This is a genomic window from Streptomyces sp. NPDC127595 (assembly GCF_042671685.1).
In the GTDB taxonomy this organism is placed as follows: domain Bacteria; phylum Actinomycetota; class Actinomycetes; order Streptomycetales; family Streptomycetaceae; genus Streptomyces.
The window spans coordinates 957,826-1,011,406 of record NZ_JBHXWK010000002.1; the positions used below are offsets into that span (position 1 = coordinate 957,826).

Here is a 53,581-nt window from a genome sequence, read left to right on the forward strand (position 1 = left end):
GCGATCGGCCGATTCCCGTCTGTTCATGGGTGGGTGAACGCCAATACCCTGTGCGACCTTCGTGCCTGGGGGTCACGTGAACGGCCCAACACTCGAACCGATGACCGCGATGCCCCAGACACGGAATTGGAAACGGCCGTTCGTATGGTGGCTACTGCTGCTCCCACTGTTCCTTGGTGATCTCGTACCGCACGCCCCCGTGCTCGGAGCCCTCGACCATCTCCATGTCGGGAGGAGTGGGAATGGTGTCCGAGAGCGTCATTTCGAGCTTCTCCATGACGTTGCGCGAACCATGGTTCACGGCCATCGTCTCAGCCCAGACCATGCGCACACCGAGCCCCGTGAACGCCTTGCCCAGCAATGCCCGCGAAACTTCGGTGGCATAGCCCTTGCCCCAGGCCGCCTGCCGCAGCCGGTAGCCAAGTTCGGCCTCGTCCGGCGGGCCCTGCGGCTCGGGACGCAGGCAGAACCAGCCGATGAACGCGCCGCCGTCCTTCTCGTGCGCGGCGAACAGTCCAAGATCGCCGTGCCACCTCTCGTAGCCGGCGATGATGCTTGGCAGGTGGCGCTCGCGGACAATCTCCGGCGCGGTCGGATTGCCCCCGGTCAGATACCGCATCACCGCGGCGTCGCTGTCCAACTCGATCAGCAAGTCCGCGTCGGCGGAGGTGAAACGCCGCAAGGTCAGGCGCTCGGTCTCCAGGTAGGTGTCCACAGAATTGATCATGCCTAGAGCATGACGGGCAGTTCAAACGGATTTACTCGGACACCGTCGGCGAACCTCAAGGTGCTGCCGCGGAATCCACGCCGAGATCGCAGCGGCTAGCAGCACCGCCCCCGACAGCATGCGGATCCACCTGGGGAAATGAACCGACAGAGACCCCTTGGTATGGTGCGCCGATGCCAGCGATCAAGCAATTCCAAGTCACCTTCGACTGCGCGGAACCTGAGCGTCTCGCTCGCTTCTGGTGTGAGGTGTTGGGGTACGTCGTTCCGTCGCCGCCGACGGGGTTTGCCACTTGGGACGATTTCAACGGCTCCCAGGCTCCCGAGGATCAGGGTTCATGGTTCGCCTGCACCGATCCGTCAGGTGTCGGGCCGCGGCTGTACTTTCAGCGCGTCCCTGAAGGCAAGGTCGCCAAGAATCGGCTGCATCTTTGCGTGAGAGTCGGGACCGGGCTCGTGGGGGAGGAGCGCCTGGCGACGCTCGAGGCTGAATGCGCGCGGCTGATCCCCCTCGGCGCGGTACGCGAGCGACTCCTGTATGACGGCAACGATTCCTGCATCGTGATGCAGGACATCGAGGGCAACGAGTTCTGTCTCGACTGAGTCTCATCCGAGCCGGCCGGGTGCCCGGGTTGTCGTGGCGGAGAGGCGGTTCGGAACGTGGCACCCAGGACAGGGACGCGTGAGCAGTTGGCGGGTGCGGCGCGGGCCGCGCTGGGTGGTGGGCGGCGGCTGGAGGCGGTTGAGCGGGTCGCGGGCGGCAGCAAGAAGGGCGTGTACCGCCTGGTGATGGACGATGCGACGACGGCGATCGCCTACCTGTGGGATGACGCCGAGAACTACTGGCCGGCGGCCGAGGGTGATGACGACCTCACCGACCCGTTCTCGCCCGGCCTCGGGATCGGCCTGTTCGAGGCCGCGCACGCGCGGCTGGACGCGCTGGATGTCCGCGTTCCGGCGATCCGTTTGGTCGACCGCGAAGGTGTTCACTGCCGGTCGGACCTTGTGATCGTCGAGGATCTCCCGGGCGAGAACCTGGAGGAACTGCTCGCGCGCGACCCGGGCGCGGCTGCCCCGGTCATGGCCCGGCTGGGGGAGACGCTGGAGGCGATGGGTCGGCATCGGGCCTCCGCCTACGGCAAAGTGGCCGTGGTGGACGCAGATGGAACGTCGCGCGGGACGTCCTGCCAGGGGGTCGTCCTGGACCGTGCGCTGTGTGACCTCGCCGAGGCGGCGTCGCGTGATCCACGGATCGCGGGAGCCCGCGGCCGACTGGAGGAGCGGCTGCAAGGTCTCGCGGCGGCGGTGCGGCCACGGGCGCATTACGCGGTCGTGCATGGTGAACTGGGGCCCGACCATGTGCTGGTGGACAGGGGTGGGAACCCTGTGGTGATCGATATCGAGGGCCTGATGTACTCGACGTCGAGTGGGAACACGTCTTTCTGCAGATCCGCCTGCACGACGCCTACCGGCCGCTGAGGGTCGACGGACTCGACGAGGACCGGCTCGCGCTCTACATGCTCGCCCAGCGTCTCTCGCTGACGGCGGGTCCGCTGCGGCTGCTCGACGGGGACTTTCCCGACCGGGCGTTCATGGCGGGCATCGCCGAGTACAACCTGAACAAGGCACTTGACCTGGTGCGCGCCTGAACAACCCCCCCGCATATCACCTGGTCCGGTCAGGCCTGTCCCCGAAAGATGGCTGGCCAGACGCACGCAACGCCCGTGCCGGCAGGCGAATGCCAGTACGCGGCGGCCTGCGCGGCGGACAAGCTGCGCTGGAAGCCGGCTGGACGCCGCCGAGCGGGACGCACGGCTGGAAAGCGCGCCTAGGACGGCGCGGCGCTGGGAAGGGGTAGCCGTGTCAGTCGATCACCCCCCATCGCGGCTAACTCCCGTGAATCCAAGGAGAGATGACTCGTGCTCAGATCAAGGAGCAGGACCATGATGGCCGCCCTGGCCGCGCTGTGCGGACTGCTCTTCGCGGCCACAGCCCCCGCTCAGGCCACCACCCCGGCCAGGCACGGCTCCCGATTTGTGGTGAGCGAAGCGCAGTTCGAGCGGATGTTCCCGGACCGGAACTCCTTCTACACCTACGACGGGCTGCTCGAAGCCACCGAGGCGTACCCCGCCTTCGCCCGCACCGGCAGCCGGACCGTCCGCAAACAGGAGGCCGCAGCCTTCCTCGCCAACATAAGCCACGAGACCGGCGGTCTGTTCTACGTCCGGGCGCAGAACGAGGCGTCCTACCCGATCTTCTGCGACGCCACTCAGCCCTACGGCTGTCCGGCCGGGACCTCCGCGTACTACGGGCGCGGTGCGATCATGCTGAGCTGGAACTTCAACTACAAGGCCGCAGGCGACGCGCTGGGCCTGGACCTGCTCAACAACCCCTGGCTGGTGGAGACCGATCCGGCCGTGGCCTGGATGACCGCGTTGTGGTACTGGAACACCCAGACCGGCCCGGGGACGATGACCGGGCACGACGCGATCACCGGTGGTCACGGCTTCGGGCAGACGATCTGGAGCCTCAACGGCTCCACCGAGTGCAACGGCGGCCGCCCCGACCAGATGCAGCACAGGGTGGACCTCTACCTCGGGTTCACCGACATCCTGCACACCTCGCCGGGCGCGAACCTCACCTGTTGAGCAGGAGGTCTGTGGCGGGTCCGCACACCCGCCGCGGACCGCTACCCGAACCCGGCACTGGACGGGAAGGCGTACGCGGATAGTCGCCGCCCCGGCTGATCTCCACCGCACCTGACACAAGACCGGACGGCCCGGTGTTTCGGCAACACCGGGCCGTCGTCGGTCTGTTGGCCCCAGGTCCGGGCCGCCGGCAGTCCCCGGCCTCCGTCAGCCGTGCGAGACGGTCAGCCCGTAGAACGCGACCCGCGCGCCCTTCGTGGTGCTGTCGGAGGATGACTGGTTGTAGGAACCGGCCTTGAAGTACTGCTTGTACGGGAAGAACGACGACGGGATCGTGTAGTGCGTGGTGCTGCCGTTGACCGTCAGGTTGATGGTGTTGCCGCCGGACACGGCGATGGTGTAGCTCCACGTCTTGCCGACCGACACGTTGCCCACGGTGTGCAGTGTCTGGCCGCCCGAGGGGGAGTTCTCGGTACCGACGATGATGTCGCCGTTCGACCGGTAGTACAGCTCCACCAGCGGCTTGGTGGAGGTGCCGCCGGAGCCGAGGTGAATCTGCCCGACACACACGTTGGACGTCACCGACACCACGCGCAGCGTCGCGCTCAACTTGTGGCTGCCGCTCAACGACCAGTCCGCCGCGCTGCCGCTGCGGTTCATCTCGCGCAACTCGGAGCGGGCGTAGTTGGAGTTGGGGGTGGTGACGCCCTTCTCGGGCGCCCAGAACGTCATTGCTCCGTCACGGGTGTCCGTGTAGAAGTACGAGTCCTGGAAGCCGTTCGCGCCCTGCAGCCGGGACGAGGATATGGTGGTGGGACTGCCGGGCGACCCCACGGGCTCCTGCAACTGCCAGACCGACAGGTCGAAGTTGCCGCCGGGAGCGACCTTCGGGTCTGCGGCGCCGGCGTTTGAGGTGCCCAACACGGTGACCACGGCGACAGTGGCCGCGACGGTGGCCGTCGCGAGAACTCTTGTACGGATCATGGTGCCGTCCTTCGTGATGTGGGGGAGGACAAGGCGAGTTCAGGTGGGTGAACAACTAGTTCACTTGTGAACCTGCGTGCCGAGACGCTAAAGGCCTGAACCAATGCCGTCAAGAGGTTGTTCGCCGCCCATTGAGCGGTGACACCGATGGCTGTGCGAGGAGTTGTCCTCCTCGACCGCCACGACATCGTCCGGCGCCCCTTCCAATTGAATAGACAGGCCCTGGAAGACTGCCGATCCAGCAGGCAGCTTCTCTCCGCTGATCTCCCGCTGTCAGCAGAGCGGGCGACTGCCTAATGGGCGCGGATCACCGTGTACGTCTCGCCGTCCCTCGGTGGCCGCGTCCAGGAACGGGCGGCGAACGTGTGCAGCCGACCGTGCACGATGGCATGACGCGGCAGAGACGCGCCGAACTCCCCGGCCACCGCTTCCAGTAGCGGGCGTTCCACATCGGCCCCGTCCCCCAGGTCACCGAAGAAGAGGCCCGGATCCAGCGCCTGCGGTATCTCCCCGCTTGACCGGATCTCTCCGCCCGCATACGTGAACGCGTACTGCTCGGAACCGTCTCGGGCCACCGAAAGGTGGAAGAACGGTTCCCCGTGCTCTGTCCTCAGGCCGCTCCACACCACCACCGCGCGGGTACCCGCGCTGGCGGACACGGCTGGGGAGACCAAGCGCCGCTGGTCGAACGGGGCAGGATCGCCGTCGAAGGCGAAGCTCCAACCGTTACCGGCCCTGCCGACCGCCATGACAGCCCGGTCGTCGTAGGACGAGAACTCCCTTTGGCTGTGCAGCGACTTGCGGCGCGCCTCCCAGAAAGTCATGGGTTCGTTCAGCACGGCCCCGTCCCCGTCCCCGTCGCCATCCCCGAGACGTCCGGGCAGCTCCTCCGGCTCCGCACCTTCCACCAGGACGAACCGGTAGGACCTGCGGTTGTTGCCCGGGTCCGGCTCCGCGAGCCATGCCAGGCTGCTCGAGTCGAGGTCAGCCGTCGGCGCCGGTGCCTCGCCGGTCTGCCCGCCCCTTGGTGTGGACAGCAACTCGCGTCCCCGCTCCGGGGTCAGCAGCGGTCCGAGCAGAGGGTCGGCCACCCACCCCAGCGGCGCCAGGTGGTCCGGTCCCAGCGGCTCCCACAAGGGAAGATTGCCTATCAGAGTCCGCCATGCTTCGTCGGTGTCTCCCCAGCGCGCCAACTCCCGCGCCCGCGCGACCGCTTCCCCGAACGGCCCCGCCGGCGCGTACCCGTACGTGCCGTTCCGCACCTGATCCAGTGTCGTGTAAGCCAGTGACACGACGTCTTCGGCGGCGCCCCGGAGCTGGAACTTCAGCGTCGAATCGTCCCGGTAGGAGTGCGCCGCGTGCTCGGCGACCAGCGGTGGCAGCAGTTCGCGCGCGTACTGCGGGTCTGTCACCAGTCCGTCGAAGTACACCATGTAGGTCTGTCCGAGCAGACGGCGTATCTGGTCACCAAGTCCTGCGGCCCGCGGTCTGCCGTACCCCTTGGCCTCGTCCAGCGCCTTGGCGGCCTGTTCCCAGTCGCCGCGCAGCGCCTGACGCCCGGACTCCTCCACCAGGGCGTCCAGCTTTCGCGTCGTGTCGTTGGCGAAGACCGGCTCCCTGTCGCTCCGGTGCGCCCGCAGGCTGTGGAACTCCCGGTACATGTCGCGCATGAACTCAAGGAAGTTCGCGTGCCGTTCGGGCGGCGCGGCCCGCCAGCTCGACCACGTGTACACGGCCCACTCGCCGTCCTCGTCCACGTCTTCGGGATCCAGGAGGACGTGCGTCATGTCGGACTCGACGTCGAGTTGCAGCCCGCGGCGCCAGATGTCCGCCTCCCTCCGCTCCTGGGGCCCGGCGTCCTCGTCCAGGTACTCCTCGAACATGTCCGCGAGACCTGACTCGTTGTTGTGCCAGTGCGCCTCTTTGGTGCCCGCCAGCAGCGACACGAACCCGCCCGCGTGCCGCCACCCGTCGCTGACCTTGAGGAACTCCCGGTACGACGGGGGCGTCCGTCGGCCGAGGCGCTCCTCCATGGCCGCGATCCGCTCCTCCGACGCGGGCGGGAACCCCAGCCAGCGCGCCTGCCGCGCGGCCTCGCCCTCCTGACCCCCCGTCTCCCCTTCCGGCAGTGAATCTGCCCACTCCCCGCTCCATCTGAGCAGGAAGGACCGCCAGTTGAATGCCGTGGTGTCCGTCATGCGACTGATGCTGCCACCGACCACTGACAGTGACCCGGGCCGCCCTGCCGGGGTGTGGATCCAGGCGACGTGGCAAGCCATCGACGTTGACGGTGGCTTGCCGGGACAGGGCGGCCGGTGACCATGAGCTCGTATTCCTGGCGGACTTCGCCGCCGCAGACGACGAAGGGCGCGGGGTCCGAGCAGATGCCGAGAATCCCAGTGATGGCCACGATGGCGCCGGTCAGCCCAAGCGCATCTGCCGGCTGCCGCTCATCGAGGAGGGCCGGGGCCTTGCCTCGATGAGCGGCAGCCTGGCCGCCGCCTAGCGTCTGCTGCCGGCCTGACGGCCCGGCCTCACTTCAGGTGCCGGCCGAAGAACCGGCCCCCGTCCTCCACCTCGAACCACGGAGTGCCGGTGTGCCCGCCCAGATTGGCGTGCAGCGTCTTCTCCTTGGTGCCGAACGCGTCGAACAGGTCCAGGGCCCGCTGCCGGGGGTTCCCCTCGTCGTCCCACTGCAGGAGGAACAGCAGCGGAATGCCGACCTGCCGGGCCTCCTCGCGCTGGGCGTGAGGCACGTAACCCCCGGCGAAGAAACCGGCGGCCGCGATGCGTGGCTCGACCACTGCCAGCCGAATGCCGACGGCGGTCCACCCCGAGTACCCGACCGGGCCGCCGATCTCGGGCAGCGTCAGCAGGGCGTCCAGGGTGGTTTGCCACTCCGGGACCGCCTTTTCGACGAGCGGGCCGATGAAGGACTCGAAGATCTCATCGACCGGCTCGCCGGCCTGCATCGCCCGGCGGATGTCGGCGCGGGCCTGCTCGTCGGCGGCGGAACGGGGCCGGTCGCCGCACCCGGGGGCGTCGATGGAGGCCACCGCGTAGCCGTACGCCGCGGTGTGCCGGGCACGGGCCACCAGCCGGGATGCCCCCTTGGGCAGGCCGTTGTTGTGGGCCATCAGGATCAGCGGGGCCGGTGTGGGGGATTCAGGCGTCCACAGGGCGCCGGGGATCTCGCCGAGGGTGAATTCGCGTTCGAGGACGCCGTCGTCGACGCGTTGTTCGGAAGTGAACTGCATGTTCGTGCCTTTCGGGAGTGCTCGTGAATGGCGCTCCCGGACGACCTATCGCCCGACCGTGACCCCGGAGGGAAGCACCCATGTCGATAGTGTGTTCACGGGTACCACCTCCTCGTTCTCTCGCACGGCCTCCGGAAAATTAGCAGTGGTCGCCGTGGTCCGCCAACGGGTTTTTCCGGAGGCTCCGGGGTCGGGTGCTGCGTTGCCACTCGTACCCGTACGATCGCCCGGGCCGACGTCGTGGCTGTTCTGTCGCCATGTGCACGCGGGCCCCGACGCTGGAGCGGCGCCCACGTAGAACACATTCGGAGGGTTTCCGGCGGACGTGGTGTCAGTCGGAGGCAACCCTTACGGGATCGTCCGCCGGAGTGCCTACACGGAGCCACCGGTACCCGTAGGCAGGCAGTTCGACGCGGAGCAGGCCGTCGTCGGGCACGGTGAGACCTGCGTGGCCTTCGTCGAGCAGATCCATGAGGCGCCCGCCGGGCCCGGCCTCGGGCAGCCGCAGCCGTACGGTGACCGGCTCGGCCGCGAAGTTGTGCACCGCCAGGACGGTCCCGTCGGTGGTGCAGGCGATGTGTGCGAGGACCGCTCGCTCCCCGGTGTCCACGAGGCGGTAGTCGCCCCAGGCCAGTTCGGGGGCCTCCCGGTATCGCTCGATGAACAGCCGCATGCGGCTCAACAGCGAACCAGGGTCACGACTCTGCTCGTACACGTTGACCTTCTGAGGTCCGAACGCGCCGTCCGCCAGCGGGTTGGGAAAGGCGTCCGGACCGGCGTTGGAGAAGCCGGCGCCCGCCTCCGGGGTCCATTGCATGGGCGTCCGTACAGCCTGGCGTCCCTCGGCGGCGAGGTTCTCCCCCATGCCGATCTCCTCGCCGTAGAAGAGCACGGGAGTACCCGGCAGGGTGAACAGCAGGCTGTAGGCCAGTTCGACGCGGCGCCGGTCGCCCTCGACCATGGGCGGCAGCCTGCGACGCAGCCCCCGGTCGTAAAGCTGCATGTTCTTGTCCGGGCCGAAGGACGCGAACACCTCGGCGCGTTCGGCTTCGCTCAGCTTGTCGAGGGTGAGCTCGTCGTGGTTGCGGACGAACGTGGCCCAGTGGGCGTCGCGCGGGGCGGCGGGGCGGTCCCGTAGTGCGGTGGCCAGCGGCCCGGCGTCCTCGCGTGCCATCGAGAGGTACATCTGCTGCATCGCGATGAAGTCGAAGCACATGGTGAGCTCGTCGCCGCGGCCCGAGGCGGGGTCGCCGAAGAAGCGGGCGGTGTCGGCGTAGGGCAGATTGACCTCGCCGAGCAGCACTGCCTCGCCGTTGCGACGGCCGAGGAAGGCGCGCAGGTCGGCGAGGTACTCGTGCGGGTCCGGCAGCGCCCCGGCGTCGGCCTGCCCGTCCGTCTCCAGCAGGAAGGGCACGGCGTCGACCCGGAAACCGGACAGCCCGAGCTGTGTCCAGAACCCCATGACACGGGCTATCTCGTCGCGGACCTCGGGGTTGGCGACGTTGAGGTCGGGCTGCTGCTTGTAGAAGCGGTGCAGGTAGTACTGGCCGCTGCCCTTGTCGTACTCCCACAGGCTGTTCTCCGCGTCGGGGAAGACGACACCCTTGGGACCGTCCTTGGGGGGCTCGTCCTCCCAGACGTACCAGTCGCGGTGGGCGGAGTCCCGGCCGGAGCGGGCGTCCTTGAACCAAGGGTGGTCCTCGGAGGTGTGATTGACGACGAGGTCGGCGATCACGCGGATGCCGCGGTCCCGGGCGGTGCGCACGAACTCGGTGAACTCACCCAGGGTGCCCAGGCGGGGGTCGACACCGTAGAAGTCCGTGATGTCGTATCCGTCGTCGCGCTCGCGTGTCGGATAGAAGGGCATCAGCCACACGCAGGTCACGCCGAGACGCTCCAGATGGTCGATGCGCTGCGTGAGCCCCGCGAAGTCGCCGATCCCGTCGCCGTTTCCGTCCTGGTACGTCTCGACGTCCAGGCAGTACACCACCGCGTTCTTCCACCAGAGGTCGGATGTACGGGTCAGACGCATCGGTACTCCTTCACCGTGGCGGGAAGCGGGCGGGTGACGTCGAGTTGCGGGAGTACCTCGGCCCCGAAGGCATCGATGAACGGGCCCTGTTCGCGGCCCACGTGATGCAGCATCACCGCGTCGAAGCCGAGGTCGGCGTACTCCTGCAGCCAGGCGGCGTGCCGGCCCAGGTCGGACGAGATGTTGACCGACTGCGCCACCTGATCGAGGGTGACGTGCTCACTGACGATGTCGAACAGTTCCGCGGAGTCCAGGTCCCAACTGGCCGGGGGCGAGTGGACGTTGGTGCGCCATTGGTCGTACGCCAGCGCGCGGGCCTCGTCCTCGCCGGGCGCCCAGCTCAGGTGCACCTGGAGGTGCAGTGGCCCGCGGCCGCCGGCGTCGCGGTACGCGTCCACGATCTCGCGCAGCCGTTCAGCCGGAGCGTTGACCGTGATCAGGCCGTCCGCCCACTCCGCGCACCAGGCCGCGGTCGCCGTGCTGCACGCGGCTCCGATCAGCGGCGGTACGTCGGACGGCAGCGTCCACAGCCGAGCCCGGTCCACGGTCACCAGTCCGTCGTGGCTGACCTCCTCCCCGCGAAGCAGTGCGCGGATGACGTCGACGCACTCACGCAGCCGCGCGGAGCGGATGTCCTTGCGGGGCCAGCCGGCCCCTGTGATGTGCTCGTTCGAGGCCTCGCCGCTGCCGAGCGCCACCCAGAACCTGGCCGGATACATGGCGGCGAGACTGGCGACCGCCTGGGCGACGATCGCGGGGTGGTAGCGCTGGCCGGGCGCGTTCACCACGCCGAACGGCACCTGGTCGGTGGCCTGGAGGGCGGCGCCGAGCCACGACCAGGCGAACCCGGACTCGCCCTGGCGGACGCTCCATGGTGAGAAGTGGTCCGAGCACATGGCGGCGGTGAAGCCCGCGCGTTCCGCGTGCACCACGGCGTCGAGCAGATCCGCGGGCGGGACCTGTTCGTGCGAGGCGTGTAATCCGTAGACAGTCATGACAGGCGACTACCCCCGGGTTGGACCCTCATCCAGGCAGGACCCGGCCGCGGGTGGCCAGAACCCGGCCTTGGGCGCGCCGGTCGTCGAAGTCCGCCGCAGCCATGTCAAGTGGCAGCGGGGAAGGGCTGCCTCTGCTGCCGGTGGCGGCAGCAGAGGCCCCCAGTGACCTGGCTGAGTACTGCGGCACAATGATCGCGCCCCACTGGCAACGCGCATCGCTTGACCACCAGAATCACGGCATGGACGCAGGACTTGCAGGACTCCTCGGCGGCGTCATCGGCGCCGCGGTCGGCGCAGTCGGCGCTACGGCATCCGCCTGGATCACCGGAAGGAAGGCGGAGCAGCAGGCCGAGATCCAGTCCGAGACGCAGTTGAGGCATGCCCACCTTCAGATAGGTGCTGAACGGACTCGTGCTCTTCGCGAATCACGCAAGAGTGCCTACCTGGCGTTCGCCGAAAGCTGTCACCTGGTACAGGGAACGCTGAGCGAAGCGAGCATCAAACTTGGAGGCATTGAAGCAAGTGACCCTCCCGAGGAACGCGAAGAGCGCCGCCAAGCTGCCCGCCGCCTTTGGAACGAAGCACGAACTCTGAACCGCCAGCTCGACCGTCTTCAGCACGTCGTTTTTGTGGAAGGCCCGAGCGAGATGGGCACTGCCGCGCAAGCCGCAACAGGCGCTCTGGTGCCGTATTTCGGCGCGGTCATCGACTGGTTGCACGCGGTTGACCATGAGACTGAAACGCCGCAGCACGGGGCGGACGCAGGTAGAGCGCACAGCGAGGCGTACGGCAAGCTCCTGGAGTTCCTCTATGCCTCCGCGGATACCACCTTGCCGGACATCAATGACCGGTGAGTGCGCGTGCGTGCTGCGCTCGGCGTTCACACAGCGCCTCGTTGAAGGTGTGTCAGGGCATGCCGACCGCGCGCCCCGCCTCGACGGCCTTCGGCGGCCATGTCCCCGGGTACGCAGGACACCCCGGGGCCGACCCGGGTGAGCGACGGGGCGCCGGACACCGTCTGTTTGAGCACTGCGTGCCGGGTACTCGAAAGGCCGACAGTAGACATAGGAGGTGCCTCCCTCATGGAATCCGGCACCAGCACAGACATTCAGCCGACGTATGAGTGCCCTGGGTCCGGCGACGGTCCGGTCGAGCTGGCCGGCATCCGGAACCCACAGCGTGCCGACGGCGGTGAACTGGAGAGCTCCGACCAGGAGAGCAACATCATCCGGGGCGAGGACTGAGGCGACTCAATTTTCCCTGCCGCGGGGAGTCGCCGGCGCCGAGGGCGCTGTCCGGAGCTTGGCGACCGACTCGGCGACCTGCGACTGGAATGGTTGCGGGAGTGAGTCACCCGTGACGGCGCCGACGAGGTTGTCGGCCACGTGGTGAAGTTTGGTGTTGGTGTTCTGTGAGACCGATACCAGGACCTTCCAGGCGTCCTCAGCGCTCAGGCCGAAGGAGGCCATGAGAACTCCACGAGCGAGGTCGATGACGGGCCGCGTCTGCAGAGCCCGCCGGAGCTGAACCAGCTCGATCCGCAGATCCTGGTTCGCTTCGCCCAGCGACGCGTTGTCGTCCCCTGGGTGGGGTGCGGCTCCGGAATGTGCATCCGGCGCCCGACCGGCTTCGTCGGCTTCATCCGACACTGCGAACAGGGACAGCGTGCCGGTGACCGAGAAGAGTCGGCGCACCGCGGTGCTGGTCGCCTGGATGGCGATGGTCTTGCCTTCGTCCAGGGCACGTCGGCGGAGGCGGAGCAGGACGTTGAGTCCGGAGCAGTCGCAGAATTCGACGTCGCTCAGATCGAGGTCGATGCCGCGTGCCGAGCGGGCAAGGGCTCGGCGCAGACCGTCGTGCAGTGCCTGCCCCGTGACGTTGTCGATCGCACCGGACACCACCACGAGCGTCCAGTCGCCCGCGGGGTGTGTTTCGATCCCCAGCAGTGGCCCCTGGTGATCGCTCGACGGTAGGTCCGGCGGAGCCGAGGGGACTCCGTCAGCCACCGTGAGCTGCGTGGGAAGTGCGCGTTCTTGCATGGCGGCCACTCCATTGGCATCCCGTGCTTTTGTGCCTCCCCCAGCCTCAGTCCCGCCCCCTTCACACGTCAATAGATACCGGAAAAAAAGTTCGCCCTTTTGAATGCGTGAATCAAGTGTCCTATCCTGACGTCATGCGTGGAGTACCCGAATCACACAGTGGCTGGACGTTTCTCACGAACCACGCGCGCGTACTGGCCGCGATCGCCGAGGATCCGACCACTCGCATCCGCGACATCGCCGCGCGCTGCAGGCTGACCGAGCGTGCTGTCCAGAAGATCGTTTCCGATCTGGAAGCGGACGGCTATCTCACCCACACCCGTCAGGGACGCTCCAATGCGTATCGCATCGAGGACGGAACCCTGCTGCGGCACCCCGCCGACCGGGGGCTGGCGGTGGCGGAGCTCCTGTCTCTCCTTGCCGCGCACGACGCGGAACACGGCGAGAGCCAGAGGGATCTGCAGTCGTCGGCCCCTCACCCGCGCAGCCCGGAAGCCGACAGGTGACAAAGAGCCGGGTTGTGGTGTCGCCCCGGCCGGGCCGCCAGGTACTGGATCGATAGGGGCACTCCCAGGAGGCCCCTATCCGGGCCCAGGATCCGGCATCAGCGTCGACGTGACCGTGGTCGATGCGGGCAACGCGGGTCCAAGCACAGCGCGGGAGCCGTAGCGTCGCGGGTGGTCGTCACCATCGCCGCTGTCGTCATGGCGCTGCGCCGCGGCTGCCCCCTACCCCTTTTGCCGCGCGATCAGCCATGACCACATCCCGGGACGTGTGCCAGCCCAGGTCAGGCAGCCTCGTACTCGTGCGCCCGGCCCCCTTTCCACTCCACCCACACCGGATCGTCGAGGACGTCCTCACCGAACGCCAGGCCGGCGCGGCGCAGGAACTCCACGACGTCGTGGTCGGAGTGGGCCAGGCCGACGATCTCACTGCGTACGACGACCGGACGACCGCCCGTTAGGAGCGGGCGGTGCACGACTATCGGCGCGCCTGCCATGCCTCCAGCGTGTGGCAGCACGGCTTCATATGCCACATCGGATCTTGCCCAAAGGCGAGCCACGAGCACCGGCGCGCCAACCGGTTCCCAGGTTGTGCCGCCCGGAGCTCGACCCGCTCAGTGGACGACATGCGGATTCGCTGGAACTGGAAGGGGACACGTGGTCAGTGGTGGGTTTCGTCGCCGTGGCTGCGCAGCAGCTCCTTCATCTTGGCGACGGCGAAGCCCCAGCCCTGTTCGACGGTGGGCTTGGCGGGGACGGCGATCTCGTCCGGGTTGGTGAGTACGTCGAGGAGCACGGGGCCGGGGGTGGCGAAGGCACGCTGTACGGCGTCGTCGAGGTCGGCGGGGTCGGTGACGCGGATGCCGGTGATGCCGATGGCGGTGGCGACCGCGGCGAAGTCGGGGTTGTCCAGGACGGTCCCGAACTCGGGGAGACCGGCTTGTTCCTGTTCCAGCTTGACCATGCCGAGGCGCCGGTTGTCGAAGACGACGAGTTTGACCGGCAGCCGGCAGGACTTGAGGGTGATGAGATCGCCGAGGAGCATGCTCAGGCCGCCGTCGCCGCAGAAGGCGACGACCTGGCGGTCCCGGTCCAGGTACTGCGCACCGAGCGCCTGCGGCATGGCGTTGGCCATGGAGCCCAGGTTGTAGGAGCCGAGCAGCCGACGAGTCCCACGCATCTCGACGAACCGTGAGAGCCAGACGGTGGCCATTCCGGTGTCCGAGGTGAAGATCGCGTCGTCGTCCGCGCTGCGGTCCACGGCGGCGGCCAGCGCCTCCGGGCGGATGCTGTGCTCGCGGTTGTCCAGCGCGGAGCGCACCCTGCCGACCAGACCTTTGTCGTGCGCGGGATCGGCGAGGCGTGCCTGATCCTTCCGCCAGCTCAGGAATCGTTCCCGTGCCTGCTCCAGGTGTCGGCGGTCGCGCGCAGCGCCCAACTCGCCCGGCTTGGCGGGCAGATGGTCGAGCAGGTCGCGGACAGTGGCACCCACATCGCCGACAAGACCGATGTCCACCGGGACGCGACGTCCGATGTGCGCCGGTTCGGTGTCGACCTGGATGACCGTGCGGCCCTCGGGATACCAGTCGCGGTAGGGGAAGTCGGTGCCCAGCAGGACCAGGGTGTCCGCGGACTGCATGGCCCCGGCCGCCGCCGGGTTCCCGATCAGACCGGTCTGGCCGACCTGGAAGGGATTTTCGCCCTCGAAGCCCTCCTTGGCCTTCAGCGTCAGCACCATCGGGGCCGCGAGGCGGTCCGCCAGCGCGAGGACGTCGGCGCGGGAGGCGCGAGCGCCCTGCCCGACCAGCAGGGTGGTCCGGTCCGCGTCGCCGAGGAGATCGGCGGCCCGGCGCACGGCGGACGCTTCGGGGCGGGTGGTGGGCGTGGTGAGGGAGAAGCGGGCCGGACGGTCGGCGCTCAGTTCCCGATCACCGATGTCGCCCGGTACGGAGAGGACCGCGACGCCCTTGTGTCCCAGGGCGTTGCGCACCGCGGTCTCAAGGAGCTGCGGCAGTTGGTCGGGGTCGGTGATGGTCGCGCGGAAGACCGCCACGTCACGGAAGAGCAGGTCGTTGTCGACTTCCTGGAAGTAGTCGCTGCCCAGCTCGGACAGGGGGACCTGACCGGCGATGGCCAGTACGGGCGTACGGCTCTTGGCCGCGTCGTAGAGGCCGTTGAGCAGGTGAACCGAACCGGGTCCGACCGTGCCCATGCACACCCCCAGATGGTCTGTGAGCTGGGACTGGGCGCTCGCGGCGAAGGCGGCTGCCTCCTCGTGACGGCAGCCCACCCACTCCACGTCATCGGTGGTGCGGATGGCGTCGGTGAGGGGGTTGAGCGCGTCTCCCACCACGCCGAAAACTTGGCGGACGCCGAGTTCGCTCAGGGCGTCCACGATGACGCGGGCGACGGTTCGTGCCACAGATTCCTCCAGGTCAGACGGTGAAGTGGGCGCAGGTCAGATGGTGAAGTAGGCGCAGGTCAGACGGTGAACTGGTCGGGGTCGGCGGCCTTCCAGTCGGCCGCCCAGTCGGCGGGCGGTTCGACCAGCAGTTGTCCGGGGGACAGCCACTCGTACAGGCCGTCGTACGAGCGCACGGTCTGCGCGTCGATGCGCCGCCGCAGCATGTGCGGCCGCAGCTGTGCGGGGTCGGTGACCCCCATGGAAGCCATGATCTGCAGTGCGCTGCCGACGGTGGCTTCCTGGAGGCGCCGCACCCGCACGGCTTTGTCGCCGACGTCCAGCGCGCGGGCGCGACGCGGGTCCTGGGTGGTGACGCCGACGGGGCAGGTGTTGGTGTGGCAGCGCTGAGCCTGGATGCAGCCGACCGCGAACATCATGGCGCGGGCCGCGTTGCCGTAGTCGGCACCCTGGATCAGGCGCTTGACGAGGTCAGCCCCGGTGGCGATCTTTCCGCTGGCGCCGATCCGAATCCGATCCCGCAGGCCCGCACCGACCAGGGCGTTGTGCACGGTCATCAGACCCTCGGTGAGCGGTGTGCCGACGTGGTCGGCGAATTCGAGCGGTGCGGCACCCGTGCCGCCCTCCGCGCCGTCGACGATGATGAAGTCGGGTGCGGTGCCCTCCTCGATCATCGCCTTGCACACGGCGAGGAACTGACGCCGTGAACCGGGGCACAGCTTGAAACCGGTCGGCTTGCCGCCCGACAGCTCCCGCATCCGTGCGATGAAGCGGACGAGTTCACGGGGCGTGGAGAACGCCCGGTGGTACGGCGGTGACACGACCGTCCGTCCCTCGGGGACATCCCGCACCCTGGCGATCTCCGCGTTCACCTTGGCCCCGGGCAGCACACCCCCGATACCGGGTTTGGCGCCCTGCGACAGCTTGAGCGACACACACCTGACACTCTCGCCCGACGCCTTCTCGGCGAACTCCTCGGCGTCGAAGTCCCCGTCCCGGGTCCGGCAGCCGAAGTAGCCGGTACCGATCTCCCAGACCAGGTCACCGCCGGCGCGCAGGTGGTACTCCGACAACCCGCCCTCACCGGTGTCGTGTGCGAAGCCGCCTGTGGCGGCCCCCTGGTTGAGCGCCAGGACGGCATTGGCCGACAGCGAGCCGAAGCTCATGGCGGAGACGTTCAGCAGTGCCATGTCGTACGGCCGGGTACAGTCCGGTCCCCCGATCCGTACGCGGGGCGGATGCTCGGGCACCGGGCGGGGTGCCATCGAGGGAACCAGGTACTCGTAACCTGCCTGGTACACGTCACGTTCGGTGCCGAACGGCTCCTCCGCGGCGGTGCCCTTGGCCCGCTCGTAGACGATGCTGCGGATGTCCCGGTCGAAGGGCCGCCCGTCGAAGTTCCGCTCGACGAAGTACTGCTGCAGCTCGGGACGGATGCGCTCCAGCAGGAAGCGGGCGTGCCCGATCACCGGATAGTTGCGCAGCACCGAGTGCCGACGCTGGGTCAGGTCCCACACACCGATCACACCGAGCGCGGCCAACGGCACCGCCGCCATCCACCACCAGGGCGACACCACCACAGCCACACCAGCCACTGCGAGGGCGGCGCCCACGACCACCGCGATCATTCCTGTTCTCAGCACGAGCCACGAGTTACCCGCATGACCCGTCTCATGCGCACCAACCGCGCACCACCAGGGGCGACGTGGCCGTCTCCCGGCCGGGCAGAGTCGTTTCCAAGGGGCTGGACCCTCCTCCGAAGGCGGCACGCCTCAGGACTCACCGGGTGGGGGAGGGGAGGCGGCGCGGGTCGACGAGAGGGGGCAGAGCTTGCCGGGACAGCACACCTAGGCACTGCGCGGTCGCGGCCGGCCCGGAGTGGCGCGGGCGGGGCTCTCGTCCCCCTCGCACAGCCGGGCGAGTCGGCTCAGCATCGCGCGGTGACGCACTTGCAGCGCTGCCTCCAAGAGGGCGTTGTGCAGGGCGCCGCCCGCGCCGCGCAAGGGGTGCTCGTCGAGGATGATCAGTGTGTGCTCGCCCCAGGGGCGCAGTTCCATCGCGATCCTCGCGGTCCCCAGCGGGCCGCTGTCCGCCTCAAGTTCAAGGACGGTGGTGGGTTCGCTGCGGCGCACGACGGTCCGGTTGCGCAGGGTGAGCGGCCCGATTTTGATCTCGTAACGGAGGGCCGCCCCGAGCTCGGGCCACCGCCCCTCGTCCGGCTCGGACCGCGAGGTACCGACGACCCAGTCCCCGTACCGTTCGGCGTCGGACAGGACCTCCCAGACGTACTCGGGGTTCTTCTTGATCAACTGATGCCGCACGGCCATGGATCCTCCACAGTTCGAAGTGTCGTATCCCTCGGTGCGCGTTCCCACGCTAGGCCCGGGTAGGCACTCCTGCACGGAGACGGAAGCCATTCCGGTGTCCCCGGTTGCTGCCGGGGCGGCGCGACGCGCGGGTGAGCCGTTGGTGTTGGAGGAGGGGGGCCGGTGAGGACGGCGGCTGCGCTGCCCGGCGGGGCCGCCCATTGGGTGGGTCGCCGACGAGGCAGGTGAGACGCGTACCCGACGTTCGTGTGGATGCCCGACGTCGATGCGGATGAACGGACTGGCAGGACGTGTCGCCATGTGAAGCACTCCTCGCGTCCCCCGGCGGCTCGCGCATCGAGGCGCGGTCCGCCGTCGGCTCGGCCAGGCCCACTCGGCAGCGGTCCGCCTACCGGCAGCTGTCCGGCTCGCTTCTGCTCGCCCAAGGCATTGGCACTCAGGGGCGTGCGGGAGGCGCCGGACGCGCGTGGACGCCTCTCGCGCGGCGGCACCGATGGCCTGGGCCCGCTCCGATCGCGGTGACAGGGGTAACCCGCGGGCCCTCCGTGACCAGCGGGGCGCTCCAGCCTCAGAGATACGCGGACGCGGTTTTGGGATTAACCGGCCCGACCTGGGAACTCTGACACCGGCATCCACGCCACGGACCTTTGGGCCTGTGGCCCATCGACCTCAGGAGCTTGTCTGCCATGCGCGCACTGTCCCTAGTCTGTTCGCTGAGCGCCTCGTCCTCGTCCTCCAGCAGTCAGCTGCTCGCGGAGCAGGTGATGGCGGAATTTCGTGATCTTGATGTGGATGGAGAGGTCGTGCGGGTGGCGGACTTCGATGTCCGGCCCGGTGTGGAGTTGGACATGGGCGAGGGCGATCAGTGGCCCCGGTTGCGCGAGAAGGTGATGCAGGCGGACATCGTCCTCATCGCCACGCCGATCTGGCTGGGGCATCCCTCGAGCATCTGCCAGCGGGTCCTGGAGCGCCTGGACGCGGAGCTCTCCGAGACGGACGACGAGGGCCGCCTTCTCACCTACAACAAGGTCGCGGCCGTCGCTGTCGTGGGCAACGAGGACGGTGCCCACAAGGTGAGCGCCGATGTCTTCCAGGGCCTCAACGACATCGGCTTCTCCCTCGCGCCGGGGGCGGTCACCTACTGGGTCGGCGAAGCCCAGCAGGGCACCGATTACCAGGATCTCAAAGAGACCCCGGACGCCGTGAAGGCGACGACCCACACGCTCGCCGTCAACGCCGTGCATCTGGCGCGCCAACTCGCCGGTCACCCCTATCCGCCCAGCTGAGCAGGCGCGGAGCGGCCCCCGTGTGCGCTGTCCGGTTGCCGGCGAACCAGCCTGGCCCCGGGCGATCGACGGTAGACGATGAGATGTCAGGATCCGCAGGATCCGCAGGATCCGCAGAAGCCGAGGGGACCGCGGACGAAGTTGTCGCAGCCCGACGGAATCGGCGCCATGTCCACCGAGCAGCTCGACCGTGGGCGGCGTACGAACGTCTACGTCATGTCCTGGCCCCGCCCCCCATTCCGGCGGGCAGTTCGGTCATCAATACCACCGACCCCTCCGTGCAGGCCTTCAAGCCGAGTCCGCACCTTCTCGACCACGCGATGACGAAGGGTGCGGTCGTGACCTTCACTCAGAGGCTGGCGCCGATGGTTGCGGTTGCCTCCGACGGATCCGCGTCAACGCGGCCCCGGCCCGGTTTGGGCGCTGCTGCTTACGGCTGCCTCGGTGGACACCACCGAGTTCGGTAAGCAGTTGCCGATGGGGCGGCGGCCCGTGCAACCGGCCGAAATGGCTCCTGCATACGTCTTCCTCGCCTCCCGCAGGCGCGCTTCATCACGGCGGAGATCACGAACGCCACCGGCGGCACACCTCTGCCCCGACCGAACAGAGCGATGAGTCCGAACCGACAGACGAGACAGCGAAGGAGGTTCCCCATCGTCGCGAATGCCCTGACCTGGGAGACCAGGGCGGTCTGGCGGTCGATCCGTCGTGCCGTCACCGAGTCGGGAGCCGAGCGCGACACGGCGGTGCAGTCCCTCAAGGCTGCCGGCGCGGCACTGCTCGCCTGGGCCCTGGCCGGCTGGTGGTGGGACGCCCCAATGGCGCTGATGGCGCCATGGACCGCGTTGTCCCTGGTGCAGAACACCGTCTACCGCTCGCTGCTGTCCGCATTTCAGCAGTTCGCCATGGTCGTCGTGGGCACGCTCCTGGCCGCCGCGGCCGGCGTGCTGACCGACAACACCATGGCGGCGATGGCGCTGGCACTCCCACTGACCGTCCTCCTCGGCAACTACGCCCGCTTCGGCGCCCAGGGGCTCTACGCGCCGACCGCCGCGCTGTTCGCTCTCGCCTACGGCTCCTACACGGGTCCCGAGATCGCCCACCGGTTCCTGGAGACTCTGCTCGGGGCGGTCATCGGCATCGGTGTCAACGCCCTGGTGTTCCCGCCGGTCCACTCACGGCGGGTGCGCCATCTGCGTGCGCAACTCCCATTCCTGTCAGCTGAGTTGCTGCACGACGTCGCCGACGGTCTTGCCGAGGGATACACCGAGGAGCAGGCACGCGGTTGGTACGACCGGGCTCAGCGGCTCACCGACGTAGTGACCGACCTGCGGGAGCAGCGACGCTGGTCGGACGAGAGCTACCGCGCCAACCCAGGCCTCAGGATGCGGCGCCGGGCCGCGCCCGCGCGTCCGAAGGCCCCATGGGACTTTGTGTGGGACCAGGTCACCGAAAACATCGCGACGACCATACGGACATTGGCCGAGCCCGCTCGGCGCCCTGTCCTCTCCTCGGATGCCATAGACGCCCTTACCGCGTTGCTGCGGGCAGCCGGCGACGTGTGCCGATTCGACGAATACGGGCAGCAAGCCGAAGGCCGCCCGTGCGACGACGCCGCACCGGCCCGTAACTTCCGCCTCTCGCTGGCCGAGGCTTCTGCGGCGCACCGCCGCCTGACCGCCCTGTGCGCGGGCCGCAACCGGACAGTCGCGCCGACGACCGGAGGACTCCTGGCCGACGCCAGAAGACTCCTGTCGGCCCTCTTGCGCATCGCGGATCCTGAAGCAGCCCTCATACCTGGCTAAGAGCTCCTAACGAAATGAGTAGCGCGGAACGCTAGGCTCAGGTGGTCATGAGTCAGAGTGGTTCGCAAGCGGCAGCATTCTTCCGGGACGTCCGTCGGAGCGGAGTCGTCTGGCTTGTGCGGGATGACGAGGGCAGCCCGGCTCCCCTAGCGGCTGACGGCACCCGGAGTCTTCCCTACTGGTCGACGTCGGCCCGCGCCGCGCGGGCGGCGAAGATCTGGGCAAATGGGCTACGGGTTGAATCCATGCCTCTCGATGCCTGGCGCGACAGCGACCTGCCTGCTGCCTCCAGCGAAGGACTCCTGATCGGCATCAACTGGAGCGGTCCCCGTCTCGTCGGATGGAGTTTCACTCCCGTCCAAGTCCTCAGACGACTCGCGGTGGCCGACTAGCTGTCGCCCTCGCTTGGCAGAGCGCGCAGTCGCCGCCAGCAGATGAGTGCACATCCGAGGATGAGGAACGCTTCGTGGATGTCGTCGCGTATCTCCCAGCGGATCCGCAGGCGGCGGAACCAGTGCAGATGGGCGAACGCGCGCTCCACGACCCAGCGTTGCCTCTCGCCGATCCCGCACCTCTCACGCGCGAGTTCTACGACATTGGTGAGACCGTCTACCTGAAGATCAGCCAGCAGCCCGTGTACCTCGCGCATGCTGAAGCCTCAGACGGTGACCGGGGCGCGCTCTTCCAGGCGGACTGGGGTGTATGGGGAGAGTTCGCCGTACCGACCTGGTACGCCAAAGGCCATACGGTGGAAACCACCGCCCTGGCCGCGACCCTCTCGCTCTGGACCGACCTGCGCCCCGCCTTCGACGCCATCTACACCGGTCTGCACCGTGAGGCGCTGAACAGGCGTTACGACTGGTTCGAGAGGACTGGACACCCGAATTGCGTGTGCTGGTGGGTCTCCGACGGCGTGATACCCCCCTGGCAGGAGGGGGTTTCCAGACTGGAACACCTCTACGACCACGGCTCCGCGCCGCACGCCTTCACCTTCCACCACCCGTTCGCCCCGGAGGGAACTCCGACCAGGATCGAAGGCATCGGGCCGAAGAGCGACCAGGTTCGCTGACAAGGAAGCCTGAACGACCGGGTTCGCTGTCAAACGCCTCGTGTCCCGTCTCCGGCGATGTGGCCCTTGTCCCAGGTGATTTGGTCCGATTCGCCTCTGGTCTCAGACGATCGAGTTCAGCGGCAGAGCTCCATGATGATGTCGTCGAAGTCGGGGAACTCTCTCGTGGCCTGCTCAATCACGACAACTGCTGCCGCGCGATGAAGTGGAGCGAATTGTTCCGCGATGGCAGCCAGTTCGCGGTTGGGATGTGGGTCCCCAGTCGGGCTCGTACGAGTTGGCCGCCTCCCATGGGCCGAAGCCGTCGGCCAGCAACCAAAGGAAAGCGCCCAGGTTGCGGGCGACGACACCTGTCTCTCCTTCGGAGCCGAGGAAGACGACGGGCTGCTCGGCCAGTACTCGACCCGGGCGGATCAGCCAGAATGCGGCGAATCCGCCGGTGCCATCTTGGCCGAACACGCGGAAGGCGTCGCCGTTCAGCTCGCCGTTGCCGGTCCACGCGCGGAACCAGTCGGTTGTCTCATCGGCAGTCAGGAAAGCCTTGAAGGGCTCGAAGTCGACGCCGTCCTCGCCGATGCGGTCGAGCCGGACCGCCATGGCAGCGGCAAGTGGGGCAGGGAACTGGCGTTCCTCGGTCGGTGTCACACGAACAGACTAGCGACGTGATCCTCCGCAACTACCGAGACTGGCTGGCCGCCCAGTGCTGGTGGCAGTTCAGCACGCCAGCACCGGACCCGATCAACTGAGACGAAGTTGGGCATCCACCCCGCCGAATCACGTCAGACGGGAAGCCGACTCACAGGACGTATCAAACGATCTGGTCGCCGCAGGTCAGGAGGAAACCTCGCAAAGCGAGAAGGGCTGGCCGGACTGGATGAGCATCAGGAGACTGGCCTGACTGAGTATTTCTGCTGGCAACTTTGAGCATCGAAGTTGGTCGCCCCGAACCAAAAGCTGAGGGGTTCATCGGTCGCTGGGAGTAGGTCCTGCGCCTCACGCGCGCCTCGCGCCTGCTTGGTTAGGGTCGGTCCTCATGGAGAGCACGGGATTCATTGGCCGTCGGACGGCGGAGCGTGTGCGTGACGTTCTGGAGCGGCTGGTTGCCGAGCGGGATGTGTGGGTGTCGACGGCTCATCCTGATCACGGGCCGCATCAGGTGCCTTTGTGGTTCTTGTGGGACGGGCGAGCAGTGTGGATGTGCACCAGCGTCACTTCCGTGACTGCACGGAACATCCGCAAGGAGCCGCGTGTGCGGCTGGCGCTACCGGACACCTTCGACGTGGTGCTCCTCCAGGGTGAGGCGGAGTGCTTCCCGGACCAAGTGGTGCCCGAAGACGCAGCGGAGGCGTTCGCCGGCAAGTTCGGTTGGGACCCACGTGTGGAAGAGGGGTCCTTTGTGTATGTACGAATGGTCCCGAGGACTGTGCGCGCTTGGCGCGGCGAGCCGGAACTACGCGGGAGCGGGAGAGTCATCATGCGCGACGGGATGTGGCTGGAATAGCGGCCTCCCCTCGCCGACGCGTCTCTCTCGGTCACGATCTAGAGCTCGAATACGAGACAACTTCTGCCGTTGCAAGGGCGGTCAGGGTCACCTCTCGCCTTTTACAGCGGTCATAGTGTTTCCGGCCGGATGGGGGCTTCTCTGGCCGAGGCTGGCCGGCTCGCTCCATGATTCGGATGGTCATGCCTTCGACGTTCCTGGTTCGTTGGTCCCCACGCTGTTGCCAGTCTGCTGCCGCCGCTCCGCACGCTGCTGGACGAGTTCCTCGACGGCGCTGGGCAAGGTCGTCTCGAAGTCGATCAGCTTCGCCCACGTCGGCGTCATCACGATGCGGACCATGCCGTCGTAGAGCGAGCGGACCTCGGCTTCCCACTCGATCCGCTGCTCGGCCGTCATCTCGTAGGAGCCGTTCATCTCGAGGTACTCCTCGGGAATGCCGTCGACCTCGTCGAGCTCGACAGTGCCGCGGACGAGCAGGATCTTGGGCGGGTGTACCTCGGTGTCGATCGTGATGGCGGCGGCCGGGTTATGACGGAGCGACGCCAGCTTCGGGGCGTTCTTCGACGTGCACATCACGATCTCCTTGCCGTTCCAGGCGAAGGCGATCGGGATGTTCCGCGGTGTTCCGTCTTTGGCTACGTAGGCCAGGCGGCAGAGGTCACGAGCCAACATCTCCTGGCTCAGCGGGCGATTGAGGATCTCGGTGATCTGGTCGTTCGTCATGGTGGGCCTCCTGAGGTCGCAACCACGGTGGTCGCTTCTGTACCTGGGACGGAGTCGCCACGCGGTTCTCGACATCCTTGCCGAATTTTCCCGGGGTCCGAACGGAGCCGTGTCCGTTCGGACGCCGGGACGGTGTCGTCAGCCGCCCAGACCGCCCGGCAGTAGGCGTGAGCCGGTTCGTCCCCTCGGTCGATCGCCGGGATCGCCCTCGACCGAGTAGTCAGCGGAAGCTGAGACGGACCACGAGCAGACGGCGATTGCGAAGTACCGGCCGTCGGCGAGGCTGCTCGCTTTGAGTCACCAGGCTCGTCGTGGTCCGAAAGCCAACTGCGACACCACCGTAAGCATGGCCTGTGAATGCAGAACGTTTCGATCCGCGTCGAAATGATTGACGCTTCCAGACGCCTCGGCAAAGGATTTCTCTCCAGGTAGATCCGAAGCGGGAAAGAGCGCTGAATTGCGCGCTACGGATCGGTGTGAAGACTCACACCGGGCCGGCACCATGGGGCGGGTTGTCACATGAACGTGGGGAGAAGCTTGTGACCGAGTGGATATTGGCATTCGACGCCGACTGTCGCTTCTGCGGCGAAGTGGTGGATCGGGTACGCGTTTCCGTCGATGGCACGTTGACCACCGCGGGCCTCACGGAACCCCGTATTCGCGGCCTGCGCGCGCGTGCCCTGGGGGAAGGGGCCGCGTGGGCCCCGACTCTTTTGGCGGTCAACGGCGGCCAGGTGCGGGCTTGGACCGGAACCGCGCTGTCCCTCCGCCTGGCGCGGCTGCTGGGCCCGGCGGACTCACTGCGGGTGGCGCGTGCGCTCCGCGACCTCGATGCGCTGCGGCCCCCGAGCCGTCGAGGGATCCTCAAGGCCGTTCCGGGGCTGGCCCTGGGAACGTTTCTGGTCACTGGCGGCCTGGCAGCCTCACCCGCGCAGGCGGTGACCCGCGCCAGGGGGAGTAAGGCGTCGCGATGGGTGAAGGCCAACCTCGACCGGCTGCCCTCCGGCTACTCCGAGTTCGTCGCCTACCCCGCGGACTATCGGCGCGCTGTTTTCGGCGCGCTGTCCGCTTCGGCGCGGAGCGATCTGTGGGTGGCGCACTTCGCGAACTACCGGAAGACACATCCCGGTCTGTCGGCCGAGCAGTCCGCCGTCTTGGACGACGCCACGCGGCTGGCACCGCAGATCATCGCGGGGCGACAGCAGGGAGCAGTCGTCGAAGGGTTGGAGACGGCGGCTGTGGCGGCGTTCGGCGAGAGTGAGTCGCGGGCGATTCTCATGACGCTGGGCCCTGCCGACACGCAAGGCGTGGCGCCTCGGAGCGATCAGAGCATCCAGGTCATGGACTGCAATTCCCAGTGCGCGGGGAGCGGAAGCTGCAACATGGTGTGCTACTCGCATCCGTGGTGGTGCAACTGGACCGATTACGGCTGCGGTCCGCTGTGGCTGGGGCCCTGCAGCGGGGTGTGCGCTCCCTGAAGCCACCCCTGCTCGGAGTTCGGGGAGCCCGTGTCTGTCTCAGCTGTTCAGCGGCGAATCGCATGTCACGTGGCCTGGGCGGTTGTCGCCGTGGGGCCTGCCTCGGGATCTGATGCTAGGGGAGTTGAGCGGTGTTCGTCCTCCATCCAGCCCTGTCGCCGGACGGAGTCGCTGTCCTCAAGTCATGCCGCTAGGTTGCTCCTTGACCGTTTATCGGCTTGATCTGGAGGACATCCCGTGACTGAGATCCCCGCCGCGTCGATCGAGGCGCGCAAGCGAATCAAGACCGACCAGCCGCACACGGCCCGGATCTGGAACTACTGGCTGGGCGGCAAGGACAACTACGAGGTCGATCAGGCAGCCGGGGACCAGATACGCCAGCTGCACCCAGGTATCGGCGACTACGCCCTCGCCGACCGGCTGTTCCTCGGGCGCGCCGTACGGTACCTCGCCGACGAGTGCGGGATACGGCAGTTCCTCGACATCGGCACCGGTCTGCCGACGGCCGACAACACGCACGAGGTCGCTCAGCGTGTCGCGCCGGAGTCCCGCATCGTCTATGTCGACAACGACCCCATCGTGCTGGCCCACGCCGAGGCACTGCTGACCAGCACGCCCGAAGGGCGCACCGACTACCTCGACGATGACTTGCGCAACGTCGACGCGATCCTGGAGCAGGCGGCGCGGACGCTGGACTTCAGTGAGCCCGTGGCGTTGATCCTGCTCGGCGTCGTCATCTTCATCGAGGATGACGAGGAGGCGTACGCGATAGTGCGGCGTCTGCTGGACGCGCTGCCCGCAGGCAGCCACCTCGTCCTCTCGCACACCATCACCCGACCGGACATGCCAGACGTCGACGCCGCGGTGGCCTTCTGGAACGAGCACGGCACGCCGAAGCTCACCCAGCGCACCCCGGCCGCTGTCTCCGGGTTCTTCGACGGGCTCGAGCTCCTCGAGCCAGGGGTCGTCTCCTGCAATCGCTGGCGTCCGGACGGCGGCGAGGTTGACCTGCCTGCCGAGGTAGCCATGTTCGGTGGCGTGGGACGCAAGGCCTGATCGCCCCCGGTTGGGGGGAGGAACGGGGGCGCGTACCTCGGCACGGACGAGTTCCCGACCAGTGCGCAGAACTGCTGGGCTCGCGGTACAGCCGGATTGCCGTATACGGGCGGTCCGGCTGGCCTGCTGGTCGGTCGGCTTCTCCATGTGTTCGCGTATCCCGTCGGCGTAGACCAGCCACATCCCGACGACCGCACCGCGGGCGACCGGTACAGCCGCATGGGCCGCTGCGCCAACACCTCGGCCGCTGACCCTGGACAAGCCGGCCGGGAGCCCTGGGAATGCTGACCGGTCATCTGGGCAAGGAATCCTCAGCCGGCAGCTTGCCCGGCCTGGTCCCCGACGGGCAGAGGTGCCGATGCGATCATTCGACACCGGCGAGACGGTCGTGCGGCGTGACGTGCACCGCAGCGGGCGCGTGTGGAGCGAGCAAGCCCTGCGCGTTGTCGCCGATACGTGCGAGGCGCTGGTCACCGCCTGCGCGCCGGGCGCGGAGGTGATGTGGCCGGCCCTGCACGCGAAAGCCCGTGCCGACGGCGACCGGTCGGTGCGTATCGAGGCGTTCGACACCATGGCGACGGGGGAGTGGCAGCTCGCTCCCGGGGCGTGGCAGGAGACCGAGTTGCTGCTGTGGAAGCCACCAACGGCGTGGTTCAGTGTCAACGCCTTCTACACATCCGCAGGGCTGCGCAATTGGTACGTGAACTTCGAACACCCCACGCGCCGTACTCGGGACGGGTTCGACACCTTCGACTTGGCCGTGGACCTGGTCGTCGCCCCCGACCTCAACAGCTGGCACTGGAAGGACGAAGACGAGTATGCCCATGTGCGCCGGCTGGGCATCGTCACCGACACCGAGCACCGGGCGGTGGAACTCGCCCGCGCTCAGATCCTCGCCATGCTCGAAGAGCGGGCCGGCCCCTTCGCGGACATCGACTACTGGGCGGCCTGGCGTTGGAGGCCGGCGTGGCCACCGCCGCGCCTGCCCCAGCGCACTGAGGAATGAGTCCGTGGAGTGCAGGGCCCTTGACCGTCGCCTACGAGTCGGATCCGTGTGCCCGATCCGTTCCACCTCGCCGAGGTCTTCGCCACCGACGAGAAGACCGCGATGCGCTACGCGGAATCCGCAAGGTCATTGCTGGAGAGAGCTGCCGAACAGCAGCGTCGGTGAAAACTGCTCGACTGGGGCAGGGAAAGGCCGCGATCATGATGGCTTCAGTCGGCAGCTGCAGGGAAGTCGATTCGTGATGCCAGCCATTCCTCCTGACCCGACGGTGATGCACCCGATGCCCGATCAGCCTCGTGTGGTGCTGTTGAAGCCGCTGATCACATCGCCGCTGATCGAAGTCGGGGAGTTCTCCTACTATGACGATCCGGATGATCCGACCGCGTTCGAAAGCCGCAACGTCCTGTATCACTACGGACCGGAGAAGTTGATCATCGGGAAGTACTGCGCGCTGGGCGAGGGGGTTCGGTTCATCATGAACGGCGCCAATCACCGCCTGGACGGCCCCTCCACGTATCCCTTCCCGATCATGGGAGCCTCGTGGGCCGAGCACTTCGATCTGATCACCGGCTTGCCCAGCCGGGGCGACACCGTTGTCGGCAACGACGTCTGGTTCGGATACCGGACCACCGTCATGCCCGGCGTCCGCATCGGTCATGGAGCGATCATCGCCTCCGGTTCCGTGGTGGTCGATGATGTTCCGGACTACGGCATTGTCGGCGGCAATCCGGCAAAACTTATCCGGCGTCGATACAGCGATACGGACATGACCCGCCTTCTGGCTGTGGCCTGGTGGGCCTGGCCCACGCAGCACATCACCGAGCACATCCGAACGATCATGTCCGGCAGCATCGACGACCTCGAAGCCGTAGCTCCCAGACAGTAACTGCCCGCCAGGCACGCGGTCCCTCGTGTGGTGGGCCTTCTGCAAGGGGGCACTGCACAGACCCACTGCACAGACCTCCATCAGCCTGATGCTGCTCCGCGCCGCGCAGATCGTCGGCAGCACGTACCCCGTCATCTCCTTGACCGACACCATCCGCAAAGCCGGGAAGCCGTGAAGCGCATCACGCCGTCGCGACATGGCAGGACGCCCCGTACTTCACCGACGCCGAACGGGTCGCACTGGAGCTTGTGGAGACCGTCCTCCCCCGGAACCCGTTCGGGGAACGTGTCTGCGGCGAGCTGCTCGCCAAGTCATCCGCACGCTATGGCGACGAGGCGTTCTGGACGCTCACCATGGCGATCGGCCACTTCTGCTTGTTCGTCCCGGTCGCTCTCATCGGCAGGCCCATCGGGCGCGATTCTATTGACCCCGAGGCAGTCTCCCAGGAGTTGCGTCGGACTCCTGCTGCTCCGGTCGAGGAGATTCAGTGACTTGCGGATGCAGAGAGCGCCCGAACGTCAGCGCCCGGTCTCCTCACGGCGGCAGTGCAGGAAGAGGTGGGGCTCGGGGCCGGCGCCGGGGTGGTCCGGGGTGTAGATGGCGCTGTGGGAGGACAGCACCGTCAGACCTGCCGCCTCCACCATGCCGGTGACGTTCTCCTCGTCGAAGCTAGTCGCGCGGACAGGCTGGCCCATGAAGACCACCTCGACGTCCTCCACGTCCGCGGGCACGGTAGCCAGTACAAGATGCCCTCCGGGCCTCAGAGCGAGGGCCAGGCGTTGCGTGAGCGCAGACTGCTCGACCCGCGTCATCTGCAGCAGCGAGAAGAACACGCATATGCCGTCGAACGAGTCTGCCTCGAGCGGGAGATTTCGGATGTCGCCACAGCGGAAATCTGCCTCGGGCACCTGTCGGGCGGCGAGTTCGACCATGACGGGGGAGACGTCGATGCCCAGCACCGAGTGCCCTGCCTCGATGAGCGCGGACGCGGTGGGCCGCCCGGTGCCGCTGCCCACGTCCAGCGTCCGCGCGGCGGGCGGCAGCCGTTCGATCATCCACTCCAGCGCGGACAGATGGGCGGGGGCATGGGCGAACGCCTTCTCGTAGTTGGGGCCCAGCGCATCGAACAGTACGGCGGCGGGCGGCCGTTGGTCCTCATGCCTCACCTCGGTGTCCCTTCGCTCGCCGACCTGCATCGTCGCACCCGGCGGACGCGTGCCACAACGGTCGCTGAGGATCGACATGCGACGTCCCTTGAAAGAGGCGGTGGGGAAGCTGTCTCGCCAGTACCGCGGATGGAAGATCCGCCAAGGAGGGTTGCGCGGCGTGATCCTGGCCTTCGGTCAGGGACTCGGCGCCAAGGTGGTCGCGCCCACCAGCATGCGGCGGGTGCCAGCAAAAGGGGGATCTGCAGGTCGAGCCGCCCGGTGGTGTCTTCACCGAGCCCGGCGACCACCGGCTCGGACGCTCCCGGGGCGGGCTGACCACCAAGCTCCACCTGGCCATCGAGCAGGCCCAGAAGCCGATGTCCCTGGTGATCACGGCCGGGCAACGCGGTGACTCCCCGCAGTTCCAGGTGGTCCTGGGCCGAATTCGGGTGTCCAGGCTCGGACCGGGCCGCCCGCACACCTGGCCGGACAAGGTTCGTGTCGACAAGGCGTACGGCTCCCTCGCGAACCGCACCTACCTGCGCAAGCGTGGTATCCACTGCACGATCCGGAGAAGCGCGACCAGATCGCCAACCGCAAGAAGCGCGGCTCCCACGGTGGCCGGCCATCGAAGTCCGACGGCCGACTACAAAGAGCGCCACCCGGTGGAATGCGGGATCAATCGCCTTAAGCGCCACCGCGCGGTCGCCACGAGATACGACAAGCTCGCCGTCCGCTACGAGGCGACCGTGCTGGTGGCAGCCATCAACGAGTGGCTTTGAGCAGCACGGTTGAAGGAAGTTTCAGCCGTCTCGACCCTGCCATGTGGTCAAGCAGGCTTCGTTCCCCTCCAGGTCGGCAAGTACCCAGAAAGCGGGGGCACGGGTCGCGGACACAAGTCGGCCTCCAGCCGCCAGTGCGGTCTCGATCCGCCGGGGTGCCTCGTCATGCGGAACACAGATGTCGAAGTGGATGCGATTGCGCTGTGGGCGCGCCCGGTCCATCTGCTGGAACCAGATGGCCGGGCCCTGCCCGATCGGGTCGACGAGCGGATCCTCCGGTCCCTCGGCACCCGCCTCATCCGTATAGCCCAGCACCGCCTTCCAGAACGGCCGAATCCCCGCAATGTTCAGTGCATCAATCGCGATCTCCAGAAGCTGGACAGACCGCGGTGCCCCCGTTCCGATTTCGGGCTCTGCCAGCAGCCCGGACCTGTCAGCAGTGGCGGAGATCTGACGTGCGAGTTCGACATCCCGGGTAGTAACCGCTGCGCGGTCCAACGACTGCAAAGTGAAGACGACCCGATCGGGGCGGACATCGACCCGAAGGTGCCGGTCGGCGTCGTCGCCGCACACCGCGACAGTGTCCGCCGCCAAGCCCATCGCCTGAGCCAGCGATCTGACCCGGACCGACGTTCGCAAAGTGCCCAGCAAGAAGCGCCACCCGTAGTCCTGGACCGCCCCTGATGCTTCCTGCCGACTCAATATCTGCTCCATGGCCGCATCCTTGCAGCCCCCCGCTGTCAGCCCCGCCTGCCGGTACTTCTGAACCGGCCCTAGCCCCCAATTCGACAAGGTGATCACGGCCGGGGGATGCGAGCGATAGTTGCGGCACCGGTGGTGGTGCGTCGGAAGCTGCGTGGGGGTGTTGTACGTGGCGGTCAGTGAGGTCGTGCCGCCTGGATACCGACCGGGCACGTCCAGGCGGCCGTCGGCGCAGCTCCGATCTGGAGCAGGAACTCGCCGCGCGCGAGGAAGGGCGCGGCGTGTGGCCAGGTTGAGCGACCGGGTGGCCGGCGCCGAAGAGGCGCCGGGACTGATAACGACCCCATGGCCGTGTGCACCGTCGGACGCGCCGCCGAAGTGTCGGGCGATGGCGCGAAAAGGCAGAGTGACGACGGTGGTGAGAGCGCGCCAGGCCAGCGATGGCATCGAGCATGGAGAGGGTCAACCCGTTGGGGAGGGCATCTCCAGGCCGGGAGCGCGGTCTTACACAAGGCGGTATGGCACGGAGCGCGGTGTCTCCTCCGCGGGTCGGGTTCCTGGGTTCAGGACCCGACGAGGGCTTTGTTGATCCCGTCGACAAAGGCGTCGAGGTCCTTGGGAGTGCGGGATGTGACCAGGGTGTAGCCGCCCGCGGTGTCGCTCACTACGGGCTCGTCGACCCAGGACGCGGCTCCGGCGTTGCGGATGTCGGTGCGCAGCGAGGCGTAGGACGTCAGGGTCTTGCCCCGGACGGCGTCCGCTTCCACGAGGGCCCAAGGGCCGTGGCAGATGGCGGCGATCGGACGGCCGGAGGTGACGAAGGCCTTGACGATGGCGAGGGCCTTGTCGTCGAGGCGGAGCTGGTCGGCGTTGAGGGTGCCGCCCGGGAGCAGCAGGAGCTGGTGGTCGCCGGGGTCCACCACGTCGAAGGTGGCGTCGGGCGCCACCGTTTCGCCAGGGTCCTTGTCTCCAACCAGGGTCTGGACCGGGTCCGCCGTCGCGGCGGCAACGGTGACGTCCGCGCCGTCCTCTCGCAGTCGCCTCAGCGGCACCAGCAGTTCGTCCTGTTCGACTCCGTAGTTGGTGACGAGCGCCAGCACTCGGTGGCCATTGAGCGGCTTGTCCGTCATGGTGATGCACCCTTCTTCGTGACGATCTCGCGAGGTCGCGGGTCGCGGTGTGTCTGATGGGTCAGTTGCAGAGGGCCCTGCGCGGCTGCTGCTTGTTCATGGAGAAGCGGCCATGGATGGTGTACCTCCTGGCCCCGTCGTACAGCTGGTCCCTGGTGGGATTAGCGGCGCCACGGTGCGAGGGCTCTCCCCGCACCGCGAGGCGGACCTTTTGCCCTTGGCCGAGGGTGGGCTCCCCTGTTTCGCCGCGCCCGCGCGGGCCCGCTCCGTGTTGACTGATTGCGACGCGATCACCTTCGCGCGCACGGCGGAGGCCCCTGGCTCTTTCGCGCTGTTCTTGGTGTGCGCGTCCTGCCGCTTCCGCCTGGGGCTGGAACCTGCCGGCATCGCTGCTCTCCTCACCTCGCACTCACCACGGGGAATGCCTGCCCCCACTCCTCGGGTGCTCAGTACGGGGCGACTCACACTCACGCCCGCTCCCTTCCAGTGCACACTCTCCAGCGGCGCCGCGCGACCGAGAGCGAGCCGAGCGGCGGAGGGCACCCGATACCCGGCGGCGGACGGGGCCGGCACACAGGCTGCTCATAGCGCAGTCACGGCTGGCCGCCCCGGACAGTCGAAGACGGGAACCCCGTGCTGTCCCCGGCCGCCACGGCACGAGTGATCGCCGCAGCAACCAGGCCGCAGTCCTCGGAGGCCCGCCGCTCATCCCACGATCGTGGGGCAGCTCATCACCCGCCCGCTCTGCGCCTCCGCCGCAGACTGGATGGCCGTCGGTGATGAGTGGGGCGGGCTCGACCTGGGCCTGGGGCCGGTCATGCTGTCCTGGACGGTGGCCATCCTCGCCTTCGTCGGCTATCCGGCCGCCTCTCGCAAGGGCACCCGGCACACTGTCACGCCGTGATGTGCTGCTGGCGCTGGCGGCCGCCGCGGAGCACCCCAACGAGCACCCTTTGGCCCGCGCGGTCGTCGACGCCGCCCGCACCCGCGGCCTGGTCATCGAGGACATGCGGGACCTCACGACCGCCCCCGGTATCGGCGTCACCGCCACTATCGAAGGGCACGCGGTCGCGGTACGAGCCCTTGCCCGCCTCTTCGATGAAATCGACGACACCCTCTCGGCCCGCGCCACTGAGGCCGCGGCGGGCCTGGAGGAGAATGGCCCCATCGTCGTCCTGGTCCTACGCGACTGCGTCCCTGTCGGGGTGTTGGACATCACCGACCGCCTGCGCCCCGACGCCCTTGCCGCAGTCGCTTTCCCTGACCGCGCTGGTATGCGCTGATGGTTTCCCAGGGCAGGTGGTGCGTGCTGTTGTGCTCCTGGACGCGCTGCCCAGGGGAGTAGAGGCGGTGTAGCCACGGTGTACGGCTGGGCAGGGTGAGAATGCCGGATACGACGACCGCCTCATCGCCCGGGCTGGCCGAGGCCGTGGTCTCGGCTCTGCGGTGGCGTCGCCTCAGGGCCGACGCCGTACGAAGCCCAGGTAGGCGAAGCCTTCGCCTTCGCGCGGCGCCCGGGTCCAGGACCGGGTGGTGAACATGGGGAGGCTGCCTTGGGACAGGGCGAAACAGGGAAGCGAGATGCCCAGTTCGGCGTGCAGGGTCTCCAACAGGAGCACCTCTAGGTCAAGATGAGCGTTCGGAGAGCCGACAAATCGCGCGGGATCCAGGGTGCTGGGTATCGCACCTGAGCGCCGGATGTCGTTGCCCCGCACCGTGAACGCATAGAGTTCCTCGCCGCGTTCGGCCACCGAGACATGGAATGCGGCCGGGTGATCAGCCAAATGCCGCTGCGGCTCACGCCACACCACCACGGCGCGACCCGACGCGGAGGCGGCCGCGGCGGGGGACTGGAACAGGTGGTTGATGCCCTGGCGGGACTGGCCATCGAAGGCGAAAGCCCACCCCTCGCTGCAGCGTCCGGCCATGACCGCGGCCCGGTCCTCCCAGAGCTCGACGCCCTCCCGTTCGTGGTTCTGTGTCAACGGCCGGTACGCCTTGGCTGCGTGCACGGGCGCACTCAGTTCGGCACCCTCGTCGCCTATCAGAGCGGGTAGGCCGGCGGGGTCGGCGCCTTCGACCCAGACGCAGCGGTACGCGTCGAACGGCCGCCCATGTATCCCGGTCGTCGTCAGCCAGGTGAGACCCGGCGGGTCGAGATCGGGCGCCGGCTCGGGAGCGGGCCCGGACTCGCCTGCGCGGGGAGTCGCGAGGATCTCTCGCCCGCGCTGCGGGGTGATCAGCGACCCCAGAACCGGATCGGCGAGCAGGCCAAGGGGCGCGAGCAGCAAAGGTCCAGGTGGTATCCACTGCGCTAGCGCGCCACGCAGCGTTCGCCAGGCGGCATCGGTCGCTCCCCACCGGGCGGACTCCCGGGCCTCGTTGACGGCCCGGCCCCAAGCACCCGGCGGTGCATAGCGATGGGTGCCGTCGCGTAGGGCGCTCAACAGGTCCTCGGCGATCTCTCGGTCGACCCCACGGGCGGCCATCATCCCCAGCCAGTGGTCGTCTCCGCCCAGTCGCCATCCGCCGGAAGCCGGTTCGATGGCTGACACTGTAAGGAGCTCGGGCAGATAGCGTGGGTCAGCCGCAAGGGAGCCGTAGTCCCGCTGCGTGCGGGGAGCCGTCAGATGCTGCAACTGGTTCAGCAGAATGGCGCTGTTCGGTCGTCCGAAGGACCGCGCCTCATCGAGCAAGGGCAGGGCCTCTTCATACCGTCCGCGCAGGGCGAGGAGGCGGGCCTCCTTCACCCGGGCGTCCTGGGCACGCGTGGTGGCGTTTTCGAAGTCCGGCCGCCCCACCCGGTCGCCGTGGAAGCTCCGGTACATGGCCTCCATGTAGGCACGAAACGACGGGTAGCGGTCCGGGTATTCACCGCTCCAGCCCTTGTAGATGTAGAGCGGCCACTCGCCGTGCTCGTCGCGGTCGCCCGGGTCGAGCAGAGCCAGCGTCATATCGGAGTCGATCTCCAGGCGCAGCGATCGCTTCCACATGCCGGCGAGCAGGACTTCCTGCTCGCTCGGGTCGTCGCCCAGATTCTCTTCGTACACCTCGGTCAATCGGTACGGATCCCGGGACCAGTCGATGTCCGCGATCCCACCTAGCTGATAGACCCCGGCAGTCTGCTCTACACGCCATCCGTCGCTCGCGGCCAGGAACTGGCGGTAGGAGGGCGGCAGCCGCTTCCCCAGCCGCTTCTCGGCGGCGGTGATCACGGCCTCGTCCGCCCCCGGCCTGCCCAGCCTGACGGCGCCCGGACCGCCGTCCCCGTCCCCTTCGTGCTCGGCGCGGGGAACCCACTCCTCCTGCCAACGGCCGAGGAACTCCTGCCAGTTGAAAGACTCGTCGCTCATGACCGAGATCGTGCCAGCCACCACTGACAACGAGTCACTCAGAAGGCATACGCCATCCGTTCCTGACGGCGGATGGTCGGGGATAATGCGTTGTCCGGGCCGGGCTGGCGGGGCATGTCCCAATAGGGGCCTGCCGGTCGGTGTGGCGTCCTCACGATTCTGACCGCCCGGTTGGCTCGGTCCCGGCAACGCGACGCGGCCCGGAGAGACTTCTACCTTGTCCAGATAGCCACAGCCCGGAGAACCTGGCCTGGAACAGCGAAATGGCGTGGCTGCTACTGGATTTCGAGATCCTGCCGCCGTCGCAGCGCAATGCGATGTGGCTGTGTGCCTACTACATCCGGGGATAAGCGGATTCTATGTCGACCGTGAACGTGTCGTGCGGGAGGGGATCGCCCACCTGCGCGCTGCGTGGGCCGCGTATGCCGAGGATCAGGCGTTGGCCGAACTCATCGCTGGTAATGAGTAATTCGCGCGTTTGTGGGCCGAGGGAGACGTCAGGGTCAATGGCGTGGACAGAAGGTGATGCGGCACGCTGACGGCGGTGACAAACGGCTGTACCGCAACCCGTGCAAGGGCAGCAGCTCGATCAAGCCGCCGAAGAAGCCGGAACGCAAGGCTCGCGCCTGGCAGCAGGATCGCGTCGACGCCGTACGGGAGGCGCTGGCCGACCGGTACCGGATCACGGTCGACCTCGGGGTCGGGTGCGGACTCCGGCAGGGTGAGGTGTTCGGCTTTAGCCCAGACGATGTCCGCGACGGCTTCGTGCACGTGGAACGGCAGATCCTCATGTACAAGTCGCAGCTGTACTTCGGTCCGCCCAAAGGCGGCAAGGAACGCGACGCGCCTCTGCCCCAGGTGCTCGCGAAGCGGATCCTCACGCATCAGGAGCATTTCGAACCGATCGAAGTGACCCTGCCGTGGCTGGACCCCGAGGAGCCCGACCTCGCACGCGAGGACCGGCGCAAGGTGACCGTCCGGCTGCTCGTCTACACAGGGCGGCGCGGCGCGATCAACCGCACCACCTGGAACACCAAGGCGTGGAAGCCCGCGCTCGCGACTGCGGGAGTCATCCCGCCGCTGCCCAAACGGCAGCCGGGCGAGAAGCCGTCGCGTGTTTGGGAGCCGAGCCGCGAGCATGGCTTCCACGTCTTGCGCCATACGTACGCCTCGGTGATGCTCGAAGCCGGTGAGTCGATCGTCTCGCTCGCGAAGTGGCTGGGCCACTCCGACCCGGCATTCACGCTCCGGACGTACACGCACTTCATGCCGCAGGCCGGCGCACGGGGACTCTCCGCCATCGAGGCGTGGCTCACGGATCTCGGCTGAAAGTCCCTGAGAAGTCCCAGAGGGCGAGACCAGCCGCCGGATGTCCATAAACATGCAGGTCAGAGCGTGATCGCTCCCTGAGTGGGACAGAACCCGGCGTACAGCCCGACTCGTCTGCTTTCAGGGCTCTGAACTGGGCTTATGTCCTGGTTGGAGCCCTCTGGGCCGGGCGGCGAACGGGGTGGTGGTCACGATGGCTGACCCTGTGAACGGCCGTCCGCGTCTCCAGCGCCGGATGGAGGATCTGGACGTCTGGGTCCGTACGGCGTGCGCTCTCGTGGTCGCGGGGGTGGCGGCGTACGCCTCGTACGTTCATCAGTAGGAGTTCGCGTTGCAGGGCGGGGTGGACCGGGTCAGTGCCTCGTCACCCGCGAGTACCGGGCCCGCCCCGGGTCCAGCAGGGTGCGCTCCACCCAGGGGCCTAACTCCGCCTCCCTCTGCGGTACCGGCCCAGCGGCCGGTAGCCGGGGACGCCGCCCAGCGCGGCGTCGACCTGCAGCGCCACCGGCGTATCCCCGATCCCCCAGTGGGTGCGGGCGGTGCGGTGATCGAAGGCCGGCAGGCGTAGGTCCAGAACGGCTCGGCCGCGCAGCGGCTTGGTGCCCGACATCAGCTCGGACATCACCCTCATCGCCGAGCCGCACAGGATGATCCGGCCAACCGGGTGTTTTGCCGGAATGCGGCTGGTCGTACAGCAGTTGCAAGAACCCGGGGATCTCCGGGGAATGCCGTATCAGATACGGCAGCGCGTCGATGACGATCGGCGGCGCCCAGAGGCACGGTTCACCACCTCCAGCGCGGCGGTGAGCACATCCCGCCAGTCGTCCAGCCGCATCGCATCGGGCCGTACTCCCGCGTGTGTGGCGATCGCTTCGGTGAACCGGTGCAGCGCGGGCACCCGACCCTCCTCCTACAGCTCGGGGGCCGGGTCGTCGAGGAAGTCGTGTCAGGCTCGTGATCAGCTCGTTCAGGATGCGCACCGCTCGTGGAGGCTAGAGGGCGTCGGAGACGAGCAGGCTGATGACTGTGATGCGCTGGCCGCAGTTGGGGCATTCGTGGGTGGCGTTCAGTCGGGACGCGGATGCGCTGGTGGAGTCGTCCGCCGTGTCGTCCGGCTCGCGCGTACGCATGCGATGTGTCCGCCACCACCGGGCCCGGCAGCCGGAGTCGCAGAATCTGCGGTTCGGGGTCCGGCTCGTCCAGACGAACTCCGTGTCGCACTCGGCACAGCGTCGGATCGCGGTGACCATGCATCCTCCTCGGTGTGCTCGGCGGCGCCGGCTGCTCCGCCGGACCAGTAGAACCGGAGGCGGGTAACCGCTCCGTAACACCATCACGCTCCCGGAATCCGCTTCCGGCGGCGGTCCTGTTACCCCGCCGAGACCGGCCGCAGTGGAGGATGAGGGCGCTGACGAGGGGCGGATTGAGATGCGCGGGATGTCAGGCGAACAAGCACGTCGAACCGGAGGGCCGGCGGAACTGCCGGTGCGGCACACCGGCCTGGTCTCACTGGACGGACAGTTGGTCACCCGGCGCACCGCGATGTCGCTCCCCCCTGGCCTGCCGCTGGCTCAATGGCGTCACCTGGGGCGGCAGATGTTCGTTGTTGCGGATTCGTCGGCATGGTGGATGGGTGACTGGCTGATCTATGGGCGGAATGAATATCCGGACCGCTATCGCCGTGCCCTGGCAGAAACCGGCCTTGACTATCAGACGCTGCGCAATTATGCGTGGGTCGCCGGAAAATTTGACCCTACCGAGCGGCGCGCGCGGCTGAGTTTCCAGCATCATGCCGAGGTTGCCGGTATTCCTGTGGGGGAGCGGGACGAATGGCTTTCCCGTGCCGAACGCGGCGGTTGGTCGCGGAACGAGCTGCGGCACCGGTTACGGGCTCATCGTGACTCCGGTCGCGCGGCGCCTGACTCTCCCATCCGGTTCAGCGTCCCGCCTGAACGCGGCGTCCGGTGGCAAAGGGCGGCCGATTCGGCGGGCCTTGATCTGCTGGACTGGATGGTTCAGCGACTGGACGAGGCCGCCGACGAACCGGTGGAATCCGGTTCTCCGGCCGCTTCCCGCACCCCGTCTTCCGGAGCGTGAATCTCCGCTTCCATTAATGGGGCTTTCCCGTAGTGAGGCCCGTGTGCGTCCCGCTGGCGTCCCGCCGGCGGGACAGTTCGGTTTCTATATAACGCGCTGCTGCGCGGGCGTGTGCTGCGGGGTATACAGACTGCGGCGAATTGTCGGCCGCGGCTGTCAGGACGGCGTGAACCGGAGGGCGCGCTCACCATCCCCGCACGCCTCTGGCGTGCGCCGACGCGGATCCGATACCCGACAAGTGGGTGAATTCCCCGCTCCTCGGCGGACCTGGACACCGGGCGCATGGCGGCTGCTGTCCAGGTTTCGAACGGGATGGACGGTGTTACAGTTTCTGTCGGCGAACGGGCTGCCTTTCGGATCGCAGTCCGCACGTGGCATTACGGGGGATTTTGATGCACTCAGCCGTGCGTAAGGTTCGCATGATCAACGATTTGCGCCAGCCGCGTTCTCCATCGGGCGATGCCTGCGGCCACGGTGTATGCATGCGCCTCATGTCGCGCGTGGTCAATTTCTCTTACAGGGCGGCCTGACTCCGCCGTGGGCGGATTGTCAGTGTCCAGCCTTTCTGTTCTGTGACTGCGCCCGCGAATTGTTCATTCATCGCGGATTGCGTGTTTGTGTGTACATCAAAGGAGGGCTTGCAATGCAGCCTGGCCAGGCGCAATTCGATCAAGGGATGGTTGTCGAAGTCGAGATCGGTTCGCTGTCCGTGGCGGCTTCGCCGCGTAGTTCGGGTGCGGACCTGGATCATATAAGGGCCCTTGCGGAAGTGAGAGCGCCACTTCCTCCCATCGTGGTTCATCGGTTAACAATGCGAGTGATCGACGGCGTGCACAGATTACGCGCGGCCGAACTCCGCGGCGATGAAAAGATCGCCATCGTCTATTTTGACGGCTCCGATTCCGATGCCTTCGTGCTGGCGGTGGAGTCGAACATCACCCACGGCCTGCCTTTGTCGATGGCGGACAGAAAGAGCGCGGCCGCTCGCATCATCGTGTCGCACCCGCAGTGGTCGGACCGGATGATCGCCTCGGTCTCCGGCCTCTCGCCCGGCACGGTCGGTGAGATCCGCCGGCGGGCGGCCGGGAGTGCGGTGGCTCACGGCAGCCGGATCGGTCAGGACGGGCGAGTGCGCCCCGTCAACAACGCGGTCGGGCGCGAACTCGCCGGGAAAATCATCAGGGAGAATCCGGGCCTGTCGCTGCGGCAGATCGCCCGTGTCGCAGGGATCTCCCCCGAGACCGCCAGGGATGTGCGGAATCGAATCCGCCGAGGCGAGGAGCCGCTGCCGCAGCCGTGTCGAAAGCCCCGTCCGCGGCGTGCGCGGCAGCCTGACGACGCCGGCCTCGCCCTGGGCGGCGGTGCGGCGACCGGTGAGGCACGCACTGCTGCGGCGCGGGTCTCGGCGGTGAACCGGCTCAAGGCGGATCCCGCGCTGCGGTTCAGCGAATCCGGCCGCACCCTGCTGCGGATGCTCAACGTCCACGTCCTTACCGGCGCGGAGTGGCAGGAGATCATCGACAACGTCCCGCCGCACTGCAGGACGGCCGTTGCCGGTCTCGCCCGTGAATGCTCGGGAATCTGGAGGGATATCGCCGCGCGAATAGATCATCACGAAGTACAGCAGGCAGTACAGAAGGACTAGGGCGACTGGTCAGCCCGCACGCTTGCCGATCATCTGACACGGGCCCGGGCCGGAACGGCGTATTCAACTGACGCAAACCGGATTGCGGGATTCTGGTTCACGTCCAAGCGCTGAATGCGCTCAGTTGGACGGCGTTGTCGAACCGGCGGGGGCGTGTGATGCTGAGGCCGGAAAGCAACCTGCATTTCTGGCGGCTTTACGGGGGAATCCATGACGGGGCAGCACGTCGAAAACAATGCTCGTCCACAGGAATTCCTCGACGCATTCCATCGTGCTCCCGAGATCGCGGTGAAGGTGCTCGGGCGCATGTGGAGTGCCCCACTGCTCGTCGGCCCGCTCGCCGCCCGGGCACGGCCCGACGGTGAGCCGGCCGTGCTCCGGGCGGCCGCCGCCGCCGGACTTCCGGTGGTGGTGAGCGGCGCCACCGGGCGGGAGTTCACGGAGCCGGCCGCCGCCGATGTGCCGGTATGGCTGAACGTCGCGGCGGTCCGGGACCGCGGCGCGGCGCGGGAGCTGCTCCGGCGTGCGGAGGAAGCAGGCTTCGATGGCCTCACCTTCTCCCTCGCCCTCTCCGCCGACTGGTCGACCGTCGACTGGCTGGCCTCGCAGACACCGCTTCCGCTGCTGGTCGCGGGCGTGGACACAGCTGCAGGCGTGAGGCGGGCGGTCGAGGCGGGGGCCGCCGGCATGGTGACGCGCGACCTGGAGATGCTGCCCGAGATCGCGCAGGCGGGGGCCGGCAGCTGCCTGGTCCTGTTCGGAGGCGGTGTCCGCGCGGGCGCCGACATCGTGGCGGCGCTCGCCTCAGGCGCCGACGCGGTGGTCCTCGGGCAGCCGGTGCTGGACGGCCTGGAGGCCGGCGGGCAGGCGGGTGTGACGGAGGTCCTGGACGGACTCGTCCGGGAGTTCGGACAGGCGATGCAATGCACCGGCGCCGCCTCGGTGGCGGACCTCGGGCACGAGGCGATCCGCATCGGCCGCGCCCTCACGGAGCCAGCCCTCACGGAGTCAGTGCCCGCGGAGCCTGCCCTCACGGAGCCAGCCTCCGAGGCCGCCGCACCTGTGCTGCGGCGGGCGGACCTGCACGGCGCCCTCTCCGAACCTGTGCTGGACACGATGAACTTCCTCAACGAGATCACGTACCGCTACCCCGACGCGATCTCCTTCGCGCCGGGCCGGCCGTATGACGGGTTCTTCGACACCGAGCAGGTCTTCACCCATACCCGCCGCTACCTCGACCACCTGTCCGCGCAGGGGAGTTCGCCGCAGCAGATCAGAACCGCGCTCTACCAGTACGGGCCGACCGCGGGCACGATCCGCGAGATCATCGCCGACTCGCTGAGGGTGGACGAGGGCATCGACGTCCCCGCGGAGTCGCTGGTGGTGACCGTCGGCGCCCAGGAGGCGATGCTGCTGGTCCTGCGTGCGCTCATCACCGGCCCCGACGACGTACTGCTGGTCTCCAGCCCCTGCTACGTGGGGATCGTCGGAGCGGCGCGGCTGCTGGACATCGCCGTACACCCGGTGCAGGAGCGGGACGACGGGCTGTCGTGTGCCGACGTGGAGGCGGCGATCCAGGAACAGCGGGCGCGCGGCAAGCGCCCCCGCGCCCTCTACGTGCTGCCCGACCACGCCAACCCGTCCGGGAACACCCTGGATCTGCGGGCTCGCGCGGACCTGCTCCGGATCGCCGCACGCCACGGTGTCCTGATCCTGGAGGACAGCCCGTACCGGATGGTGAGCCCGGGCCTGCGGCTGCCGACGCTGAAGTCCCTCGACCGCAGCCGCTCGGTCGTCCACCTGGGCTCGTTCTCCAAGACGGTCTTCCCCGGCGCCCGCGTGGGCTTCGTCGTCGCCGACCAGCCGGTGGAGACCGGCGCCGGCGGCCGCGGTCTGCTCGCCGCCGAACTCGTCAAGATCAAAAGCATGGTCACGGTGAACACTCCGTCGCTGAGCCAGGCCGTGGTGGCGGGCGCGCTGCTGGCCGCCAATGGGCGCCTCTCGGAGATGAACTCCGAGGCCGCCGCCTACTACGGCGAGGCGATGCGGGCCGTGCTCCGGCGGCTGGACACCTGCCTGCCCGCCGCTCGACGCGAGGCGCTCGGGGTGCGGTGGAACAAGCCCACCGGCGGATTCTTCCTGAGCGTACGGGTGCCATTCCGCGCGGACGCCGCCGCGCTGAACCGTGCCGCGCAGGAGTTCGGCGTCATCTGGACGCCGATGGAGAACTTTCATCCCCTGGGGGGCGGCCGGAACGGAATCCGGCTGTCCATCAGCTATCTGACGTCCGCGGAAATCCAGGAAGGAATTGCGCGGTTCGCCCGCTTCATCGAGGCGGAAAGTTCCGAAAGTGAAAGGTGAACAAGTGAACAGCGAATTGAGGACCGTGCGCAGCGACCCGCGCAGGTGGGGGTGGACCTACCGATGACCACGACCGTCGAACGGCCCGGCGTCACGGATCCGGGCAGCCTGCCGCCGACCGGACTCGCACGTCCGCAGATCGTGGGAGTGGGCACGGCGGTGACGCCGACCTCGTACTCCCAGCAAGAGGTGCTCGACGCCTTCGGGATCACCGATCCCAGGGTTCGCTCGGTCTTCCTCAACAGCGCGATCGAGCGGCGCCACCTCACCCTGCCCGCGCCGGACGGGGCTGGCGCCAGGAACCCGGAACCGCAGGGTGACCTGCTCGACAAGCACAAGACGCTGGCCATCGAGATGGGAGCGGAGGCGCTGCGCGCCTGCCTGAAGCGGGCCGGTGCCGACCTGTCCGACCTGCGCCACCTGTGCTGCGTGACCTCCACCGGCTTTCTCACCCCCGGGCTCAGCGCGCTGCTCATCAAGGAACTCGGCATCGACCGGCACAGCAGCCGCTCCGACATCGTCGGTATGGGCTGCAACGCCGGGCTGAACGCCCTCAACCTCGTCGCCGGCTGGGCTGTGGCACACCCCGGCGAACTCGCCGTCGTCCTCTGCACGGAGGCATGCTCCGCCGCCTACGCGATGGACTCGACGATGCGCACCGCCGTCGTGAACAGCCTGTTCGGCGACGGCGCCGGCGCCGTCGCGGTACTCGCGGGCGAACACCGCGGCGGGACGGTCACCGCCGAGGGACCGCGCGTGCTCAAGTTCGCCAGCTGCATCATCCCCGAGGCGGTCGATGCCATGCGCTACGACTGGGACCGGGACCAGGAGAGGTTCAGCTTCTTCCTCGACCCCCAGATCCCGTACGTGGTGGGTGCCCACGCCGAGATCGTCGTGGACCGCCTGCTCAGCGGCACCGGCCTGCACCGCAGCGACATCGCCCACTGGCTGGTGCACTCGGGCGGCAAGAAGGTGATCGACGCCGTCGGCGTCAACCTCGGCCTGACCCGGTACGACGTGCGGCACACCACCGGGGTGCTGCGCGACTACGGAAACGTGTCCAGTGGCTCGTTCCTCTTCTCCTACGAACGGCTGCTGGACGAAGACGTCACCGAACCAGGGGAGTACGGCGTGCTGATGACCATGGGACCCGGTTCCACACTAGAGACGGCGCTGGTCCAGTGGTGAGGCCGGGGAGCGCCGTGAGCGAGGTGCTGACGCTGACGGTCGACGGGAGAGAGCCGCTGTCGGCGGCGACCATCCAGGACGTCCAGGAGATCTGCGACCGCGCGGAGAGCCGTGGTGACACCGGCATCCTCACCGTGTCCGCCACCGGGGCCCCGGAGGGGGACTGGACCGGCGGTCTCGACGTGATGCTGGTCAGCAAGTGGGAGCGCGCGCTGCGCCGCCTGGAACGGCTCCCCATGGCCATCGTCGCGGTGGCCACCGGCGACTGCGGCGGGACCGCACTCGACGCGTTCCTGGCCGCCGACGTCCGTGCGGCGACGCACGGTACCCGGCTGCTCGTGGGCCTGGACGCGGCGGGCACCTGGCCGGGAATGGCCGGCTACCGGCTCGTGCAGTTCGCCGGCACCGCACGGATCCGGAAGGCCGTGCTGTTCGGGCTGCCCATCGAGGGCCCCGAGGCGCTGCGGCTCGGGCTGGTCGACGAGCTTGTCCACGACCCGGCCGTGGCCGTCGCCGCCGCCGCCGGGCTGACCAGCGGCCTGTCCGGCAAGGAACTCGCCATCCGGCGGCAGCTGCTCTTCGACGCCGCGACCACGCCCTTCGAGGACGCGCTCGGCCCGCACCTGGCCGCCTGCGACCGGGCACTGCGGGTCGCCGCGCGGGTAGCGACGTCGTGACGGTGCCCGGGCCGGACGTGTGGCCGAGCGTGCAGGCGGCGGACACCCTCGTGAGGAAACTCGTCGTGGAGCTGCCGGAGCCCGGCTCGCGCACCCCCGGGCAGCGAGCCGAGATCGCCGCCGCGAAGGACGCCGCCCGCGCGCTGCGCGTGCGGTACTTGGACGGGCACGCCGACGCCGTGTACGAGCGGCTCACCGCCCGCACCGCAGGGCTGCGGATCGAGGAGCTGCTCATGGCGGCCGCGGCCGAGTTCCCCGTCCTCGTACCGTCGCCGGAGCAGCTCGCCTGCGACCTCGGCCGCCGCCAGGCGGACAAAGAGGGTTGGGAGATCGACCAGGGCGTCTTCCTGCGGGCGGTGCTGCGGTCGCCGACGGCAGGACCGCGTCTCCTCGACGCGATGCTCCGGCCGACGTCCCGCGCCCTCGGGCTGCTGCCGGAGTTCACCCGCACCGGCGTCGTACGCACACGCTCCGTGCTGCTGGAGCGGCGGGACGGCGTCGCGCACCTGACCATGTGCCGCGACGACTGCTTGAACGCCGAGGACAACGAGCAGGTCGACGACATGGAGACCGCCGTCGACCTGGCGCTTCTCGATCCCGGGGTACGGGTCGGCGTGCTGCGCGGCGGTGAGATGAGCCATCCGCGGTACCGCGGGAAGCGGGTGTTCAGCGCGGGCATCAACCTCAAGAGCCTGCATTCCGGCGGCATCTCGCTCACCGGCTTTCTGCTCCGCCGCGAGACGGGCTACATCCGCAAGATGGTCGCGGGCCTGCTCGTCGACCACGACGGGGCCTGGCACTCGCCCACGGTCCAAAAGCCCTGGATCGCGGCGGTCGACACCTTCGCCATCGGTGGCGGCACCCAGCTGCTGCTCGCGTGCGACCAGGTGCTGGCCGCGTCGGACGCCTATCTGTCACTGCCGGCCGCCCGCGAGGGCATCGTGCCGGGGGCCGGCAACTTCCGGCTCGGCCGGCACACCGGGCCGCGGATCTCCCGGCAGATCATCCTGACGGGCCGGCGGATCAGGGCGACCGAGCCGGACGCACGGCTGCTGATCGACGAGGTGGTGGAGCCGGACGAGCTGGACGCGGCCGTGGCACGGAGCGCGGAGCGGCTGAAGAGCCCGGCCGTCATCGCCAACCGCAGAATGCTGAACGCCGCCGAGGAACCGCCGGAGGAATTCCGCCGGTACATCGCGGAATTCGCGCTGCAGCAGGCGCTGCGCCTGTACGGCGCGGACGTCATCTCGAAGGTCGGCCGGTTCGCGGGCCACACGAAGTGACCGTCGCTTCGGCACATGGCGCCGATTGAATTTCCGGAGGTCTGGGGCGTCCAACCGGTCAGAATAATCAGTTGGACGACGTCCATTATCCCATTCCTTGTGGTGTCATATCGGCCTTGTTATCGTGTTCACGAATTTCCAGGACTGGTATTCATAATTCTCAGGGGGAGATCATGGCCAACCCGTTCGACGACGAGAACGGACGATTTCTGGCGCTCATCAATGACGAAGGGCAGTACTCGCTGTGGCCGGCGTTCGCGGACGTCCCGGCGGGCTGGGAGATCGCCCACGCCGAGGACACCCGCCAGGCGACTCTGGAGTACATCGAGAAGAACTGGACCGACATGCGGCCCAAGAGCCTCATCGAGGAGATGCGGCAGTACGAGGAGCAGGCCGCGTACGAGAAGACCACCTCGTGAGCGGCCCAGGTCCCATCATGATCCGCGGGATGGGCGGCGAGGAGGTGACCCAGCAGCGGGTCCGGCCCGGTACCGTCCGCAGGATCCTGCCCTATGTCCGGCCGTACCGCGGACTCGCCGCCCTCCTGCTGACGGTGACCGTCCTGGGCTCGGGCATCACCGTGGCGATCCCCCTGCTGCTCAAGGTCATCATCGACGACGGTGTGGTCCCGCGCGACACCGGCGTGGTGGTCACCATGGCGGTGCTGGCCGGCGTGCTGGCACTGGCCGAGGCGCTGGGCAAACTGGCCGCGGCCTGGCTGTCCGGGCGGGTCGGTGAATCCCTCATCTACGACCTGCGTACCCAGGTGTTCGAGCATGTCCAGCGTCAGCCACTGGCGTTCTTCACACGGGCGCAGACCGGCGCGCTGGTGAGCCGGCTCAACACCGACGTCATCCAGGCGCAGCGAGCCGTCACCTCGCTGCTGTCCACCGCCGTCTCCAGCACGCTGACGCTGGTGCTGGTGCTCGGCATCATGTTCTATCTGTCCTGGGCGATCACCGTGGCGGCGCTGGTGATGCTGCCGCTGTTCATGCTGCCCGGCAGGCTGGTCGGGCGGCGGCTGCAGCGGCTCACCCGCGAATCGATGCAGCAGGACGCCGAGATGAGTTCGCTCATGATGGAGCGGTTCAATGTCGCCGGTGCGCTGCTGACCAAGCTCTTCGGCCGTCCCGACCAGGAGAACCGCCTGTTCGCGCGGCGCGCGGCCCGGGTGCGCGACATCGGCGTGGTGACCTCGGTGTACGCCGAGATGCTGCTGATCACGGTGATGCTGGTCGCCTCCGTCGCCACCGCGGTGGTGTACGGGCTGGGCGGTGTGCTGACCATCGATGGGGCCTTCCCGATCGGCACGCTGGTGGCGATGGCGGCCCTGCTGGGCCGGATGTTCGCCCCCATCAACCAGCTGTCCGGCGTGCAGGCCGAAGCCATGACCGCGCTGGTGAGTTTCGACCGCGTCTTCGAGGTACTGGACCTCAAGCCGCTGATCTCGCAGCGGCCGGGGGCGCGGCCGCTGGCCGCGGGCGGTGACACGGCACCGGACGTCACCTTCGACGCGGTGGGGTTCCGCTATCCCACCCCCGCGGACGTATCGCTGGCGTCCCTGGAGTCGATCGCGCTGCCCGCGCCGGGCCGGGTGGAGAACCCGCCGGTCCTGCGCGAGGTCTCCTTCACCGCCCCGGGGGGCAAGCTGACCGCGCTGGTCGGGCCGTCGGGTGCGGGCAAGACCACCCTCACCCACCTGGTGCCCCGGCTGTACGACGCGAACTCCGGCGCGGTGCGTATCGGCGGCGTCGATGTGCGCGACGTGACGCTGGACTCGCTGCGCGAGACGGTGGGCATGGTCACCCAGGACGCCCACATGTTCCACGACACGCTGCGCGCCAACCTGCTGTACGCACGGCCGGAGGCAACCGAGAACGAGATGCGGGAGGCCTGCGAAGCGGCACGGATCTGGGACCTGGTCTCCTCGCTGCCGGAGGGCCTGGACACCGTGGTGGGCGACCGGGGCTACCGGCTGTCGGGCGGGGAGAAGCAGCGTGTGGCGATCGCCCGGCTGCTGCTCAAGGCCCCGCCGATCGTGGTCCTTGACGAGGCCACCGCGCACCTGGACTCCGAGTCGGAGGCACAGGTGCAGGCGGCGTTGCGCACCGCGCTGGCGGGCCGCACCTCGCTGGTGATCGCGCACCGGCTGTCCACGATCAGGGAGGCCGACCAGATCCTGGTGGTGGACAGCGGCCGGATCGTCGAGCAGGGGACCCACGAGGAACTGCTGGACGCCGACGGCCTGTACGCCGAGCTGTGCCGCACGCAGTTCGCGGCAGCCCGCCCGGCGCCGGAACCGGAACGGGTACCGGAGCCGGAACGGGTGCCGGAGCCCGCCGCCGCCGGCGCATTCCCCATGGGGCCGCACCTCGGCCCGCCTCCCGGACCTGGCATGGGTCCGCCGCCCTCCGGTCCCGGCATGGGTCCGCCTCCCGGACCTGGCATGGGTCCGCCCCCCGGTCCCGGCATGCCTCCGCCGCCCCGAGGACCCGGCGGACCCCCGCATCGGCTGGGCCCACCGCCGGTCCAGTAGAGACAGTTTCCGGTCGATCCAGATGAGGGCACACGCATGAGTGAAGGCAGCAGCCACCGTCGGCTGTCGGCCGCGCAGTACGACATCCGCCTGGCCCAGCAGGGCGGTGCGCCGGACGCCGCGTACCACCTCGCGGGCTATGCCGAGCTGAACGGGGCGGTCGACGCGCTGCGTCTGGTGCGGGCGGTGCGCGCGGCGGTCGTGGACGCGAGGCTCGACGTGGAGGTCAAGGACACCGCGGACGGCCCGCACCTCGTGGGCCTGCCGCGCGACCCGGAGATCCCCGTCGTCGATCTGCGCGCCGAACCGGATCCGGAGACCGCCGCCCGACGCTGGATGGACGCCGAACGCGCTCAGCCCGCAGGGCTGCTCGCCCAGGCCCTGCTCAGGACGGCGGACGACCGCTGGCTCTGGTACCTGCGCCACCACCGCCTGCTGATGGACCGCCAGGCCCGCCCGCTGCTCGAACGACGGGCCGCCGAGCACTACACGGCCCTCTCCGCCGGATCGACGTGCGGCCCGTCGCCCTTCGCCACCCCCGAGGAGCTGCTGGCCGAGGAGGAGACCTACCGGGTGTCGGCCGACTTCGTGCGGAACCGGGAGTACTGGACCACCCGCTTCGCCGACTACCCCGAGCCCGTGTCGATCGCCCCGTCCGCCGCGGACGCGGACGACGATCCGGGTCCGGCCCCCGTGGGGGAGGCGGTGGAGCGGCGGCTGCGGGAGCTGGCCGAGAGCGCCGGGGCGAGCCCGTTCCACGTGATCGTGGCCGCCGCCGCGGCGTATCTCGCCCGGCGGGCCGGGGTCCGCGACGTGGTGTTCGGCGTCTGTCTGCCCGGCCGCCCCGGGCCGCTGGCCGAACGGTCCCCGGGTACGGCGGCCAACATCCTGCCGGTCCGCGTGTCCGTGGACCCCGGCGCGACGCTCCCGGAACTCGCGGCGCGGCTGGCGGCGCAGCTGCGGGAGGCCGCCGGCCACCAGCGCTACCGCGGCGAGGACCTGCGCCGTGACCTGGGCTGGCCCGCAGGCGACCGGCCGCACTTCGGCCCCGTCGTGGACGTGGTCCTCGCCGACCGGGAACTGGACTTCGCGGGGATACCCGCCCGCACGCGCGACCTGGCGGCCGGTCCCGCCAGCGGGCTGTCCTTCGTGGTCCGCGGAAGCGCGGCGGGTGCCCACCTCGACGTGTGGTGCACGACGGACGCCGACGGGCGCACGGCCGGGCACCGGACGGCGTTCCTGCATGTCCTCTCCGACCTGGCCGCGGGCGCCCGGGTCGGTGACGTCGACCTGCCGCGGGACGGGGAGAGCCCGCTGGTTCCCGCGGAGTGGAACGACACCGCGCACCCGCTGCCGGACAGCACGCTGCCGGAGCTGTTCGAGGCGCAGGTCGCCCGTACACCGGACGCGCAGGCGGTGGTGTCCGAGGGCGAGACCCTGACGTACGCGCAGCTGGACGCGCGCGCGAACCGGCTCGCGCACGAGCTGATCGCGCGGGGGGCAGGCCCGGAGAGCCGGATCGGGGTGGCGCTGGAACGGTCGGCGGAGTTGGTGGTGGCGCTGCTCGGCATCGTCAAGTCCGGTGCCGCCTATGTGCCGATCGACCCCGGATCGCCGCCCGAGCGCGTCGCACTGGTACTTGAGGACGCCGCCCCGGAGATGGTCGTGTGCACGGCCGACACCGAGTCGGTCGCTTCCGGGGCGGAGTGCCTGGTGCTGGACGACCCCGCCGTCCGGTCCTCGCTGGCGGCGCGTCCGCTGGTGCCGCCGACCGACGCCGACCTGGTGGCGCCGCTGTGCCCGGCCAACCCCGCGTACGTGATCTACACCTCGGGATCGACGGGGCGGCCCAAGGGCGTGATGATCGCGCACGCGTCGATCGCGAACCGGCTGCTGTGGATGCAGGACGCCTACCCGCTGACCGGTGCGGACCGGGTGATGCAGAAGACCTCCGTGGGGTTCGACGTATCGGTCCCGGAGTTCTTCGGCACGTTGATCGCGGGTGCGTGTCTGGTGGTGGCGCGCCCGGGTGGTCACCGGGACCCCGGCTATCTCGCCGGGTTGATCGAGCGGGAGGGCGTCACGACGGCGCATTTCGTACCGTCGATGCTGCGGGCGTTCGTGCTGGAGGTGCGGGAGGGCGGCCGGTGCGGCAGCCTGCGGCGGGTGGTGGCCAGCGGCGAGGCGCTGCCCCCGGACCTGGTGGCCGACTTCCACCGGAGCCTGTCGCTGCCGCTGGTGAACCTGTACGGGCCCACCGAGGCGGCCGTGGAGGTCACGCACTGGTCCTGCCTGCCGGAGTCGCCCTCCGACACGGTGCCCATCGGCCGACCGGTCTGGAACACCCGCGGCCATGTGCTCGACGAGTACCTGCGCCCCGTCCCCCCGGGAGTGTCGGGAGAGCTGTACCTGGCCGGTGCGCAGCTGGCGCGCGGCTATGCCGGACGGGGCGAGCTGACCGCGGAGCGGTTCGTGGCCTGTCCGTTCGGCGCACCGGGCGAACGGATGTACCGCACGGGTGACCGCGCCCGCTGGTCCCACGAGGGCCTGCTTCTGCACGAGGGCCGCAACGACGACCAGGTGAAGATCCGCGGCTTCCGGATCGAACCCGGCGAGATCCAGGCCGTACTGGCGCTCCATCCCGCGGTGCGGGACGTCGCGGTCGTCACGCGCACGGACCGGACCGGGGGTCCGCGGCTCGTCGCCTACGTGGTGCCCGGCGACGGGGGCGTGGACGAGACGGCCCTGCGCACCTATGCCGCCGCACGCCTCCCCGACTACATGGTGCCGACCGTGGTGCCGCTGGACACCCTGCCGGTGACGGTGAACGGCAAGCTCGACCGGGCCGCGCTGCCCGCGCCCGAGCACGCCGCCCCGGCAGCCCTCCGCCGCCCCACGACCGCGGCGGAGGAGCTGCTGTGCGGGCTGTTCGCCGACGTGCTCGGCCTCGACGCGGTCGGTGCGGACGACTCTCTGACCGAGCTGGGCGGCGACTCGATCATGGCGATGCTGGTGGTGACCCGCGCCCGGCAGGCGGGCCTGCGGCTCACCGTCGGCCAGGTCCTCGAACACGGCACCCCCGCGATGCTCGCCCAGCTGGCCGAGACCGCCCCCGCCTCCGCCCCCGCCTCCGCCCCCGTCTCCGCAGAGACAGCCGCCCTGTCACTGTCGCCCCTCCCCGTGGAGCGCCTGGCCGAGCTCGGCCCCGATGTGGTCGAGGCGTGGCCGCTGTCGCCGCTGCAGGAAGGGCTGCTCTTCCACGCCCGCTACGACGAGCGGGCCCGCGACGTCTATATGGTGCAGACCGCCCTCGACCTCGCGGGCCCACTGGACCGGGAGCTGCTGCGGGCGTCGTGGCAGGCACTCCTCGACCGGCACCCGGGTCTGCGTGCCGCGTTCCGGCAGCTGCCCGGCGAGGACCGTCCGGTTCAGGCGATCGTCGGCCAGGTGACGGCGCCGTTCCGCGAGCAGAACCTCGCCGGGCTTGCGCCGCTCGACGCCGCCGCGGCCGCGGACCGGCTGACCGCCGACGACCTCGGCCACCGGTTCTCTCCAGCGTCGCCCCCACTGGCGCGGCTGCTGCTGATCGACTTCGGCGACGACCGGTACCGGATGGTCCTCACCGCGCACCACATCCTCGTGGACGGCTGGTCCGTGCCGGTGCTGCTCCGGGAGCTGTCCCAGATCTACGCGGCAGGAGGCAACGCCACCGCCCTGCCCCCCGCGCGGCCGTTCCGCGACTATCTCGCCTGGCTCGACAGGCAGGACACCGAGGCCGCCCGGGACGCGTGGCAGCGTGCGCTGGACGGCATCACAGAACCGACCCTGGTCGCCCCCACCGCCCTGGGCGCGGCCCCGATCCGGCCACGGCATGCGACCGCCACGGCGGACGAGGCGCTGACGGCGGCGGTTCGCGCGGTGGCGCGCCGCCAGGGACTCACCCTCAACTCCGTCGTGCTGGCGGCCTGGGCGGTGCTGCTCGGGTCGCTGACCGGTCGTACGGACGTCGTTTTCGGCACCGCGGTCGCGGGCCGCCCGCCGGAACTGCCCGCCGTGGAGGACATGGTCGGTCTGTTCATGAACACCGTCCCGGTACGCGCCCGACTCGACCCGGCGCGTCCGGTCGCCGGCCTGCTGGCCGACATCCACACGCAGCGCGCCGCGCTCATCGACCACCAGCACCTGGGGCTCGCCGAGATCCAGCGGGCGGCAGGTCCGGGCGCCGCCTTCGACACCATCGTGGTGTCGGAGGACTACCCTGCGGCCGCGCTCGAACCGGGCGGGCTGCCCGCCGCCGCGGACCCGGCCGAGACCAGCGTGGCGCACTACCCCCTCAGCCTGGCGGTGCGCCCCGGCGGCGCCCAGCTGGAACTGCGTGTGGAGTACCGCCCCGACCTGATCGACGGGCAGACGGCCGAGGCCATCACCGGCCGGTTGCTGCGGATCCTGGACGGGATCACCGCCGACCCGGCCCGCCCGCTCGCGCGGCTCGGCATCCTCTCAGCCGATGAGCGTCGGCTGGTCGTGCACGGGTGGAATGACACCGGTCGTGTGGTGTCGGGGGGGACGTTGCCGGAGTTGTTCGAGGCGCAGGTGGCGCGGAC

49 protein-coding genes and 6 pseudogenes are annotated in these 53,581 nt (G+C 68.7%); 33 read left to right on the plus strand and 22 right to left on the minus strand.

The features are described from left to right. Positions 1 to 151: 151 nt before the first annotated feature. Positions 152 to 727: a GNAT family N-acetyltransferase gene (locus ACFVKT_RS10795; protein WP_385729795.1), complete on the minus strand. Its 576-nt coding sequence runs from the start codon at positions 725 to 727 to the stop codon at positions 152 to 154. Between the two features lie 173 nt (positions 728 to 900). Between ACFVKT_RS10795 and ACFVKT_RS10800 the strand changes: the two genes are divergently transcribed. The 3 genes and pseudogenes from ACFVKT_RS10800 to ACFVKT_RS10810 all read left to right on the plus strand — a co-directional run bounded on the left by ACFVKT_RS10800 (position 901) and on the right by ACFVKT_RS10810 (position 3,374). After that, positions 901 to 1,329, plus strand: a complete 429-nt coding sequence (locus ACFVKT_RS10800) for a VOC family protein (RefSeq protein ID WP_385729797.1) — start codon at positions 901 to 903, stop codon at positions 1,327 to 1,329. A gap of 171 nt (positions 1,330 to 1,500) precedes the next feature. Beyond that, positions 1,501 to 2,375: pseudogene (locus ACFVKT_RS10805) on the plus strand (phosphotransferase family protein). A gap of 294 nt (positions 2,376 to 2,669) precedes the next feature. Then, positions 2,670 to 3,374 (plus strand): chitinase, encoded by a 705-nt coding sequence (locus tag ACFVKT_RS10810; protein WP_385729800.1) that lies wholly within the window; start codon positions 2,670 to 2,672, stop codon positions 3,372 to 3,374. A 207-nt stretch (positions 3,375 to 3,581) separates the two neighbouring features. On the opposite strand, the gene ACFVKT_RS10815 is transcribed toward ACFVKT_RS10810, so the two are convergent. The 5 genes from ACFVKT_RS10815 to ACFVKT_RS10835 all read right to left on the minus strand — a co-directional run bounded on the left by ACFVKT_RS10815 (position 3,582) and on the right by ACFVKT_RS10835 (position 10,642). Further along, the gene (locus ACFVKT_RS10815; RefSeq protein WP_385729802.1) at positions 3,582 to 4,358 is read right to left on the minus strand and encodes a polysaccharide lyase family 7 protein; all 777 of its coding nucleotides are present in this window, start codon (positions 4,356 to 4,358) and stop codon (positions 3,582 to 3,584) included. 293 nt (positions 4,359 to 4,651) lie between these two features. Next, the gene (locus ACFVKT_RS10820; protein WP_385729804.1) at positions 4,652 to 6,556 is read right to left on the minus strand and encodes an SMI1/KNR4 family protein; all 1,905 of its coding nucleotides are present in this window, start codon (positions 6,554 to 6,556) and stop codon (positions 4,652 to 4,654) included. Between the two features lie 336 nt (positions 6,557 to 6,892). Further along, positions 6,893 to 7,615, minus strand: a complete 723-nt coding sequence (locus ACFVKT_RS10825) for a dienelactone hydrolase family protein (protein ID WP_385729806.1) — start codon at positions 7,613 to 7,615, stop codon at positions 6,893 to 6,895. A 331-nt stretch (positions 7,616 to 7,946) separates the two neighbouring features. Continuing rightward, positions 7,947 to 9,647 (minus strand): alpha-amylase family protein, encoded by a 1,701-nt coding sequence (locus ACFVKT_RS10830; protein WP_385729808.1) that lies wholly within the window; start codon positions 9,645 to 9,647, stop codon positions 7,947 to 7,949. After that, positions 9,638 to 10,642, minus strand: a complete 1,005-nt coding sequence (locus ACFVKT_RS10835; RefSeq protein WP_385729810.1) for a TIGR03885 family FMN-dependent LLM class oxidoreductase — start codon at positions 10,640 to 10,642, stop codon at positions 9,638 to 9,640. Before ACFVKT_RS10835 ends, ACFVKT_RS10830 begins: the two co-directional genes overlap by 10 nt. Before the next feature lie 242 nt (positions 10,643 to 10,884). Between ACFVKT_RS10835 and ACFVKT_RS10840 the strand changes: the two genes are divergently transcribed. Both ACFVKT_RS10840 and ACFVKT_RS10845 read left to right on the plus strand, forming a co-directional pair. Beyond that, positions 10,885 to 11,499, plus strand: coding sequence for a hypothetical protein (locus ACFVKT_RS10840; protein WP_385729812.1), 615 nt, complete (start codon positions 10,885 to 10,887; stop codon positions 11,497 to 11,499). A gap of 228 nt (positions 11,500 to 11,727) precedes the next feature. Then, on the plus strand, positions 11,728 to 11,889 hold the full coding sequence (locus ACFVKT_RS10845) for a hypothetical protein (RefSeq protein WP_385729815.1): 162 nt from the start codon (positions 11,728 to 11,730) through the stop codon (positions 11,887 to 11,889). Positions 11,890 to 11,895: 6 nt separating this feature from the next. Here the strand turns inward: ACFVKT_RS10845 and ACFVKT_RS10850 are convergent, their stop codons facing one another. Further along, on the minus strand, positions 11,896 to 12,684 hold the full coding sequence (locus tag ACFVKT_RS10850; RefSeq protein ID WP_385729817.1) for an anti-sigma factor antagonist: 789 nt from the start codon (positions 12,682 to 12,684) through the stop codon (positions 11,896 to 11,898). Between the two features lie 134 nt (positions 12,685 to 12,818). Between ACFVKT_RS10850 and ACFVKT_RS10855 the strand changes: the two genes are divergently transcribed. Continuing rightward, complete coding sequence (locus tag ACFVKT_RS10855) at positions 12,819 to 13,190, plus strand: helix-turn-helix transcriptional regulator (RefSeq protein WP_385729819.1); 372 nt, start codon at positions 12,819 to 12,821, stop codon at positions 13,188 to 13,190. Between the two features lie 281 nt (positions 13,191 to 13,471). Here the strand turns inward: ACFVKT_RS10855 and ACFVKT_RS10860 are convergent, their stop codons facing one another. The 4 genes from ACFVKT_RS10860 to ACFVKT_RS10875 form a co-directional block, all read right to left on the minus strand. Then, positions 13,472 to 13,684, minus strand: a complete 213-nt coding sequence (locus ACFVKT_RS10860; protein WP_385729821.1) for a hypothetical protein — start codon at positions 13,682 to 13,684, stop codon at positions 13,472 to 13,474. 164 nt (positions 13,685 to 13,848) lie between these two features. After that, a complete protein-coding gene (locus ACFVKT_RS10865; RefSeq protein ID WP_385729823.1) occupies positions 13,849 to 15,609 on the minus strand; it encodes a thiamine pyrophosphate-dependent enzyme in 1,761 nt (586 codons plus the stop codon). 59 nt (positions 15,610 to 15,668) lie between these two features. After that, positions 15,669 to 17,237: an FMN-binding glutamate synthase family protein gene (locus ACFVKT_RS10870; protein WP_385729960.1), complete on the minus strand. Its 1,569-nt coding sequence runs from the start codon at positions 17,235 to 17,237 to the stop codon at positions 15,669 to 15,671. A gap of 219 nt (positions 17,238 to 17,456) precedes the next feature. Next, positions 17,457 to 17,936 (minus strand): SRPBCC family protein, encoded by a 480-nt coding sequence (locus ACFVKT_RS10875; protein WP_385729825.1) that lies wholly within the window; start codon positions 17,934 to 17,936, stop codon positions 17,457 to 17,459. A gap of 686 nt (positions 17,937 to 18,622) precedes the next feature. On the opposite strand from ACFVKT_RS10875, the gene ACFVKT_RS10880 reads away from it, so the two are divergent. The 4 genes and pseudogenes from ACFVKT_RS10880 (at position 18,623) to ACFVKT_RS10895 (ending at position 21,419) form a co-directional block, all read left to right on the plus strand. After that, a complete protein-coding gene (locus tag ACFVKT_RS10880) occupies positions 18,623 to 19,222 on the plus strand; it encodes a flavodoxin family protein (RefSeq protein ID WP_385729827.1) in 600 nt (199 codons plus the stop codon). Between the two features lie 138 nt (positions 19,223 to 19,360). Further along, positions 19,361 to 19,818: pseudogene (locus tag ACFVKT_RS10885) on the plus strand (SDR family oxidoreductase); the annotation flags it as partial. Between the two features lie 15 nt (positions 19,819 to 19,833). Beyond that, positions 19,834 to 21,027 (plus strand): aromatic acid exporter family protein, encoded by a 1,194-nt coding sequence (locus ACFVKT_RS10890; protein ID WP_385729962.1) that lies wholly within the window; start codon positions 19,834 to 19,836, stop codon positions 21,025 to 21,027. A 47-nt stretch (positions 21,028 to 21,074) separates the two neighbouring features. After that, positions 21,075 to 21,419 carry a DUF2750 domain-containing protein gene (locus ACFVKT_RS10895; protein ID WP_385729829.1) on the plus strand — a complete coding sequence of 115 codons (345 nt, stop codon included), beginning with the start codon at positions 21,075 to 21,077 and terminating at the stop codon, positions 21,417 to 21,419. Here ACFVKT_RS10895 and ACFVKT_RS10900 read toward each other — a convergent pair. Continuing rightward, a pseudogene (locus ACFVKT_RS10900) lies at positions 21,416 to 21,583 on the minus strand (transposase); the annotation flags it as partial. The gene ACFVKT_RS10895 and the pseudogene ACFVKT_RS10900 overlap by 4 nt on opposite strands. Between ACFVKT_RS10900 and ACFVKT_RS10905 the strand changes: the two are divergent. Then, complete coding sequence (locus ACFVKT_RS10905) at positions 21,548 to 22,096, plus strand: DUF3291 domain-containing protein (protein WP_385729831.1); 549 nt, start codon at positions 21,548 to 21,550, stop codon at positions 22,094 to 22,096. The pseudogene ACFVKT_RS10900 and the gene ACFVKT_RS10905 overlap by 36 nt on opposite strands. Before the next feature lie 116 nt (positions 22,097 to 22,212). On the opposite strand, the pseudogene ACFVKT_RS10910 reads toward ACFVKT_RS10905, so the two are convergent. Continuing rightward, a pseudogene (locus tag ACFVKT_RS10910) lies at positions 22,213 to 22,693 on the minus strand (SMI1/KNR4 family protein). Between the two features lie 436 nt (positions 22,694 to 23,129). Here ACFVKT_RS10910 and ACFVKT_RS10915 point away from each other — a divergent pair. Further along, entirely contained in the window at positions 23,130 to 23,597 is a 468-nt protein-coding gene (locus tag ACFVKT_RS10915) for a pyridoxamine 5'-phosphate oxidase family protein (protein WP_385729833.1), read from the plus strand. Positions 23,598 to 23,777: 180 nt separating this feature from the next. Here ACFVKT_RS10915 and ACFVKT_RS10920 read toward each other — a convergent pair whose 3' ends face one another. Beyond that, a complete protein-coding gene (locus ACFVKT_RS10920; RefSeq protein ID WP_385729834.1) occupies positions 23,778 to 24,320 on the minus strand; it encodes a pyridoxamine 5'-phosphate oxidase family protein in 543 nt (180 codons plus the stop codon). A 539-nt stretch (positions 24,321 to 24,859) separates the two neighbouring features. Here ACFVKT_RS10920 and ACFVKT_RS10925 point away from each other — a divergent pair. From ACFVKT_RS10925 to ACFVKT_RS10945, 5 genes are all read left to right on the plus strand, one after another. Then, a complete protein-coding gene (locus ACFVKT_RS10925) occupies positions 24,860 to 25,798 on the plus strand; it encodes a bacteriocin fulvocin C-related protein (protein ID WP_385729836.1) in 939 nt (312 codons plus the stop codon). 237 nt (positions 25,799 to 26,035) lie between these two features. After that, on the plus strand, positions 26,036 to 26,854 hold the full coding sequence (locus ACFVKT_RS10930; protein ID WP_385729838.1) for an SAM-dependent methyltransferase: 819 nt from the start codon (positions 26,036 to 26,038) through the stop codon (positions 26,852 to 26,854). Positions 26,855 to 27,212: 358 nt separating this feature from the next. Beyond that, positions 27,213 to 27,860, plus strand: coding sequence for a DUF402 domain-containing protein (locus ACFVKT_RS10935; protein ID WP_385729840.1), 648 nt, complete (start codon positions 27,213 to 27,215; stop codon positions 27,858 to 27,860). Between the two features lie 241 nt (positions 27,861 to 28,101). After that, positions 28,102 to 28,746 (plus strand): CatB-related O-acetyltransferase, encoded by a 645-nt coding sequence (locus ACFVKT_RS10940; RefSeq protein ID WP_385729964.1) that lies wholly within the window; start codon positions 28,102 to 28,104, stop codon positions 28,744 to 28,746. 248 nt (positions 28,747 to 28,994) lie between these two features. After that, positions 28,995 to 29,237: a hypothetical protein gene (locus ACFVKT_RS10945; RefSeq protein WP_385729842.1), complete on the plus strand. Its 243-nt coding sequence runs from the start codon at positions 28,995 to 28,997 to the stop codon at positions 29,235 to 29,237. A gap of 27 nt (positions 29,238 to 29,264) precedes the next feature. Here ACFVKT_RS10945 and ACFVKT_RS10950 read toward each other — a convergent pair whose 3' ends face one another. After that, entirely contained in the window at positions 29,265 to 29,942 is a 678-nt protein-coding gene (locus ACFVKT_RS10950; RefSeq protein ID WP_385729966.1) for a class I SAM-dependent methyltransferase, read from the minus strand. A 308-nt stretch (positions 29,943 to 30,250) separates the two neighbouring features. Here ACFVKT_RS10950 and ACFVKT_RS10955 point away from each other — a divergent pair, with 308 nt between their 5' ends. Beyond that, entirely contained in the window at positions 30,251 to 30,676 is a 426-nt protein-coding gene (locus tag ACFVKT_RS10955; protein WP_385729968.1) for a transposase, read from the plus strand. 21 nt (positions 30,677 to 30,697) lie between these two features. Here ACFVKT_RS10955 and ACFVKT_RS10960 read toward each other — a convergent pair whose 3' ends face one another. The 3 genes and pseudogenes from ACFVKT_RS10960 to ACFVKT_RS10970 all read right to left on the minus strand — a co-directional run bounded on the left by ACFVKT_RS10960 (position 30,698) and on the right by ACFVKT_RS10970 (position 32,895). Beyond that, the gene (locus ACFVKT_RS10960) at positions 30,698 to 31,390 is read right to left on the minus strand and encodes a VOC family protein (RefSeq protein WP_385729844.1); all 693 of its coding nucleotides are present in this window, start codon (positions 31,388 to 31,390) and stop codon (positions 30,698 to 30,700) included. 551 nt (positions 31,391 to 31,941) lie between these two features. Further along, the gene (locus ACFVKT_RS10965; RefSeq protein ID WP_385729846.1) at positions 31,942 to 32,508 is read right to left on the minus strand and encodes a DJ-1/PfpI/YhbO family deglycase/protease; all 567 of its coding nucleotides are present in this window, start codon (positions 32,506 to 32,508) and stop codon (positions 31,942 to 31,944) included. A gap of 61 nt (positions 32,509 to 32,569) precedes the next feature. Continuing rightward, positions 32,570 to 32,895 (minus strand): annotated as a pseudogene (locus tag ACFVKT_RS10970) (plasmid stabilization protein). A 222-nt stretch (positions 32,896 to 33,117) separates the two neighbouring features. Between ACFVKT_RS10970 and ACFVKT_RS10975 the strand changes: the two are divergent. The 3 genes and pseudogenes from ACFVKT_RS10975 to ACFVKT_RS10985 form a co-directional block, all read left to right on the plus strand. Further along, positions 33,118 to 33,207: pseudogene (locus tag ACFVKT_RS10975) on the plus strand (DNA-binding response regulator); the annotation flags it as partial. Between the two features lie 19 nt (positions 33,208 to 33,226). Further along, the gene (locus ACFVKT_RS10980; RefSeq protein ID WP_385729847.1) at positions 33,227 to 33,412 is read left to right on the plus strand and encodes a hypothetical protein; all 186 of its coding nucleotides are present in this window, start codon (positions 33,227 to 33,229) and stop codon (positions 33,410 to 33,412) included. 1 nt (position 33,413) lies between these two features. Continuing rightward, complete coding sequence (locus ACFVKT_RS10985; protein WP_385729849.1) at positions 33,414 to 33,791, plus strand: hypothetical protein; 378 nt, start codon at positions 33,414 to 33,416, stop codon at positions 33,789 to 33,791. Positions 33,792 to 33,965: 174 nt separating this feature from the next. On the opposite strand, the gene ACFVKT_RS10990 is transcribed toward ACFVKT_RS10985, so the two are convergent. Next, positions 33,966 to 35,861 carry an SMI1/KNR4 family protein gene (locus ACFVKT_RS10990; protein ID WP_385729851.1) on the minus strand — a complete coding sequence of 632 codons (1,896 nt, stop codon included), beginning with the start codon at positions 35,859 to 35,861 and terminating at the stop codon, positions 33,966 to 33,968. 379 nt (positions 35,862 to 36,240) lie between these two features. Here ACFVKT_RS10990 and ACFVKT_RS10995 point away from each other — a divergent pair, with 379 nt between their 5' ends. The 3 genes from ACFVKT_RS10995 to ACFVKT_RS11005 all read left to right on the plus strand — a co-directional run bounded on the left by ACFVKT_RS10995 (position 36,241) and on the right by ACFVKT_RS11005 (position 37,512). Next, a complete protein-coding gene (locus tag ACFVKT_RS10995; protein WP_385729970.1) occupies positions 36,241 to 36,330 on the plus strand; it encodes a hypothetical protein in 90 nt (29 codons plus the stop codon). Positions 36,331 to 36,386: 56 nt separating this feature from the next. Further along, positions 36,387 to 37,190: a tyrosine-type recombinase/integrase gene (locus ACFVKT_RS11000; protein WP_385729853.1), complete on the plus strand. Its 804-nt coding sequence runs from the start codon at positions 36,387 to 36,389 to the stop codon at positions 37,188 to 37,190. 193 nt (positions 37,191 to 37,383) lie between these two features. Then, positions 37,384 to 37,512 (plus strand): hypothetical protein, encoded by a 129-nt coding sequence (locus ACFVKT_RS11005; protein WP_385729855.1) that lies wholly within the window; start codon positions 37,384 to 37,386, stop codon positions 37,510 to 37,512. A gap of 99 nt (positions 37,513 to 37,611) precedes the next feature. Here ACFVKT_RS11005 and ACFVKT_RS11010 read toward each other — a convergent pair whose 3' ends face one another. The 3 genes from ACFVKT_RS11010 to ACFVKT_RS11020 form a co-directional block, all read right to left on the minus strand. Further along, positions 37,612 to 37,812 (minus strand): hypothetical protein, encoded by a 201-nt coding sequence (locus ACFVKT_RS11010; protein WP_385729856.1) that lies wholly within the window; start codon positions 37,810 to 37,812, stop codon positions 37,612 to 37,614. A 111-nt stretch (positions 37,813 to 37,923) separates the two neighbouring features. Then, positions 37,924 to 38,088: a hypothetical protein gene (locus ACFVKT_RS11015; RefSeq protein ID WP_385729858.1), complete on the minus strand. Its 165-nt coding sequence runs from the start codon at positions 38,086 to 38,088 to the stop codon at positions 37,924 to 37,926. Between the two features lie 94 nt (positions 38,089 to 38,182). Continuing rightward, on the minus strand, positions 38,183 to 38,440 hold the full coding sequence (locus ACFVKT_RS11020) for a hypothetical protein (RefSeq protein WP_385729860.1): 258 nt from the start codon (positions 38,438 to 38,440) through the stop codon (positions 38,183 to 38,185). Positions 38,441 to 38,627: 187 nt separating this feature from the next. Here ACFVKT_RS11020 and ACFVKT_RS11025 point away from each other — a divergent pair, with 187 nt between their 5' ends. The 9 genes from ACFVKT_RS11025 to ACFVKT_RS11065 form a co-directional block, all read left to right on the plus strand. Continuing rightward, positions 38,628 to 39,287 (plus strand): LmbU family transcriptional regulator, encoded by a 660-nt coding sequence (locus tag ACFVKT_RS11025; protein ID WP_385729862.1) that lies wholly within the window; start codon positions 38,628 to 38,630, stop codon positions 39,285 to 39,287. A gap of 643 nt (positions 39,288 to 39,930) precedes the next feature. Then, a complete protein-coding gene (locus tag ACFVKT_RS11030) occupies positions 39,931 to 40,932 on the plus strand; it encodes a ParB N-terminal domain-containing protein (RefSeq protein ID WP_385729864.1) in 1,002 nt (333 codons plus the stop codon). A 210-nt stretch (positions 40,933 to 41,142) separates the two neighbouring features. Further along, positions 41,143 to 43,293, plus strand: coding sequence for an aminotransferase class I/II-fold pyridoxal phosphate-dependent enzyme (locus ACFVKT_RS11035; protein ID WP_385729866.1), 2,151 nt, complete (start codon positions 41,143 to 41,145; stop codon positions 43,291 to 43,293). Between the two features lie 63 nt (positions 43,294 to 43,356). Continuing rightward, the gene (gene dpgA / locus ACFVKT_RS11040; protein ID WP_385729868.1) at positions 43,357 to 44,481 is read left to right on the plus strand and encodes a 3,5-dihydroxyphenylacetyl-CoA synthase DpgA; all 1,125 of its coding nucleotides are present in this window, start codon (positions 43,357 to 43,359) and stop codon (positions 44,479 to 44,481) included. Between the two features lie 14 nt (positions 44,482 to 44,495). Next, complete coding sequence (gene dpgB / locus ACFVKT_RS11045) at positions 44,496 to 45,158, plus strand: enoyl-CoA-hydratase DpgB (RefSeq protein WP_385729870.1); 663 nt, start codon at positions 44,496 to 44,498, stop codon at positions 45,156 to 45,158. Next, positions 45,155 to 46,441, plus strand: a complete 1,287-nt coding sequence (gene dpgC, locus ACFVKT_RS11050; RefSeq protein ID WP_385729872.1) for a (3,5-dihydroxyphenyl)acetyl-CoA 1,2-dioxygenase DpgC — start codon at positions 45,155 to 45,157, stop codon at positions 46,439 to 46,441. The genes dpgB and dpgC overlap by 4 nt, the downstream gene beginning before the upstream one ends. Before the next feature lie 173 nt (positions 46,442 to 46,614). Next, positions 46,615 to 46,860, plus strand: coding sequence for an MbtH family protein (locus ACFVKT_RS11055; protein WP_385729874.1), 246 nt, complete (start codon positions 46,615 to 46,617; stop codon positions 46,858 to 46,860). Between the two features lie 17 nt (positions 46,861 to 46,877). Next, entirely contained in the window at positions 46,878 to 48,977 is a 2,100-nt protein-coding gene (locus ACFVKT_RS11060) for an ABC transporter ATP-binding protein (RefSeq protein ID WP_385729972.1), read from the plus strand. Between the two features lie 36 nt (positions 48,978 to 49,013). After that, positions 49,014 to 53,581 (plus strand): amino acid adenylation domain-containing protein (locus tag ACFVKT_RS11065; protein ID WP_385729876.1); only part of this gene is annotated, 4,568 nt, incomplete at its 3' end.

Coding starts and splice junctions, on each gene's coding strand:
- ACFVKT_RS10795 (WP_385729795.1), bottom strand. CDS start 727: ATGATCAATTCTGTGGACACCTACCTGGAGACCGAGCGCCTGACCTTG.
- ACFVKT_RS10800 (WP_385729797.1), top strand. CDS start 901: ATGCCAGCGATCAAGCAATTCCAAGTCACCTTCGACTGCGCGGAACCT.
- ACFVKT_RS10810 (WP_385729800.1), top strand. CDS start 2,670: ATGATGGCCGCCCTGGCCGCGCTGTGCGGACTGCTCTTCGCGGCCACA.
- ACFVKT_RS10815 (WP_385729802.1), bottom strand. CDS start 4,358: ATGATCCGTACAAGAGTTCTCGCGACGGCCACCGTCGCGGCCACTGTC.
- ACFVKT_RS10820 (WP_385729804.1), bottom strand. CDS start 6,556: ATGACGGACACCACGGCATTCAACTGGCGGTCCTTCCTGCTCAGATGG.
- ACFVKT_RS10825 (WP_385729806.1), bottom strand. CDS start 7,615: ATGCAGTTCACTTCCGAACAACGCGTCGACGACGGCGTCCTCGAACGC.
- ACFVKT_RS10830 (WP_385729808.1), bottom strand. CDS start 9,647: ATGCGTCTGACCCGTACATCCGACCTCTGGTGGAAGAACGCGGTGGTG.
- ACFVKT_RS10835 (WP_385729810.1), bottom strand. CDS start 10,642: ATGACTGTCTACGGATTACACGCCTCGCACGAACAGGTCCCGCCCGCG.
- ACFVKT_RS10840 (WP_385729812.1), top strand. CDS start 10,885: ATGGACGCAGGACTTGCAGGACTCCTCGGCGGCGTCATCGGCGCCGCG.
- ACFVKT_RS10845 (WP_385729815.1), top strand. CDS start 11,728: ATGGAATCCGGCACCAGCACAGACATTCAGCCGACGTATGAGTGCCCT.
- ACFVKT_RS10850 (WP_385729817.1), bottom strand. CDS start 12,684: ATGCAAGAACGCGCACTTCCCACGCAGCTCACGGTGGCTGACGGAGTC.
- ACFVKT_RS10855 (WP_385729819.1), top strand. CDS start 12,819: ATGCGTGGAGTACCCGAATCACACAGTGGCTGGACGTTTCTCACGAAC.
- ACFVKT_RS10860 (WP_385729821.1), bottom strand. CDS start 13,684: ATGGCAGGCGCGCCGATAGTCGTGCACCGCCCGCTCCTAACGGGCGGT.
- ACFVKT_RS10870 (WP_385729960.1), bottom strand. CDS start 17,237: ATGATCGCGGTGGTCGTGGGCGCCGCCCTCGCAGTGGCTGGTGTGGCT.
- ACFVKT_RS10875 (WP_385729825.1), bottom strand. CDS start 17,936: ATGGCCGTGCGGCATCAGTTGATCAAGAAGAACCCCGAGTACGTCTGG.
- ACFVKT_RS10880 (WP_385729827.1), top strand. CDS start 18,623: ATGCGCGCACTGTCCCTAGTCTGTTCGCTGAGCGCCTCGTCCTCGTCC.
- ACFVKT_RS10890 (WP_385729962.1), top strand. CDS start 19,834: ATGAGTCCGAACCGACAGACGAGACAGCGAAGGAGGTTCCCCATCGTC.
- ACFVKT_RS10895 (WP_385729829.1), top strand. CDS start 21,075: ATGAGTCAGAGTGGTTCGCAAGCGGCAGCATTCTTCCGGGACGTCCGT.
- ACFVKT_RS10905 (WP_385729831.1), top strand. CDS start 21,548: ATGGGCGAACGCGCGCTCCACGACCCAGCGTTGCCTCTCGCCGATCCC.
- ACFVKT_RS10915 (WP_385729833.1), top strand. CDS start 23,130: ATGGAGAGCACGGGATTCATTGGCCGTCGGACGGCGGAGCGTGTGCGT.
- ACFVKT_RS10920 (WP_385729834.1), bottom strand. CDS start 24,320: ATGACGAACGACCAGATCACCGAGATCCTCAATCGCCCGCTGAGCCAG.
- ACFVKT_RS10935 (WP_385729840.1), top strand. CDS start 27,213: ATGCGATCATTCGACACCGGCGAGACGGTCGTGCGGCGTGACGTGCAC.
- ACFVKT_RS10940 (WP_385729964.1), top strand. CDS start 28,102: ATGCCAGCCATTCCTCCTGACCCGACGGTGATGCACCCGATGCCCGAT.
- ACFVKT_RS10950 (WP_385729966.1), bottom strand. CDS start 29,942: ATGCAGGTCGGCGAGCGAAGGGACACCGAGGTGAGGCATGAGGACCAA.
- ACFVKT_RS10960 (WP_385729844.1), bottom strand. CDS start 31,390: ATGGAGCAGATATTGAGTCGGCAGGAAGCATCAGGGGCGGTCCAGGAC.
- ACFVKT_RS10965 (WP_385729846.1), bottom strand. CDS start 32,508: ATGACGGACAAGCCGCTCAATGGCCACCGAGTGCTGGCGCTCGTCACC.
- ACFVKT_RS10990 (WP_385729851.1), bottom strand. CDS start 35,861: ATGAGCGACGAGTCTTTCAACTGGCAGGAGTTCCTCGGCCGTTGGCAG.
- ACFVKT_RS11000 (WP_385729853.1), top strand. CDS start 36,387: ATGCGGCACGCTGACGGCGGTGACAAACGGCTGTACCGCAACCCGTGC.
- ACFVKT_RS11005 (WP_385729855.1), top strand. CDS start 37,384: ATGGCTGACCCTGTGAACGGCCGTCCGCGTCTCCAGCGCCGGATGGAG.
- ACFVKT_RS11010 (WP_385729856.1), bottom strand. CDS start 37,812: ATGTCCGAGCTGATGTCGGGCACCAAGCCGCTGCGCGGCCGAGCCGTT.
- ACFVKT_RS11020 (WP_385729860.1), bottom strand. CDS start 38,440: ATGGTCACCGCGATCCGACGCTGTGCCGAGTGCGACACGGAGTTCGTC.
- ACFVKT_RS11025 (WP_385729862.1), top strand. CDS start 38,628: ATGTCAGGCGAACAAGCACGTCGAACCGGAGGGCCGGCGGAACTGCCG.
- ACFVKT_RS11030 (WP_385729864.1), top strand. CDS start 39,931: ATGCAGCCTGGCCAGGCGCAATTCGATCAAGGGATGGTTGTCGAAGTC.
- ACFVKT_RS11035 (WP_385729866.1), top strand. CDS start 41,143: ATGACGGGGCAGCACGTCGAAAACAATGCTCGTCCACAGGAATTCCTC.
- dpgA (WP_385729868.1), top strand. CDS start 43,357: ATGACCACGACCGTCGAACGGCCCGGCGTCACGGATCCGGGCAGCCTG.
- ACFVKT_RS11055 (WP_385729874.1), top strand. CDS start 46,615: ATGGCCAACCCGTTCGACGACGAGAACGGACGATTTCTGGCGCTCATC.
- ACFVKT_RS11060 (WP_385729972.1), top strand. CDS start 46,878: ATGATCCGCGGGATGGGCGGCGAGGAGGTGACCCAGCAGCGGGTCCGG.